We start from the raw sequence: 56327 nt of genomic DNA on the forward strand, positions 1-56327 counted from the left end.
CTCGCGCAAAAAACCAGACAACAACGTCCGACCCTCAACCTCACCGCTCACAGCTACGCCGTTCACAGTCATCGAGACCTGTGTCATGAATTCCTCCCATTTCGTGTTTTCCCTTAACGAGAGTTAAACACGAGGATTTTCATTTGAGAACAAAAAACTGCGATTTTTCTGTGGTATGGCGAATTGCCAGAGCTCAATTACGCTTTCGCGATGAACGTGGCTGTGGCCGTGTAGGAATTTCCTTGAGCAAGCCGCCAACGCCCATCCCCGCAATATCGACACCCGTTGTTTCGACCCCGCACGCCACGCGGGACAACACCCAGTCGGCCCCGTTCAATGCCGGAGATCGCGCACATCCCGGCAGCCCGATCACGGGCCGAGATTCCAATGATCCCAAAAACAACAGGTTTCCGGGATCTACAGGCATGCCAAACCGATCCACTTGCCCTCCGGCGGCGCGAACCGCTTGGGGTGCCACATCATAAGCGTCGGATGTCGCAGAGCCGGTCAAGATCATCACCAGATCACCGGACATTGCTGCAATCGCCTCAGCCAAGGGCTCGGGGCTATGCGGGACAATACGCACATCCGTAAGCTGCATTCCCAAGGTTTCGACCCGGTTCCGGATCGCCGCAATACCTTTTTCGTTGGGCGGTCCGCCGGGGATATCTGTCACCACAAGCCCCGCTGTTTTCAGCGTCGGTTGGACCAATCGAATGGAAGCCTTCGCAAGACGAGAGGCATGCAGCACATCAGCCCCCGGCACGGCATAGGAAATGATCTTGATTGTCGCGACCATCCCCCCTTCGCTCATCTGCTGATATTGCGGGACAGTCGCCACGGTAATCATCGGATTGACCCGATTGAATTCCTCAAGCGCATCGACATCCAAAACGACGACACCCGGCCCATCCGCAAGCAGGTTCACCCGACCGGTGAAGGGCGACGTCACGCGCAGCCCGACCGCGCCTGGGTCTGGCGCAAGCGAGTCCGCCAACATCTGCGCGGCATCGTCTTCATGGCAGTCACCCGGTTCCAGCCGCGCTACCGTAACCGAGGCGTGGCCCGCAGCCGTCAACTGAACAAGATGTTCAGGCGCAAGAACAATCCCCTTGCGTAGTTTACTTTCACCAACCTTGACCGAGTGGGCAAGTATCGCGCCGTTTGCATCAGCTACGGGAATGGGTCCGAATTTCACGCCTTGCCTCTTAGTACAGCGGTCATCTGAGCCAGAATTGCCACCGCAATCTCCGACGGGTCGGCGGCCCCGATATCCAAACCAATCGGGCCATGGATGCGGTCAATCTGGGCTTTGGTGAAGCCTGCCTCGGTCAGTCGGGCAACGCGTTTCGCATGCGTTCGGGTAGACCCCAAGGCACCGATATAGAACACCCCGGCCCGAAGCGCAGATTCAAGCGCCGGATCATCCAGCTTGGGGTCATGGGTCAGCAAAACGACGGCGGTACGCACATCCAACCCGAGCTTGGCAACGGCTTCGTCAGGCCAATCGGTTAGTATAGTTTCCCCCGGAAAACGCGAGTCCGAGGCAAACGCATCCCGCGGGTCGATGATCGCGGGGTCGTACCCGGCAATCCGCGCCATCGGCACCAGCGCCTGCGCAATATGAACAGCACCAACGATAATCAGACGTAGCGGAGGGTTATGGACTGCCACAAATGTCTTTCCGTCCTCCTCAAAACCCGATCGGTCCATTCGCACGCGCTGCGGATAGGCATCTCGTTTCAGGGCCCTTTGACCCGTTTCAACATTGACCTCGTAGATGACAGGCTCACGCCCGGCCCTCGCGTCGACCAGTTCCCGCAACATGGCTTCGGGCAGTACGCTTCCGATAGGTTCTACCAGAACCCGGATCGTTCCGCCGCAGGCAAGCCCAACGGCAAAAGCGTCTTCGTCGCTGACACCGAATTCCAGCAATCGCGCCTCTTTTTCGTCAATCGCTTCCAGTGCCTCGACGATGACCGCGCCTTCGACGCAACCGCCTGACACTGACCCTTCGATCCGGCCATCTCCACCGATGACCAATTGCGCTCCGACACGGCGCGGCGCGCTGCCCCAGGTTTCAACGACAGTGGCAAGAGCGGCAGATTTACCTTCATCATACCAACGCAAAGCCGTTTCCGGGCTGTTGTCGAATCTGTCCATGGCACCCTCCCGGCGTATTCTGATCCAACATAGGGAGGTTTGCCGCAATGAAAAGTGAGCCTAAAGGCCAATATGTTCGTGACCGTTCCTAACCTGTTGGATCTTGGCGCGTGTTCGGCGCAAAAAGGCTCAGTTCGCGGCGGATTTTTCAAACCGTTGATTGTCGTGTGCTCTGGTCGTAGCTTGGGCCCACCGCTGGCAGCATTCAGCGTATAACAGATCTCATTTTTACAACGGAGACAGAGAGTTGAAACGCATTGTTACACTGGGAATAGCCATTGGTCTGTTCACATCGACGATCGCATCTGCAGACACATTCCTGCGCTATGGCGAGGTTGAGGGCTGGAAAGTATTCATCGACCAAGACAAGAAGTCCTGCCTGATCGAAGCGGTGGATGACTCGGAAAATGTAGTTCAGATGGGCCTGACCGAAGATCGCGGTGTTGGATATGTTGGCGTTTTCACCAAAGCCAAGACCGATATCAAACGCGGCGACACCGAGGCCGTGGCCGTTCTGTTGGGTGATAACCTTTATATCGGCGAAGCGACCGGCATGAAGGGCAACATCACCAAAGGATACTCGGGCGGCTATGTCCTGTCGGACGACCCGCAATTTGCCGAGGACATCGCCAAGCAAAAGGTCATGGTCGTGTTCCCCGAAAAGGAATTCGCCTTTACCGTTGATCTGACGGGCACTTACAAGGCCATGGAAATGGCCCGCAAGTGCAACGAAGAACAACTGAGTTAAACATCATTCAGAAAGCGCGGACATGAGCCGCGCTTTCTCACCCACATCGTCAGGTTTCGAGATTACAGCGGCCAGGTCCTCTAGCGAGGCAATGGAATGTCCCGCACGAAAGCTGTCAACATGAGGCAGCATTGCTGCAACACCTTGCGCCTTGGGCGCAAACCCATCCCAGCGCAGCAACGGGTTCAGCCAGATCAGGCGGCGCGATGACAAGTGCAAACGCTCAGTTTCCTTCGCCAGAGCCTCGGGTTCTCCGCGGTCCAGCCCGTCGGAAATCAACAACACGACTGCACCCTGCCCCATAACACGCCGAGACCAGTCTCGATTGAAGATGTGCAGGCAATCACCAATGCGGGTTCCCCCTTCCCAATCCTGCGCTTCGGACCCTGCCGCAGCAAGTGCTGCATCCACATCGCGTTGCTGCAAATGCCGTGTGATGTTGGTCAGTCGGGTGCCGAAGGTAAACGCGTGAACCTTGGCCCAGCCCGCCCCCTTTGCGTTTGAAACCGTATGAAGGAAGTGCAGGATGATCCTGCTGTATTGGCTCATTGACCCCGAAATATCGCAAAGCACGACAAGATTGGGCCAGCGCGGTTTCGGCTTGAGATGCGCGATGTCCCGCAGTTCTCCGCCCTGACGCATGGCTGCGCGCAAGGTTCGAGCGCGGTCAATGCGGGTTCCCAAATGGCTGGCCTGCCCACGCCGCGACTCGATGGGTTTTACGGGCAGGGTCATCCGCGCCAACATGCGCTTCGCCAGTGCGATCTCGGCCGTGCTCATCTGCTCAAAGTCAAGGCTGTGCAGCCGTTCCTCAGACGACGCCGTTTGCGATGCATCGATTTCAAGTTCGGTCTCTTCCTCGGATTCAGACGTTTCAGGAAGGTCACGCTCGACACCGTCCAATAGAGCCTCGGCCGCGCGTTTTTCGCCCGCATCGGCCTTGCGATCCTCTTGAACGCCCCGCACGGCAGGCAGCATCATGGCCATCATGTGCTCCATATAGCGCGGATCACGCCAGTACATGCGAAAGACTTGCGCGAAAACAGTTCGATGTTCAGGACGGTTCACGAAACAGGCGTGCAGGGTCCAATAGAAATCCTGTTTTTCGGAGAAACCCGCCGCCTGAACCGCGCGAATGGCGTCCACCACACGGCCCGTACCAATAGGCAGTCCGGCTTTGCGCAGAGCCCGGGCAAAATGCGTGATGTTCTGCGCCAGCTTTGGATTTTCAGGGATATCCAGCGGGAGTTGTTCGACCATCAAAAATCATGGGGGCTCTGCCCCCATACCCCCGAAGTATTTTTGAACAGAAGAAGCATCAGGCCGGTTCAAGAGTGGCTTTGGCTTCGTCCAAAATGCGTTTCGCCTCGGACCCCTGAAGTTTCTGGATATCGTCCTGGTATTTCAGGATCGCGCCCAGCGTATCGCCAATAACCTCAGGACTTAGGTTGATCACATCGAGCGCCAGCAGGCACTTGGCCCAGTCAATCGTTTCAGCCACGCCCGGTTTCTTGAACAGGTCTTCGGTGCGCAGGTGCTGAACAAAGGCCACCACCTCGCGGCTGAGGGCTTCGGCAGCTTCGGGGGCACGGGCGTGGAGGATTTCGATCTCACGCTCGAAGTTCGGGTAGTCAACCCAGTGGTAGAGGCAGCGGCGTTTCAGAGCGTCGTGCACTTCGCGCGTGCGGTTCGAGGTGACAATGACAATAGGTGGCTCGGGCGCTTGCACAGTACCCAGCTCGGGGATCGTCACCTGAAAATCGCTGAGGGCTTCGAGCAGGAATGCCTCGAAAGGCTCATCCGTGCGGTCGAGTTCATCAATCAGCAAGACCGGCGCACCGTGTTCGTCCGGGCGCATGGCCTGCAGCAAAGGGCGTTCGATAAGGTAGTCATCCGAGAAAAGCTCGGTCTGAAGTGAACCCCGATCCGCGCCGCCTGAGGCTTCGGCAGTACGGATCGCAACCATCTGCGCCGGGAAGTTCCATTCGTAGACGGCAGAGGACGCATCCAGCCCCTCGAAGCATTGCAGCCGGATCAGGCGGCGGTTCAACCCGGAAGCCAGCGCCTTGGCGATCTCGGTCTTGCCGACCCCTGCCTCGCCTTCCAGAAACAGCGGGCGGCCCAGTTTCAGCGACAGGAAGACCACCGTGGCCAAGGCCCGGCCACAGACATAACCCTGTTCGCCCAGCATGGCCTGAACGGCGTCGATAGAATTTGGCTGCGTCATGGTTTTCTCCCCTTCGGCACAACAGTTCATGACCGCACGCGCGCGTCAAGACCATCAGCTTTCAGGTGACTTACGACGTTCCGACAAGTTGACAAGGGATAGCTGCAAAATCGAGGCCTTTCGCGGCCGCGCGCACTGTGCTAGCCGGGGGCCATGACCGACACCCTGACGATCCGCCGCCCCGACGACTGGCATCTGCATCTGCGCGATGGCGCTATGCTGGAAGCCGTCCTGCCCGAAACCGCGCGCCATTTTGCCCGTGCGATCATCATGCCGAACCTCGTGCCGCCCGTGGTGCGCGGCGATCAGGCCGCTGCCTATCGCGACCGTATTCTGGCCGTTCTACCTGATGGGATGACGTTCGAGCCCCTGATGACCCTGTATCTGACCGAGGACACAGACGCCGAGGACGTCGCTGCCGCCCATGCTAGTGGGCTGATCAAGGCGTGCAAGCTGTATCCGGCGGGGGCCACGACGAATTCGGCCTCGGGCGTGCGGGATTTCGACAAGATACGTCCGGTGCTTGAAAAGATGGCCGAGATTGGCCTGCCGATGTGTGTGCATGGCGAGGTCACGGATGCGGAGATCGATATTTTCGACCGCGAGGCCGTGTTCATCGACCGTGTTCTGGACCCGATCCGTAAATCGACTCCCGGTCTGCGTGTGGTGATGGAGCATATTACCACCGCGAACGGTGTAGACTACGTCAAGGCCAATGACAGTGATCTGGGCGCGACGATCACAGCTCATCATCTGATCATCAACCGCAACCACATTTTGGTCGGCGGGATCAAGCCGCATTACTATTGCCTGCCCGTCGCCAAGCGTGAAGAACACCGGCTGGCGCTTTTGGCTGCTGCAACCTCGGGCGATGCGCGGTTCTTTCTGGGCACCGACAGCGCGCCGCATACGGATGCCAACAAGGAGATGGCCTGTGGCTGCGCCGGGTGTTTCACCGCGACAAACACCATGTCGCTGGTGGCCGAGATGTTCGACCGTGAAGGCGCTTTGGACAAGCTGGAAGGGTTTACGTCGCTCAATGGCCCCGGATTTTACGGCCTGCCGGTGAATGAGGACACGATCACTTTGACCAAGGGCGCGCCGGTCGCATATCCCGATAAGATCGAATCCGGTGACGGCCCCGTCACTGTGTTCGATCCCGGTTTCCCGCTGCACTGGCGCGTCGTCTAGCCCGCCAGCAGCTCTGCCAGATCGCGGGCGCGGCCTCCGGTGCGCAGCATCGACCAGATCGCGTCCGCTTCGTCGCCGCCAATCAGCTTGGTAGCCTTGCCGCGCACCCGATCCTCGCGCTCGGACAAGGGCATTGGGGTCAGCAGATCATGGCTGGCTTCTTTGCGGATACCGTCGCGGCGCAGCAGGGTTAGGTGGGCTTGGGTTTCGGACAGCGTTTCATCCGCCTCGACCGTCACGCGGTCACGCAGCGAGAGCAAACGCGGATCGGCGCATGTTTTTTTGCAATAGCTGGCTGGTAAAGCCGTGTCATAACCCAGCGCTTGCATCGCAATCACTGTCCGATAGGAAAACTTGGCCCCTAACCCCGTTGTGGGCGACATCTGATTGCACACGCTCATCCAACGTGGGTGGGTCATGATCTTGATTTCGGCCACTTCCGGTTCCGCCATGTCCAGTTCCAAGGCGGCCTCAAGCGCCGCGTGCAGGCCATGACAACAGGCATGGAATTTGTGGCTGACCGACTCAAACAGCCAATCCTCCCCTAACCCGTTCAATGCTGCTTCTGCCGCGGATTGACCTTGATGCGTTGCACCGAAACCAAACGGCCCTTCCAACGCATCGGAACTGGGCTCAAAACCCTTGGCGACCAACAGCGAGGCTTCGACGCCCGCTGATGCAGCAAGCCCCGCATTATAGGGTTTGCCCATCGTTCCAAACTGAGCTTTCAAACCAGCCGCCCGGGTGGCCGTCAGACCCAAAGCCTTGCGCATCTGATCCACATCGAAGCCAAGCACCCGTCCCGCTGCAGTCGCCGCTCCAAACGCTCCGGACGTCGCGGTTTGGTGGAACCCGGCCTGATAATGGTCCCGCCCCAGCCACAGCCCCATCCGGATGGACAGCTCCATCCCGACCAAAGCGGCCTCGAGAAAATCTACAAGTATCCGGTCATCCCATTCACATAGCGCCAACGCTGCTGGCAGCACCGCGACCGACGGGTGCCCGATATGGGCGAAATGCGTGTCGTCGTAATCCAGCGCATGAGAAACTGTCCCATTAACCAGAGCGGCACCTCGCAAAGGCGCACGGCCGCCACCAAATAGATGCGCCTGCCCTGTGCCGCCTTCGCCCATAACAAGATCGCGCACCGTCATGGAAACGGGTTCGTCGGCGCCCGCACGACCAACGGCCATCCAGTCGAGTACCGAAAGGGACGTCACAATACGGGTCTGGGACGAGGTCGAAATTGGGCCGGATGCAAACTCGGCCAGAGCTGAAGTGAATTCGGTCATGAGGCGCAGTCTAGCGTGCGCCCATTCCTGGTAAAGGCTTAGCCGTATAAATCGGAAGCCCGGCTCTCGAACGCCTGAACAATCCGGTGCATGGCCTCGTTAAAGACGACGCCGATGATGCCCTGCAGGATCGCGTTCTTGAACTCAAAATCCACGTGGAATGAGATGTTGCATCCCCCCTCGGGCGCATCCTCGAACTGCCAATCGGATTTCATGTATTTGAATGGCCCGTCCAGATACTCGGTGTCGATCCGCCGATCCTCGGCGTGCAATGTCACACGGCTGCCGAACCGTTCGCGGAACACTTTGAACGAGATCACAAGATCGGCCTCAAGCACCTGGGCCTCGCCCGCCGCATAGGTGCGTCTGATCCGGGCAGCCGCGCACCACGGTAGAAACTGCGGATACTTGGCCACATCCGCGACAAGGTCATACATCTGCTGGGCAGTATACGGCAGGTGACGTGTCTCGGAATGGGTTGGCATGGCGGTCCGCTATTTGCAGGTGACAATGGCGCGTCATGTCGTATGTTGCGCGCCAAAGATCAAGGGGGCAGTGATGACAGACCGCGCATATGTGATAGACGAGATGATCTCGGCCAAGGCGATCGCCGCCCGGATCGAAGAGCTTTGCCGCGAGATATCACAGGAATTTGGGAATACCGACAAGCTGATCGTAGTCGGCCTGCTGCGCGGAAGTTTCGTCTTCATCGCCGATCTTGTACGCGAACTCGACCTGCCGATCGAGGTGGACTTCCTCGAGGCGTCATCCTACGGCGATTCAATGGAAAGCAGTCGTGAAGTTCGTATTCTCAAAGACTTGCGTGGCGCAATTGAAGGGCGTGACGTGCTGGTGGTCGAAGACATCGTCGACACAGGCCATACGTTGAATCATGTGACCAAGCTGTTGAACAGTCGAAAGCCCAGCCGCCTCAAGTCCATTGCTCTGCTCGACAAACCGAGCCGGCGCGAGGTTGACTTCCGCTCGGATTGGATCGGGTTCGAAATACCGGACGAATTTGTCGTCGGCTATGGAATCGACTACGCCCAACGCAATCGCAACCTGCCCTTCATCGGCAAAGTGCGCTTTGTTGAGGGTTAGAAGGCCAATATGAACCCACGCCATTTCTTGCGTATGTCACAATGGGCTCGCAACCCTCCATCACAGCGTCGGGTCAAGTACGTGTTTGGTGTGATCTTTCTTGTACTGGTGATCGGCGGTATTGAGCATTTTGGCTGGTGGCCTGACTGGGCGAAAACCCAATGACCCCGCTTTAATCCCTGACTCCGCCCAAAATCTGCTGGATAGAAGACAGGAATATTTTGGTTCCGATAGGTATCAAATCATCCGGAAAATCATAATCCGGGTTGTGCAATTGCGGGTGCGTCCGGCCTGCGCCCAACCAGAACATCGCCGTCTTTGCACCTTTGGAAAACTGGCCGAAATCCTCGGAGAATTTCTGCGGGCTTTGGACAAGCTTGCAAGGCACGCCATGCGTTTTGCATGCAGTCTGCAGATTTTCGACAGCCTCAGGATGGTTGACACAGGCTTCAAACACATCGTCATAAGTGATCTGGCACGCCAACCCATCAGACGCCGCGGCGTCCCGCACCAACGCTTCGGCGTCCGCCATCATCCGATGCATTCTGGCATCCGTCACAGTGCGCAAGGTCACCCATAACTCTGCTTGCCCAGGTGCAACGCCGAATGTCCGCTCGCCCAAATTCGCATGAGTGATCGTCGCCAGCGCAAATTGCTCGTCCAGATCGTCACCGCTGCTTAGGCTGGCCAATTTCGGGATCAACCCGGACAGCGCAAATGCCGGAGATACCCCATCTTGCGGCGCCGCGGCATGAGAGGTTTTTCCGACCAGTGTCACCTTCATTCCGCAAGAGGCACAATTTGCAGGCCCTTCGCACAGTTCAACCGAACCAAGGTTCAATCCCGGCAAATTGTGAAGAGAAAAAACATAATCTGGGGCGATGTCAGAAAACTCAGGCGAATTTCGGAATGCCTCAGCGCCTTTCCCGGTTTCTTCGGCGGGCTGAAAAATCAGCACGACGCGCCCTTTGGAGGGCCTATTGCGCTTTAGCGCCTCAGCAACACCCAGCACCATGACCATATGGCCGTCATGCCCACATAAATGGCCATTACCAGCGTTCTGCGACACATAGTCCACGTCGCTTATTTCTTGAATTGGCAAGCCGTCCAACTCGCAGCGAATGGCGACCGTCGGGCCGAGCTTGCTGCCTTCAAAGACCGCAGCGACTCCATAGCCGCCCAACCCTTGCAAGATACGGTCCGCACCAAGATCGGATAACAAACCGACCACGCGCGCCGAAGTTTCTCGTTCCTGCCCGGATAGTTCGGGGTAACGGTGAAGATCGCGGCGTAAGAGCGTGAGCCGTTCAAGGGCGTCCGGGGTCACCCTTGTTCCAGCATTTTTTGACGCGCAACCCGCAGGCGCGCAAAGTCATCGCCAGCGTGGTAGGACGAGCGGGTCAGCGGCGTTGCCGACACCATCAGAAACCCTTTGCCATAAGCCGCTTTCTCATACGATGCGAACTCTTCCGGTGTTACGAACCTGTCGACGCCGTGGTGCTTGGGCGTGGGTTGCAAGTATTGGCCGATCGTCAAAAAGTCGATGTCCGCCGCGCGCATGTCATCCATGACCTGTCGCACCTCTTGTTCCCTTTCACCCAGACCAACCATGATGCCGGATTTGGTAAAGATAGACGGGTCAAGCTCTTTCACACGCTGCAAAAGGCGCAAAGAATGGAAATACCGCGCGCCGGGCCTAACCTCGGGATAAAGCCCCGGTACGGTTTCAAGGTTATGGTTGAACACGTCCGGCTTGGACTCGACCACGACTTCCAAAACCGCGGGCTCGCATTTCAGAAAGTCGGGCGTCAGAATTTCGATGGTCGTTTTGGGGGACCGATGGCGAATGGCGCGAATGGTCTGCGCAAAGTGGTCCGCCCCGCCATCCGTAAGATCATCACGATCGACCGAGGTGATGACGACATGGTTCAAACCCAGTTTCTCGACCGCATGGGCAACACGCCCGGGTTCGAAAACATCCAGATCGTCAGGCCGCCCGGTCGCAATATTGCAGAAGGTACAGCCCCGTGTGCAAATTTCGCCCATGATCATCATGGTGGCGTGGCCTTGGCTCCAGCATTCACCGACGTTCGGGCAACCAGCTTCTTCGCAGACGGTGACAAGGTTGTTGTCCCGCATAATCTTGCGCGTATCGGCGTAGCCCTTGCCGCCCGGTGCTTTGACGCGAATCCAACTGGGCTTTTTGGGCTGCGCGTTGTCCGGGCGATGTGCCTTTTCAGGGTGACGTTGTTCGGGGATCTTCAGATCACGCACGGCTGGCTTTCCTGACTTTGGGTCAATTTGCTTTGCTCTAACATAGTACGTCAAACTGTACCATGCCACCGACACATAGCTGACATGCAACACAGTATCTGCATTTCGGAAACGCAGAATATATGAACAATTCCGGGCAAATTATGGACGTTTTTTCAATGACCTCGAGTAATTCGCGGTTGCAGCAATTCTGACGTTGAAGCCAATTTAGAACTATTTTAAATACGTGCCAAATCATCATGAATCACAGGAGCTTGTTGATGAAAACCGGCACAAAACTACCTGCTGTCACCTTCCACACCCGCGTTCGCGATGAAGCCATCGAAGGGCCGAATCCATTTCGTTGGGAAGACAAAACCACAGCGGATTACTTCGCGGGCAAGCGGGTCATCCTGTTTTCTCTGCCGGGCGCATTTACGCCAACATGCTCGACCTACCAGCTTCCCGGGTTCGAAAACGGTTTTGCCAATTTTGTGGAAAAGGGAATCGACGACATTTACTGCATGTCAGTGAATGACAGCTTTGTCATGAACAAATGGGCACAGGATCAGGGCCTGAAGAACGTAAAGGTCATCCCTGATGGTTCCGGCGAATTCACCCGGAAAATGGGCATGTTGGTAGACAAGGACAACCTTGGTTTCGGAATGCGGTCTTGGCGTTACGCTGCCGTTGTCAATGACGGTGTGGTCGAGGCTTGGTTTGAAGAACCCGGCCTGATGGACAACTGTCCCGAAGATCCTTACGGCGTGTCATCGCCCGACAACCTGATGAAGCATCTGGATGAGGCGAAAGAGCCCGCCCTCGCTTAAACGCATACGCGCAAAAATTAAGACCCGCCCCGGCGGGTCTTCTTACTTTCGCGTCTCAGCAACAATGTCTTCGCCAACCTGACGTATGACATCGGCCAGACTGTCGAACCAATCTTCCGCGCTGGTGGACATACGACGCACCAGACCGATTGTTCGGAATGGTTGGGGCGCACCGAAACGCTGCAGCTTTAGGCCGGGAACGGCCTCAGTCTCGGCGCGGGCGGCAAGTTCGGGCATCAGCGTCAGACCAAATCCCTCGGCGACCAGCCGGGATAAGGTGGCCAGCGAAGACGCGCCCATGTTGATCAACCCACTGCTTCGATCCTGTCCACACACCTCCAGCGCCTGATCCGTAAGGCAATGACCGTCATCCAGCAGCATGAGCTGTGTTGCCTGCAGATCCAGTGGATGCAGCGCCTCAGGATCTTGCGGCATGGACTGCAACCGCACGGCGCTGCCCGCCAAAAGAAAACGGTCTTCGAATAACGGAAGCTCAAACAACTCGGGACCTACAGCCGGCAATGCCAACAAACCGGCATCAACCTCCCCCGCACGAAGCATCGACAGCAGTCTCTCTGTTCTTGCCTCTCGTATCTGAACCTTCAAAGAAACATCCGCCGCGCGAAGTCCGGCAAGAACCCCTGGCAGCAGGTACGGGGCAATTGTTGGAATAATCCCAATCGAAAGCGATCTATGACCACCCGACTGATCCTTTGCAAATTGATCCAGTCGATCTGCGGCCCCCAGAACCTGCCTTGCATAATCCAGCACATCCCGTCCCAACGGGGTCAGCAGAATATCGCGGGCTTGCCGTTCAAACAGCGTTCCGCCAAGTGTCTCTTCCAACGCCTTGATCTGAACGGACAAAGCGGGTTGCGAAACATGGCAAACCTGCGCAGCCCTGCCAAAATTCCGCTGTTCGGCCACGGCGTTAAAGTACTGCAACTGCCTAAGGGTAAAATTCATAACCTTTGACTATCACATCGCGGCACTCCCGCAAGGTAGAACTATCGCTGGTCCGATCACCCTATAAGTCGGTGTTGCTCAGCCTTTTCCTCATAGTGTCGTTTGAGCCTTTGAAGTGCGATCCGCAGTACGATTTTTCCGGACCGAGCAGACCATCCCATCCGCTTTTCGGCCAATTCCAACCCTTCAAGATAACAACAGCAACGCAATGCAACGTCACTTAATCCGGGGCCAAGATCGGAAAGGGCACTCTCAACACGATTGCGGGCTTCCGATGACCCGCAACCGTCACCGCTATGGTTCCCAAAGCTGCCGCGCCCTCCGGCGGTCAGGAAGTGATCCCAGTTCTGCGCGACCTTTGGCCCGACCTGCGCCAACTCAAAATCCTCCCGCAGGCGTTCTCCGGCGCTGACCAGCGTTTCGTCCAGAAACGGCTTTCCGTCCCGATCACGTCGGCGCGCTAGCCCGATCAATGGGCTTTCCGCGGCACTGTAGCGAATTCTGCGGGGTCGATCCCCCGCCCCCTCAGCCTGAGCCTTTGCAGTCATTGGCTGGAACGGAGATTGCGCTTCGGACATTCCGATTTCATTGCGTGTCCTCGCCCGGTTTTCCACCTCGGCCATCAACTGACTCAGCGCGGTTCGCCCGGCAGAAGAGATACGGTACCGTGAGATACGGCCCGGATTGTCACAGACGATCCAGTCTTTTAGGGCAAGAGCCTGAGCAACCCTGCAATCGACGACAGCCGTTCGTGTGCTTCCCTGATCGCCCGTGCCACGAACGACCACGGCTTTGTCCATATCTTCGGCAACGGCTAAGACTGACCCGGTCTCGCAAAGCCGTCGCAGAACTCTTAATGCCTCACGCTCAAATTCTTCTTCGGCTGCGGCGATGTCATCGCCCCGAATGTTAGCCAATGGTTCATCTTTGGCTGCGTTTTCCGAAAAATGCTGGTCAGCCAAAGATTGCAGCGCGGCATCCACCAATGGATCGTCCCGACGCGACTCGATACGTCTTATCTGCCTGAGTATGGTTGACGCATGGCACCCTGCTGATCGCGCAATGTCGCGGATCGACTGTCCGGTTTCGGTATGTGCAAGATACCGCTGCGCCCCCTCAGGAACCCAAGCCGGAATGGTGAAAGCCATGTTATTTTCCATAGTTAGTTGCCCTCGTAGACAATGCAATTCTGTTCTCTATCGCCCCCGGTGAATTTGTTAACCAATTCTAACTAGAGTCGCTTTCGTTACTCGTTCGTTAACCAGCGAGGACAAGAACCAGATTTGTTTTAAAAACATAAACACTCATGAAGTCAGAGTTCGGCCAGACCGCGGTTGAGGCAACACCCGCTTAGGTTGTGTGACACACAGGGCAACTGCCACACAGCAATGGAACTTTGAAATGCAAGACCTGATGACAATGATCTCGACCCTACGCCGCCCGCGCCTGTTGGCTCGCGCTGCAAAGCACGGCGCGCAAGATTATGATCGGGATCGTCATCTACAGCGAATTTTGGGATATGGTTCATTGCCCGGAAACGGGGCGGCCCTCGTTCGCTTGATTGATATGGAGAAAGAATCCAACGCACAAAGAATGGCCGAAGACGCTGCCTATTCTCTGGTTCGGCATCTGGATATTCTGATCGCGCTGCTGGGAGAGGCGCAACTGTTCAAAGCCAGTCGCGCCCCTCAATATCACTGACTTAGGTAAAGGCGTCCGGCATGGATGCCTTTTTCTTTTCAATGTACTCATTCAGAGCGGCATGGACGCCTGGGTCGAGCTGCGGTTGCTGATAGTTGGCCAGCAAATGTTCGACCCGCGACGTCGCCAGTTGACGCGTGTCACGACCGCCCTCGTCCTCCCAAGTTTCGAACGGCTTGTAATCCAGCAGATCGGACTTCCAGAACGCCTCTTTGAAGTTGGCCTGCGTATGAGCGCATCCCAGATAGTGACCTCCGGGGCCGACTTCGCGGATCGCATCCATGGCCTGCGCGTTCTCATCATAGGCCACGCCTTTGGCGATACCGTGCAGAACGCCCAATTGGTCGGCATCCATGACGAACTTTTCAAAGTCGGCCACCAGACCACCCTCCAGCCAGCCGCAGGAGTGCAGCATGAAGTTCACACCGGCCATCAGACCCATATTCAACGAGTTCGCGGTCTCATAAGCGGCCTGTGCGTCCGGCAGTTTTGAGCCGCAGAACGACCCGGCCGAGCGGAACGGCAGCCCCAGACGACGTGCCAACTGGCCCGCGCCGTAGGTGACCATAGACGCCTCGGGGGTCCCAAAGGTCGGCGCGCCCGAGTTCATGTCGATCGACGACACGAACGCACCAAAGATTGCAGGCGCACCCGGACGGATGATCTGGCTATAGGCCACACCGGCCAGAACCTCTGCCAGAACCTGCGTCAGCGTTCCTGCAACCGAGACCGGCGCCATCGCGCCGCCGACGATGAAGGGCGAGATGATGCACGCCTGATTGTTGGCCGCGTAGACTTCCAACGAGCCCATCATCACATCGTCGAATGTCATCGGCGAGTTGATGTTGGTCAGCGAGGTCATGACCGTGTTTTCCTGCACGAATTCCTTGCCGAACAGGATCTCGCACATCTCAACCGAATCCTGCGCGCGTGACGGATCTGTAACGGACCCCATGAACGGCTTGTCCGACAGGGTCATATGCGCCATCAGCATATCTAAATGGCGCTTGTTTACCGGGATGTCGGTGGGTTCGCAGACCGTGCCGCCCGAGTGATGAAGCCACTTGGACATATAAGCCAGCTTCACGAACTTGTTGAAGTCGTCCATGGTCGCATAGCGACGGCCACCCTGCGCATCACGCACGAAGGGCGGGCCATAGACCGGGGCCAAAACCAGATTGCGGCCACCGATGACTACCGATTTCTCGGGGTTGCGAGCGTGCTGGGTGAACTCGCTGGGGGCGGTTTTGATCAGCTCGCGCGCCAGCCCACGGGGGATGCGGACGCGCTCGCCATCCACATCTGCGCCCGCGTCCTTCCAACGCTCCAGTGCGGCGGGGTTGTCGACAAAGTTGACACCGACCTCGGCCAGAATGGTTTCGGCGTTGGTTTCGATGATCTGCAACGCTTCTTCATTCAGAACTTCAAAGTTCGGAATATTGCGTTCGATGTATTTTGCCGTTTCGATTCGTACCGCGGTGCGCTCGGCGCGGCGGGCAGCACCACCGCCACCTCTCGCCCTGCGCCGGGTGTTTGCCTCAGCCATGTGAAGATCCCGTGTGTTGGTTGGTTTGAGAATTCTGTTACAGGAGCTGACAGGGGCAAAGCATATAGATTACGGCGCTACAGGTGAAAAAGCGACATTTCCGTTGGGCGCACTAGTTAGTTGATCAGGGTAACTTTGATATGGGCTTGCCCAATAGCAATCTGTTTTCGCTTTGTTTTTCCACGTCCCAGCCCAGATGTTGGTACATGGACACCGTCAAATGCATCAAACGGTGAGTCCGCAGCCTAAGGCGCGAAATTTTTCTGTCGCGCGCAACGCTTTCGGCTTGGTCCAGCAATCGTCCGGCGATCCCTCGGCCTTGTGCGTCGGGTGCCACCGCAAGATTGAATATCATCAGTGCATCGTCCACTTGCCCAAAAACGATGTATCCCACGATTTCAGCATTCATCTCGGCCACAACCCCGCCATGGGACCGGATGTCATCGGCCACACCCCCTGTTACATCCGGCAGATCCGGAATATCGCGCAATGCGGGTGCATAAGCGGCAACGAGACAATTCGTGACCTTGCCTACATCAGCAAGAGTGGCTTTTCGCAACGTGATCTCTGACATGTAAGATCCTATTCGCGTTATCCTGAGGCACAATTGCACAAATGATGTCATTGCGCTTGCACATGCAAGGCTTGCGACCTAATAGCCAACCATGACCCAGGACACCCATGACCGCCTTCTGATCATCGACTTCGGCAGCCAGGTAACGCAGCTTATTGCGCGACGCCTGCGTGAGCTGAACGTCTATTGCGAAATCCACCCATATCAGAATGTCACGATGGACTTTGTGCGCAAGATGGCGCCAAAGGCCGTGATTTTTTCGGGCGGCCCCGACAGCGTAACGCGCAAGGGCTCACCGCGCGCGCCGCAAGAGATTTTCGACTATGGCGTGCCGATTTTGGGCATCTGCTATGGCCAGCAAGTAATGATGCATCAATTGGGCGGCAAGGTCGAAAGCGGCCACGGCACTGCCGAATTCGGTCGTGCTTTCGTGACCCCCCAAAGTCGCCTAGATATCCTTGACGGCTGGTTTTCCGAGGGTGATGAGCAAGTCTGGATGAGCCACGGCGATCACGTCAGCGAAATCGCGCCGGGTTTTGAGGTGTTCGGCACCTCGCCCAATGCGCCTTTTGCGATCACCGCCGACAGCACGCGTCACTTCTATGCCGTTCAGTTCCACCCAGAGGTGCACCACACCCCCAAAGGCGCGAAACTGTACGAGAATTTCGTCAAACTGGCCGGGTTCAAGGGTGACTGGACCATGGGCGCCTATCGTGACGAGATGATCCGCAAGATCCGCGAACAGGTGGGCGACAAGAAAGTCATCTGCGGCCTGTCCGGTGGCGTCGACAGCTCGGTCGCGGCGATCCTGATCCACGAGGCGATCGGAGATCAGCTGACCTGTGTGTTCGTCGATCACGGCCTGCTGCGCAAGAACGAGGCCGAAGAAGTCGTCGGCATGTTCCGCGACAACTACAACATCCAACTGATCCATGCGGATGAAAGCGAGTTGTTCCTTGGCGAGCTGGAAGGCCAGTCCGACCCCGAGACCAAGCGCAAGATCATCGGCAAGCTGTTCATCGACGTTTTCCAGAAACACGCCGACACCATCGACGGGGCCGAGTTCCTGGCGCAGGGTACGCTCTATCCCGATGTCATTGAATCGGTGTCCTTTTCCGGCGGCCCCTCGGTCACGATCAAGTCGCATCACAATGTCGGTGGCCTGCCCGAGAAAATGGGCCTGAAGCTGGTCGAACCCCTGCGCGAGCTGTTCAAAGACGAGGTTCGCGCCTTGGGCCGCGAATTGGGCCTGCCGTCCAGCTTCATTGGCCGGCACCCCTTCCCCGGCCCCGGTCTGGCGATCCGTTGCCCCGGTGAAATCACCCGCGAGAAACTGGAAATCTTGCGCGAGGCGGACGCGGTCTATATCGACCAGATTCGCAAGCACGGCCTTTATGACGAGATCTGGCAGGCTTTCGTGGCCATCCTGCCCGTGCGCACCGTGGGCGTGATGGGGGACGGACGAACGTATGATTACGCCTGCGCGCTTCGCGCTGTGACTTCGGTGGACGGCATGACCGCCGATTATTACCCCTTCACCCACGAATTCCTTGGTGAAACCGCCACACGGATTATCAACGAAGTCAAAGGCATCAATCGGTGCACATATGATATCACCTCAAAACCTCCCGGAACGATCGAGTGGGAATGAAACAAAAAGCCGGGCTCTGTCCCGGCCTTTTTGTTTAACTTCGCCCAGAAACCCATAGGTTTCATGTCAGAAACCAAGATTCCTTCAGGCTGGTGAATGGATAGTAGTAAACCTCAGATCGGTAAGGCCGCGCTCTGGATGACGGGGGCGATTGCGTCGTTTTCGTCTATGGCAATCGCGGGCCGTGAGTTGAGCGTGACACACGACACGTTTGAAATCATGTTTTACCGCAGCCTTGTTGGAATCATTGTTGTGTCCTTGGTTCTTACGTTGTCCGGCACGTGGCATCACGTTACCACCAAGCGCATTGGCCTGCATTGTGTGCGAAATGCTATGCATTTCACCGGACAAAACCTGTGGTTTTATGCCGTTACGGTTATTCCTTTGGCGCAGGTTTTTGCGCTTGAGTTTACGCAACCGATCTGGGTCATTCTTCTGTCTCCTTTGCTACTGGGGGAAAGGTTGACAACTGTAAGGGTAATGTCGGCACTTATCGGGTTCGCGGGTATCCTGATCGTTGCCCGCCCCGGAGCCGCCCCCCTAAGCACCGGCCTGATTACTGCAGCTCTTTCGGCGGTGTTCTTTGCACTGACGACAATATCAACAAAGAAACTAACACAATTCGCCAGTATTGGATGCATCATGTTCTGGCTGACTGTCATTCAGGCCGTTCTGGGTTTGGCAGCATCCGGAATAGACGGACAGATCGCTTTGCCATCTGCACAAACGGCTCCGTTTTTGCTGTTGGTTGGTCTGGCGGGGCTGCTTGCCCACTATTGTATAACGAACGCTTTGGCGATTGCTCCGGCGACTGTCGTGGTGCCTTTTGACTTTGCGCGGCTGCCGACAATCGCAATCGTCGGCATGATTCTCTATCAAGAACCACTTGACCAATGGACCCTTCTGGGCGCGGCCGTGATCTTCTCAGGTATCTTTATGAATGTTCATGCCGAGAATCGTAACCGTTTAGCAACACTCCCCGGGCACCAGCCAAACAAGTAACGCACCGCCACCTGTTGACGATAAGGTAAGGCATCAGAGAATAACGAGCATCATGTAGGTGGTCAGCCTTATCCACTCAAGCCCTAGTGCTGACCGAACAAGTGACCTTTGAGGGAGGAACTAGATGAAAAAAGCGCTTCTACAGGCGTGCGCTGTGTGCGTTGGTGCTACTGGGGCCTATGCAGGCGGTTTGGACCGCAGCGGCCAGGGCGTCAACATTCTATTTGAAGAAGGCAATGTTGTTCAGTTGCGGCTTGGCTATGCTGACCCGGACGTGAGCGGGTCGCAAAATGGCGTTCCGTCCGGCAACGTGGCAAACAGCTTCTTTTCGCCGGGCCTTGCGTACAAGCATTCGTTCAATGACCGTCTGGATTTTGCGGTCATCTACGACGAGCCGTTCGGTGCGGATGTCAGCTATCCCAGCGCCTATCCGCTGTCGCAAAACCCGCTTGCTATTGCTGGCGGACGTAACAACGACGTCCTGCGCGCCGAAGCTGACGTAGACGCAATTACTGCGCTGCTTCGCTACAAGTTCGACGGCGGGTTCAGCGCCATTGGTGGTATCCGTGGCCAGCGCGCAGATGCGAGCGTTGCGGTCCCTGCTGCGGCTGGGTATTCGTTTGATCCCGGCGCCGAAGTTGACTTTGGCTATGTTGTCGGTGTCGCATGGGAACGCCCTGAGATCGCGGCACGTGTCTCGCTGGTCTACAACTCGAAGATCACGCACGACTTCACCGGCACCGAGACCTTCAACTTGCGCCCACCGCCGGTTCCCGCCCCGCTCGTTTCGGTTTCTTCCGAAACCGAGGTGGAAACACCGCAGTCGGTCAACCTGGACTTCCAGACAGGTGTTGCACCCAAGACTCTGGTCTTTGGATCGGTCCGTTGGGTTGACTGGCCGCAGACGGTTCTGGCTCCGCCAAGCTATGTTGCAATCACCGGTTCGAACCTGGTCGATTACGAAGACGATACCTTCACCTACACGCTGGGCGTAGGTTATCAGTTCTCCGAAGCGTTCTCGGGTGCCGTTTCCGTTGGTTACGAAACTTCGACCGACGCCTTGGTCTCGAACCTGGGCCCGACTGACGGGTTCTGGAGCCTTGGTCTGGGCGGCACTTACTCGTTCGAGCAGGCGCAGATTTCGGGCGGTATCCGCTACACCGACATTGGTGATGCGACGACCACCACTGGCGGTCAGTTCTCGGGCAACTCAGCCTGGAGTGTTGGTCTGCAGTTGACCTACGCTCTGAACTGATCAAGCGTCAAACGATCTAATCAAAGGCCTCGCCAATCGGCGGGGCCTTTTCGCATGTTTCGGGTCGCGTTTCCTTCGGCTGAATGCGAAACATCAGCATGGCACCGCAGAAACGCATATCCACTCAGGCCTGGGCCGAGCTTTTGCTTCTTGGGCTGATCTGGGGCGCGTCCTTTGTTTCTATCAGGATTGCGCTGGACACCATTCCCGTCATGACCTCGGTTCTTCATCGTGTCTTGTGGGCGATGTTGGCACTTTGGATCGTTGTATGGATCAAAGGAACAAAAATCCCGAATAACCCGCGTATCTGGGGCGCGTTTCTGGTTATGGGGCTTCTGAATAACGCGATACCCTTTACCCTGATGGCATGGGGGCAGTTGCATATCGAAACGGGCCTGACCTCGATCCTGAATGCGGCGACAGCGATCTTTGGCGTATTGATCGCGGCCATGTTTTTCAAAGATGAAAAACTGACTCAAGGTCGTGCCCTGGGCGTGGGGCTGGGCTTTACTGGCGTGGCGATTGCTATTGGGTTAAACAACTTCACCAGTTTCGATCTGCAAAGCGCCGCACAACTGGCGATCATCGCTGGCGCAATCTCATATGCATTGGCGGGTGCATGGGCCCGAAAGACTTTGTCTAGCCTCCCACCGATTGTTGCGGCAGCGGGAATGCTTACAAGCGCAACCATCGTTATCCTGCCGATAACGCTTGCAGTTGATGGTGTTCCATCGCTTGCTTTGCCGACCTCAACCTGGCTGGCCATCGGGTACTACGCACTGATTGCTACGGCGGGTGCATATCTGTTGTATTACCGCGTACTGGCCATGGCAGGCGCTGGTAACCTATTGCTTGTAACCCTCATAATCCCACCCGTGGCTATTGTTTTGGGCGCAATCCTTCGGGATGAAACACTGCAGCCTCAGGCCTATGCGGGGTTCGCTGTGCTCGCGCTGGGGCTGCTGATCCTCAACCGCTCATCCACTCCTGATTGACGCCGCCCCCTGCCCCATTTAGCAAGGTCGCAAAAAGGGATAGCGGACCATGATCTACAGCTCGGCAAAAGAGTGGCGCGAGGCGGCAAGAAAGAAAGTGCTGTTTTTCGGCATGTCGGGTCTTGGCAAGACCTATGTGTCCAATGTCCTGCGCGATTCTGGCGACTGGTTCCACTACTCGATCGATTACCGTATCGGAACGCGATACATGGGCGAGTACATCGCAGACAATGCCAAAGCGCAGGCCATGAAAGTGCCGTTTCTGCGCGACCTTCTGCTGTCGGACTCAATCTATATCGGCTCGAACATCACGTTTGAAAACCTAACTCCGGTTGCCGCTTATCTGGGCAAACCAGGTGATCCGGCGCTGGGCGGGCTGGAACTGTCAGAATATCGCCGCAGGCAGGAACAGTTTCGCATGGCCGAGGTTCACGCCCTTTTGGATACGGAATACTTCATCGACCGCGCAGAACGCCTGTATCAGTACCCTCATTTCATTTGCGACACGGGTGGTTCGATCTGTGAGTGGGTTGATCCAAACGACCCTCGTGATCAGGTCCTATCCGAATTGTCACGCCAGACGCTGATGATTTGGCTAAAGGGCGACGAGGAACATACAGCCGAGCTGATCCGCCGTTTTGACAAAGCCCCAAAACCAATGTCCTACCAACCCGAGTTTCTGACACAGGTCTGGGAGGATTATTTGGATGAACATGGGTGCCAGCCCGCGCAAGTTGACCCGGATGCCTTCGTCCGATGGACCTATGCGCGCGCGCTTGCACATCGGCAGCCGCGCTATCAGGCGATGGCCGAAAATTGGGGCGTATCCATCAACGCGAAAGACATGCACGACGTCAGAGATGCCTCGGATTTCGACGAGTTGATCGAACGCACCCTTGAGACACGCCCAAACCGCGCTTAACTATCGCTCTTACACCATAATTCCAAAGGCTAGCACCTGATGCCAATTAAGATCCCCGCCGACCTGCCCGCATTTGACGTCCTCACCAACGAAGGCGTCATGGTCATGGCCGAGGATCAGGCTATGCGTCAGGATATTCGCCCCTTGCGCATCGGGCTGTTGAACCTGATGCCCAAGAAAATCCAGACAGAAAACCAGTTCGCCCGCCTGATCGGCGCGACCCCGTTGCAGATCGACCTGTCGCTGATCCGCATGACTGAGCATCGGACCAAAACCACAGCAGCCGAACACATGGCCGAGTTTTATCGCCCGTTTCAGGAGGTCAAGGATCAGAAATTCGATGGTCTGATCATCACTGGCGCACCAATCGAACATCTGGAGTTTCAGGATGTGACGTATTGGGACGAAATCAGCGAAGTATTCGACTGGACACAAACCAACGTACACTCGACCTTTGGCGTTTGCTGGGGTGGGATGGCGATGATCAACCACTTCCATGACGTTAAGAAACACATGCTGGACGCTAAGGCGTTCGGGTGCTTCCGGCATCGAAACCTGGATTCGGCCTCGCCGTTTCTTCGAGGATTTTCAGACGACTGCGTGATTCCAGTCAGCCGATGGACCGAAATGAAACAGGATGAGATTGACAGTGCTGAGGGGCTGAAGACCTTGCTGGGCAGCGAAGAAGTTGGTCCCTGCCTTGTTGAGGATCCCGCGCACCGCGCAATCTACATTTTCAATCACTTCGAATATGAAAGTGACACGCTAAAGCAGGAATATGATCGCGACGTAGCGAGCGGCGCGCCCATCAATGTGCCAAAGAACTACTATCCGGATGACGATCCAAGCCAATCTCCGCAGAACCGGTGGCGTAGCCACGCGCATCTGCTCTATGGCAACTGGATCAATGAGATCTATCAGTCGACCCCATTCGATATGAATGCAATTGGCCGTTAAAACCGTCATAACCCTCGGGCTGTTCCTATCCGGCCTTACTCTGTTGACGGTTTGGCGCGCGTCACAAAACGAAGCGCGCGCCGAAGCGTCCTTCCCGCCCGAAGGACAGATTGTCGATGTGGACGGCATCCCAATCCATGCGGTCGTGATGGGGCAAGGCCCGGACGTTGTTCTGATCCACGGGTCCAGCGGGAATACCCGCGACATGACGTTTGCTCTGGCTCCGATTTTGGCTGAAAACTTCCGGGTGATCGTTTTTGACCGCCCCGGCCTTGGCTATAGCGGTAGCTTTAACCCCGACGGGGAAACGATTGAAGAGCAAGCGGAAATCCTTCAGAAAGCTGCCGCGCTGCTTGGCGCAGACAGACCGATTGTTGCCGGTCAAAGTTACGGCGGTTCAGTCTCGCTTGCCTGGGCTGTTACACGTCCGGAAAATATCACGGGTTTGGTCCTGATCGCCCCCGCTGCGATCCCGTGGGAAACCCCGCTGGATGGGTTCAACAGGCTCGCGTCAACTTCGGCAGGCAACACGCTGGCTTTGCCTTTGATCAGCGCATTTGTGCCGGACTGGTACGTAGAAAAAGCGCTTGATCAGGTTTTTGCCCCTCAGTCCGCACCAGACGGCTATGCCAGCCACTTTGGGCCCGGCCTGACCATCCGCCGCGCTTCGATGCATGCAAACGCCAAACAGCGCGCAAACCTTCTTGAAGAAATCCGCGCCCTGCAACCGCGTTACAAAGACATTTCCGTTCCGACCGAAATCGTGCATGGAACTGCGGACGACACGGTTGGGCTGGATTGGCATTCCGAACGCCTGATTGAACAAATCCCCGGCGCCGAATTGATCGAACTGCCGGGAATTGGACACATGCCACAAGTGGTCGCCGCACCCGAAGTGGCCGAAGCCATCGACCGGGCAGCGCAACGGGCGGGTTTGCGTTAAAGCCTCGGCTAATCCATAGTAGGAATTGGATTTTATCGAGAGGTAATTCATGGCCCGGTCTGAAAAAGGTTCCATCGAAAAGTACTTCCGCAAAGACGCTCCAAAGGACGTTCGATCCGCTATCGAGAAAGCAGACAAGGATGACATCCTGAATCCCAGCTTTCCGTATGACGAGCGAATGAAGCGCAAAGAATATGAAAAACAGATGGAGGCGTTGCAGATTGAATTAGTCAAGATGCAGTCTTGGGTGAAGGAAACCGAACGCCGGATCGCTATCATTTTCGAAGGGCGCGACGCGGCGGGCAAAGGCGGCACGATCAAACGCTTTCGGGAAAACCTAAACCCTCGGGGCGCCAGAAACGTTGCCCTTAGCAAACCCTCTGATCAAGAACGCAGCCAGTGGTATTTCCAGCGATATATCCCGCACCTGCCCGCAGCCGGCGAAATCGTGTTCTTCGACCGAAGCTGGTATAATCGCGGTGTCGTCGAGAACGTGTTTGGATTTTGCACCCCGGAAGAACGCGAGAGGTTCTTTCGGCAGGTGTTGCCCCTGGAAACCAGCCTGATCAACGACGGTATTCATCTGTTCAAGTTCTGGCTGAATGTAGGACGGGCCGAGCAGCTTAACCGGTTCTTGTCCCGCGAGACTGACCCGTTGAAACAATGGAAACTCAGCCCGATTGATATTCAGGGGCTTGGTAAATGGGATGAATACAGCCAGTCGATTTCGGAAACCCTGACACGCAGCCACACCGAACAGTGCCCATGGACCATCGTGCGATCGGATGACAAGAAACGGGCGCGTCTCGCCGCCATTCGAACGGTCCTGCACGCTCTGGATTATGACGAGAAAGACGTCAAAGCCATAGGCGAGGTCGACACAAAAATCTGCGGCGGCCCCGAAATTTGGGATTCGTGATGAAATTCACGTGTCTCCAACGCGATAGACATTGGACGAAGCCGCCAACTCGGATTATGTCAAGTTTCGCCCATTCACGACAACAAAGGCACCTGACCCAGGGATGACGAAACGCGGCTATCACCACGGCAACCTCAAGCAAGCCCTGATCGAGGCCGCTTTATCCCTGATCGAGGAAAAAGGCCCAACGGGTTTTACCCTGTCTGAGGCCGCCAAAACCGCCGGAGTGACGCCAGCAGCGGTCTACCGGCACTTTCAGGGCCGTGAAGACCTGATTGCCGAAGCCGCCAGGCAAGGGTTCGAGATGTTTGCGGACCTCATGCAATATGCCTATGACAAGGGACAGCCATCGGCACTTGCTGCGTTCGAAGCAACAGGGCGCGCCTATCTTGCCTTTGCGCGCAAGCACCCGGGCCATTACATCGCGATGTTCGAAAGTGGCGTTTCCATCAACCGCACGCCTGAACTTTCCTTGGCTGCCAACCGGGCAAAAAGCGTATTGGAAAAGGCCGCAGCGGACCTGTCGCAGCACATACCACCGGAAAAACGCCCTCCGGCATCCATGTTCAGCGCCCATATCTGGGCCATGAGCCACGGTGTCGTGGAACTTTACGCAAGAAACACAGGTGCAACATCGCCCTTCCCACCCGAAGACTTACTGGAGTCGGGGATTGGCATTTATCTCAGGGGTTTGGGATTGGTGCCGCAAGACGACTGATCAGAACACCGACCTTGGCTGCGGCATACTTAGGCCCGAGGTGACATTGATCAGATCCATTTCCCCCATCCCCTTGATGTCCACACGTCCTAACTCCGAGACCTGGAATTCATCAATCAGGGCGTATTTCATGTCTTCAGGGGCGACAATATTCATAGGGTTAGCAAAAACTTGCAGTCGCGAGGCGATGTTTACCGCCGGTCCGAACACGTCGTAGACATATTTCTGAATCCCGACAACAGAGCCCACTGCAGGCCCCATTCCAAGCCCGATGCGGGCCTGCCATTTATGAGGGTGGCTTTCGTTACGCCGTTCCAGATAACGCAAGAACCTGACCGCACAATGCGCAACCGCCGTTGCATGATCCGGGGTCGCGTCCGGCATCCCGGACACGGCAAGGTATGCGTCCCCGATTGTTTTAATCCGCTCGCATCCGAATTGCTCGACGATCCGATCAAAGGCTGTGAAAATGTCGTTCAACTCGCTCAACGTGACAGTGGGATCTGTTTTCGCCGCGAAATCCGTGAAACCGACGAAATCCAGCATGACCACTGAAACCTGATCATAAAGCTGCGGCGTGACAACGCCGAATGTCTTGAACTCCTCATAGACCGCGCGCGGCATCAGGTTCAGCAACAGACGCTCGACACGCTCTTTTTCACGCTCCAGCTCTCGCGTGTTGCGCTCGACCATTGTCGAGTAGCTGTCGATCATACTCTCCAACTCGCGGATGCGCGTGATGTTTTGGTATTCTACAACCAGCAACTGCTCTTCCGAGCCATTGGCCAGCGATACCGACATTGCAAAGACCAACGTCCGACGCTTTGGCTTGATCTGCATTTCAACCGAGTATCGCAGACCCGATTGCTTGACGTCCTCCAACTCGCGTTGATCCAGATCGGGGAACACGTCCAGCAACGTCTGCCCTTCGGTGGGCGTGCCGAACCACTCAATGAAGGGACCATTATAGAAAACAAACCCAAGGTCCGAGGCGCGCACGACCGCGATTCCTACACCAATTGCCCGCAGCAATTGCTCATTTATCGCCAGAATGCTCATGCTGCGTTGCGCGTCACGATGATTGCGCGCTTGGACTCAATGGCATTCAGCGCGATCTTGATATGAGCGTCCTGCATACCGTGCATCTCCAATGCCTGGCCGAACAAATCCGCCATTTCGTCAAAATCAGCATGCGAAATATTCAGGTGCCGATGAACGGCCTCAATCCTGTCATCGCTGAACGACGCCGGGCCGCCCACAAGTGAAGATACGAACTTGGTTTGATGATCGATCAGCCGAGGCATGTCTATGTCTTCGAAATGATCTCCGATCTGGTCGGAATCCAAAGCCATCTCATAGAACGTCATCACGATCCGGCTGATCGTTTTGAAGCCGCCATATCGTTCATAAATCGTCTGACTCATACCAAAAACCCAAGTGCCAATTGGAAACAACACCGCGAGGTTATATCAAAATGGTAGTTTTGTTAACGCTTATAGGGCAAATGACCTCGTTACGTGCAAATGACGCTGAAATCGTTGCGCGCTTACACCTTTAAGTCCTCTGCGCAGGGGATAAATCCAACGTAACCGCCCTGTTCCAACAACCGCTTTTCACCGCCCATTCGCCAATACAGTTTTCTCTTTGCTGCGCGAAGTTCACGCAGAATGCGGAACCAGCTTGGTCCTTTGTCCAGACCGGTATTCGTTTTGGTGTCTATCGACCGCTCACTGACTTTTACTTCTTCATCTAACTGATCCTGTTGCTTTGACCAGATCATCTGAACGCCCACGGCGGGAAAACACTGATACATGCGCCAATCTGTACGCGGATAGGAAATGAAGTCATCCAGATGGTCTGAATACTGCTCGGACCAGGAAAGAAGCTTCCGACACGCGGTTTGTGTCACAATATAAGCAGCTGAGCTCGGAGCCATCTCAAGCATAGGTCTGACCGGAACGTCCGAAATGTGGCTTACTTCCCCAAACCTCATTGACCTTGGGGAATAATCGAGCTTGACCATATCGTACTCAGCCGGATTACTCAGCAAGGTCGAGACTGTCCTGCCCGTTTCCGCAGACAATTCCACGTCATCTTCAAATATTGCAACCGACTGAAGGCCGCGATCCAACGCAGCCTGCCAAACCGCGCGGTGGCTTTCAAAGCACGCAATTTCACTTTGCTTCAGCCCCCAGCGGCTTCCTGCACCCGGCACATAGCCGTTATTGTCCAACGCACCCGGCACCTGACCATCGACTGCGCTGAACCGCGCGGCACCAGCCACACCCGCAGCGATAAACTGCCCTTCCATAAAGTTTCGCCGCGCCGGGACACGGTCCAGGTTGATATAGAAGATACCCGTTTCCGGGGGCAGTTCGTGATCACTCACGGTATTTCCTTTCCAGTCGCCCCGTCAGATAGACACCGGCAGCGGGGACATTCAACCGCCAACTTCATCTGGATGATCTATCCACCGACCAAGAACCCGGCTAGGTTTTGAACGGAAAACAAGAAACAGGTCTTCAGCTATGTCATCACATGGGTATTCCAGCGGACGCCTCAACCTGCCTTTCGTAGGTATTTCAACCTTTGGCAAGTCACCCTATGTCGAGGACTGGGATCAAATAGACGCGGACGTGGCCGTTCTTGGCGCTCCGTTCGATTTCGGCACCCAGTGGCGGTCGGGCGCTCGGTTCGGGCCGCGTGCCGTGCGCGAGGCCTCGACCCTGTTCAGCTTTGGTCACGCGGGGGCCTATGATCACGAGGATGACGCGACCTATCTGGATAGTTCCGTCCGCATGGTTGATATCGGGGACGCCGACATCATCCACACTAAGACCGAGGAAAGCCACGCCAACATCCAGTTCGGAGTGCAGAAAATCCTGAACGCAGGCGCCCTACCGGTCACTATCGGCGGCGATCATTCGGTCAACATCCCTTGCATCAACGCATTTGCCGCCAATTGTGCCGAAAACGGCCCAATCCATGTGGTCCAGATCGACGCGCATCTGGATTTCGTCGATGAACGCCACGGTGTCACCGCCGGACACGGCAACCCGATGCGGCGCGCGATCGAGAAAGACTATGTCTCGGGCATGACACAGTTGGGCATTCGCAACGTGTCCTCAACCGCGAAAGAAGGCTACGAGGATGCACGCGCCCGTGGGTCAGACATTCTGTCGGTGCGGCAAATCCGCAAACTGGGAACCGAGGGTGTCTTGGCGCGCATCCCCGAGGGCGCGCGGTATTATGTGACGATTGATATTGACGCCTTTTGTCCGTCCATTGCATCGGGCACGGGCACGCCCAGCCATGGCGGATTTCTGTACTATGACGTACTGGAAATCCTGCAAGGTCTGGCGCAACGCGGCGATGTGGTGGGCATTGATCTGGTCGAAGTCGCGCCGAATTACGACCCCACCGAAAGCACGCAGATTCTGGCCGCTCAGGTGTTGTTGAACTTCATCGGTTTCATCTTCCATGAACGTGGCCAGAGGGGCTAAGTGCCCCTCCCGCCTGTCCGGTCAGGTAATCGTGTTGTGTTCCGGCCCGTAAGGGAAGCCGGTGATGTTCTCTGCCCCGTCTTCCTCGACGACAAGAATATCATGCTCGCGAAATCCGCCCGCGCCGGGTTGGCCTTCGGGAATCCACAGCATTGGCTCGATTGACACGACCATGCCCGGCTCCAGCACCGTGTCGATATCCTCGCGCAGCTCCAGCCCCGCCTCGCGCCCATAGTAATGGCTAAGAACGCCGAACGAGTGGCCGTAGCCGAAGGACCGGTATTGCAGCAGGCCCTCATCAGCGAAGAACCGGTTGATCTCGGCGGTGATGCCCGAACAAGTCGCGCCGGGTTTGATCAGGCTTAGGCCCAATTCGTGCGCGGCCACGTTGGCCTTCCAGATGCGCAGGCTGTCAGCGTCCGGCTCGCCTAGGAACAGCGTACGCTCTAACGCGGTGTAATAGCCCGAGATCATCGGGAATGTGTTCAGCGACAGGATATCGCCCTTTTGCAGCGCCCGCTTGGTGACCGGGTTATGTGCGCCATCGGTGTTTAGACCCGATTGGAACCAAACCCAGGTATCGCGATATTCGGCATCCGGGTAGGCACGGGCAATCTCAGCCTCCATCGCGTCACGCCCGGCCATGGCGATCTCGATCTCGGTTGCGCCTTCGCGGATCGCGGCGTGAATAGCGGCACCGCCGACATCTGCGGTGCGGGCCCCACCCTTGATCAGCTCGATCTCTTCTGCGGATTTCACCATCCGGGCCGCCATCGTATCCGCGGCCACGTCCACCAACTCGGGCTGTCCCAGCATTGCAAGCGCCGTGTCGCGCGCGGCCAGCGTCATGTGATCGCCTTCAATACCGATCCGCTTAGCACCGCCGATCAGGTTGGCCACCGCACGCCAGTAATTGTCGCGTTTCCAGTCGGTGTAGATGACGTTTTCCTCGACCGAGCGTCGCCAAGGCTGGCCCGCGTCGATATTCGCCGACACCGTGGTGCAAGCGTCCTGCGTCACCACACAGCCGTAAGGACGGCCAAAGGCGCAATACAGAAAGCCCGAATAATAGGCGATATTGTGCATTGAGGTCAGTAACACCGCCGGGATATCCCGCGCAGCCATCATGGCGCGCAGGCCCGACAGACGTCGGTCATATTCGGCCTTGCTGAACGGCAACGGGGCCTTTTCACCATTGTGGCTGGTGAAAAACTCGGGGCGATTTGTCAGATCTGTCATCGTGCTCTCTCCTGCAATGCCGGACGAAAGGTGCCCGGCCACAAGTCCCGGCGTTCAGGACAAGCGGCCTCGGGAACCGAGAGCCATGCGCCCGATTGACTGTCACGACGCCATCGCGACCGGGCTGCATATCGCAATGGCTAAATCACGCCGTGGCGCGCGTCAAGCGGGGGAAAGACCCCGCAGACGTTCCGACCGACGGCGCAGCAATTCAACCGTGGTCAGCAGCGCGATTGAGATCACGACAAGGATCGTCGCCACCGCCAGAATGGTCGGGCTGATCTGTTCGCGCAGGCCGGTGAACATCTGCCACGGCAGCGTCTTCTGGCTGGCTGAGCCGACGAACAGCACCACAACCACCTCGTCAAACGAGGTGATAAAGGCGAACAACCCGCCTGAGATCACACCCGGCAGGATCAACGGCATCTGGATCTTGAAGAAGGTCCGCACCGGCCCTGCCCCCATATTTGCCGCCGCCCGTGTCAGCGACTGGTCAAAACCGACCAGAGTCGCCGTTACGGTGATGATCACAAACGGAATACCCAGAACCGCGTGGGCAAGAATGACCTTCACATAGCCCACAAAGTTCTTGTCCATTCCCAACGTGCCTTCAAGGAACCGGCCAATATCGCTGTAGAAAAAGAACATGCCGGTGGCCGAGATGATCAGCGGCACGATCATGGGGGAGATCAGGATACCCATAATCGCACGCCGCCCGGGAACATGACTCTGGCTAAGGCCGATGGCCGCCAAAGTACCCAGTGAAACCGAAATGAACGTCGCAATCGGCGCAATGATCAGCGAGTTTTTAAAGCTGCGCTGCCATTCATTATTAGTGAAGAAGTCGCGGTAGTGCTTCAGCGAATATCCTTCAGGGTCCAGCCTCAGCATCTCGGGCGTGAAGGTGAAGAAATCCTGCGCGTTGAACGACAGCGGCAGGACCACAAGGATCGGCGTGATCAGGAACACGAAGATCGCACCACAGATCACCCGGAACGTATAGTGCCAGAACACCTGTTGACCGGTCATATACGGCAGCAATTTCTGCCGGTAGCGGCCTTCGTAAAGCCAGAAGATGAAGAAGGCGAAGAACCATCCGGCCAGCAGCCCGACAATCAGCCCGGTAACTCCGGCGAACAGCAAGCCAAGCCCGCCCAGCCCTAGTATCGTGATCCACCGAGCCACGCTCTCATTGTCCAGAACGTTCATATAGACCCAGGCCAGGCCCGCCATCAGCGCGGCTCCGATCAGGATCCCCAGCAGGACGCTGCCCTGCCCGGCCCCGACGAACATGCCAAGAAAACCTCCGGCAATGGCCACCGCGGGCAGAACAACCGACATGGGTTTGCGGGATATAGGTGTAAGTGCTGCCATCGTCTTTATCCCAGCTTCACGTTGTCGATGCCCACAATCTTGTCATAGCACCAGTAGAGTAACAGAACGACCGCCAGCAGGATCGTACCCAAGGCCGCCGCCAGCCCCCAGTTCAACGAGGACGAGATGTGATAAGCGATCCGGTTCGAGATGAAGACACCCTTGGTGCCACCCACGATCTCGGGCGTGATGTAATAGCCGATGGCGAGGATAAACACGAGGATCGACCCCGCCCCGATGCCCGGAATGGATTGCGGGAAGTAAATGCGCCAGAAGGTTGTCCAGTTGGTCGCGCCCATGGATTTTGCCGCGCGTGTGTAAGAGTCGGGAATGGTCTGCATCACCGAATACATCGGCAAGATCATGAACGGCAGCAGGATATGCGTCATCGCAATGATTGTGCCGAATTGGTTGTTAATGATCACCAATCGCGCATCATCGGCCACCAGCCCTAACCAGACCAGCGTTTCGTTGATCACGCCCTGCTGTTGCAACATCACCTTCCACGCCGAGGTTCGCACCAGAAGTGATGTCCAGAAAGGTAACAACACAAGGATCATCAACAGGTTCGACACCCGCATCGGCAGCGTCGCAAGTAGGTAGGACACCGGGTAAGCCAGCAGGATACAGGACGCTGTAATAATCAGCGACATCATAAGTGTGCGGCCGAACAGTTTGATCAGGATTTGTTTGTCTTCAGGCTGCGCCTGCGCGCCTTCGGGGGTGCGGCGCATGTCGATTGCATTCAGGAAATACCCGTTGGTGATAGGCACCGCGTGCGTCTTGATCGTGCGCCAGGTTTCGACATCACCCCAGCCATCGTGAATTTCAATCAGCTTGTCTTTGAACGGGCCGTCTGTTTCGGGGTCCAGCTTTTTGATCTGACGACCAGACCGGCGGAACATCGACGACATACCGGTTTGTTCATAGTTCAGACGCGAGCCCAGACGGGTGTGCGTTTTCTCGTCGATCGCAGTGATCATGTCCTTGGTAAAGGCCGCATAAAGCGCCTCATCCGGAAGTTCACCACTGTCGGCATCCCAATTGCGCAATTCGACAACGGTCAAAGGAAGCGTGTCGGCCACAATGCTGTTTTCGACCGAGCGGAACAGCATAGACATGATCGGGATCACAAAGGAAAGCAGGACAAACAGCAGCAGCGGCGCAATCAGGGCCAGCGCCCTCAGCTTGCGGCGGCGCAAAGACCGCGCCAGAGATTTCTTCAGCGGCGTGCCATCGGCGGCCAGCATCGGACCGGATTGAGTTGCGTCAGTCATCTGCGTCCCTTGGTCTTTCTTGGTGGATCGGGGCCAATGGCGGCCCCGACCAATGACTTAAAGCAGGCTTATTGCGCCAACCACGCCTGGAACTTGGCGTCGATGTCGTCGCGGTAGTCAGCCCAGAACTCGTAGTTGTACAGGAACGTGTTCTTGGCGTTCTCCGGATCGGTCGGCATGTGCGGAGCCATGTCGATACCCAGATCGGCATGCTGACCCACCAGCGGCGCCGAAGAGGCACGGGCCGGACCGTACGAGATGTACTTGGCCTGATCCGCTAGACGCTGCGTGTCGGTTGCGAACATGATGTAGTCCAACGCGCGCTGCTGACGCTCTTCGCTCAGACCGGCGGGGATGATCCAGCCGTCCAGATCGAACACCTGCGCGTCCCACAGCATTGCGACGGGCTGTTTCTGCTCTTCGATCACGCTGAACAGACGACCGTTATAGGTCGAGCCCATGATGACTTCGCCGTCGGCCAACAACTGCGGCGTGTCGGCACCGGCAGACCACCAAACAACGTTGTCCTTGATGGTGCCCAGCTTGGCCAGCGCCTGATCCTGACCTTCCGGTGTTGCCAGAACATCATAGACGTCTTCTTTGGCTACACCGTCACACAGCAGCGCCCATTCCATGTTGTTGATCGGACGCTTTTCAAGCGAGCGCTTGCCCGGATAGTTCTCCAGATCGAAAACGGCGCAGATCTCGGTCGGAGGGTTATCGCCTACCAGATCGGTGCGATAGCCGAATGTGGTCGAATACACGATCTGCGGGATAAAGCAGTCGCTGACCAGAAGATCACCGAAATCTTCGGACGCCGGTGTCCCGTCCGGTGCAGCGGCAAGCTGGCTGTCAAAGTCGATTTCCAACGCCAGACCTTCATCGCACAGACGGATCGCGTCCGCGGCAACAACGTCCACCACGTCCCAAGTGATGTTGCCCGCTTCATTCATCGCGCGCAGCTTCGCAACGGCCTCGGCCGAGCTGTCATCGTTCAGGATGGTGACGCCCGTCTTTTCCGAATAGGGCTCGTGATACGCTTTGAGCTGCGACTTGGAATACGCGCCGCCCCAGGAGACGATGGTCATCTCTTCGGCCATCGCGCCACCGGCAACGGCAGCAACTGCGCTTGCCATCAGAGTGGTTTTAACTTTCATGTTTAACTCCCTGTTATACCCGCTAAATTTAGATTTTGAGACCGGGTCACGGGGCAACCCGGCCAACTCTTGCCCCGCAACCGCGGGGTATTCAAGTCTCAGGCGTCAAGCGCCCGGCAATCATGCGCCAGCCAGCCGATCTCGACCTCTTGGCCGGGGGACAGCCTGATGGCGTCAGGTGCGTTCCGGGTCTTGATAATGAAGTCATCATTGCCCGCCACTGACAGGCGGAAACGGAACACGTCACCCATATAGATGAACTCCTTCACCGTTGCCTTCAGAGTGTGGGCATCGGCGTGCAGGCGATCTTTGTTGAATTCAACACGCTCAGGCCGGATCGACACCTTGGTCCGCTCACCCGCCTTGGTGACGTTGACGGGCTTGGCGTCGATTTCTGAACCGTCGTCAAGTGTGACCACGCACGAGTCGCCGACGATAGATTTAACAACACCTTCCAAAGTGTTGTTTTCCCCAATGAATTGGGCGACAAAACTGTTTTCAGGCTCTTCGTACAGCAAATCCGGTGGCGCAAGTTGCTGAATGCGTCCGTCATCAAACACGGCGACACGATCCGACATCGTCAACGCCTCGGTCTGGTCGTGGGTCACGTAAACCGTCGTAATCCCCAGTTCATGCGCCAGACGCGTAATTTCAAACTGCATATGTTCGCGCAGTTGCTTATCCAACGCCCCCAGCGGTTCGTCCATCAAAACCAGCTCTGGCTCGAACACCAGCGCGCGGGCCAAGGCGATCCGCTGTTGCTGACCGCCCGACAACTGCGCAGGGCGACGACTGCCAAAGGCACCCATCTGAACCATATCCAAAGCGCGTTTAACCTTTTCTTCGCGCTCATCCTTGCCAATCTTCCGAACCTCAAGCGGGAACGAGAGGTTCTCGGCGACGGTCATGTGCGGGAACAGCGCATAGTTTTGGAAGACCATGCCAATGCCGCGCTTGTGCGGTGGGATGTTGTTGATCGGTCGCCCATCCAACATGATCTCGCCATGCGTTGCTGTTTCAAAGCCGGCAAGCATCATCAAACACGTCGTCTTGCCGGAACCCGACGGGCCCAGCATTGTGAGGAATTCCCCCTTTGGCATTGAAAGATTTAAATCTTTTACGACGAGTATTTCGCCATCATAAGATTTCTGGACACGCTGAAATTCGACGAACGCTGCGTCATTAGTCATTACCAACTTGGCTCCCCTGTGCCGTCCTTGGTTGCCCGGTTCATCCGGATCTCAAAGACCTGTCCGGCCCATTTAAGGACAAGCAGGACGCGTCGCGCAACCAAAATATGTCTAGAGAATGACAAAGAAATTGGCACGCGCCTGATATTCAGGCGGAATTCAGGTGCCGCATGTGCCAGGCAAGGCTCTGATTGCTGGAAAGAACGGGCTTTCCAAGCTGTTTTTCGATTTCCGGTATCGCGTCAAAAGTCCTGAGATTCGTGCAGCTTATGAAAACAGCTTCAACCGCCGAATCAGAACCCAGCCGGATGGCGGCATCGGTGACGGATTTTTGGGATATCCGCACAACTTTGGATTCCTCAGCCTCTCCAAAAGAGCCGAAAACATCCATCGAAATCCCATTTTGAGAGAAAGCATGACGAAGAGGTTCGTTCACTTCTTCGATATATGGCGACAAAAGCGCGAATTTCGAAACCCCCAGTTCTGCAGCACAGGCCGACGCTGCGCGCAAAGGATTCGTGACGGTAGCGACGTCACATGTGCGCTGAACCATCCGCTCGACCTGATCTGAGCCAATCACGGAACTGGCGGACGTACAGCCGTAACCGACAACCTTGTAAGGGCGAATTTTGGGCAATAAATCCGCAGCCACTGGCAGGGATTTCTCCATTTCTGACAGGGTGTCGGTCGTGACTTCTGCCCCGCTTGGTATCCTTGATACGTAAAGCGGAACGCTGCGATCCGCGAAATAGGCGCTGAACTCGGGCTCGATTGTTTCGTCTGTTTGCAAGACAATCAAACCAAGCGGATTGGCGGATGGGTCATCTGCGTCAAGAGTGTATGGTAAGTAACTCATATCTCAACCAACTCTGCCCCAGCCTTAGGGCTGATAAATCGCGGCGCGTCTTCGGTGATAACTATGTTTTCCTCGTGAACCAGAATTTTGTCATCAACAGCGATGCCAGGTTCAAGCGTCAGAACCATACCAGCCTCAAGAACTGTTTCATCGCCGGGTATGAGCGACGGCCACTCTGTTAGTGACATTCCAAGCCCATGCCCCAACCGACCTGCCCCGGTATCACCGCTTTGGCGTGACAGAACTGAGTTCATCCCATGATACAAGTCGCACGCGCGCGCGCCTGCACGGGCGACTTCAAACGCGGCGTCGGTCGCCTCAATCAAAGTTGCATAAGCCGATTTGACATCTGCCGTGGCCGGACCGATCGACCAGTTGCGGTCATAATCGCAAAAATAGCCGTCCCAAACCAATCCCGTGTCCAGCATCAGAACATCTCCGGGGGCCATTGCGGTGTCTCGGGCTGGTGAGATCACGTCTGCATATCCGTCCTGTTCCGCGCCTCCGGCGAGGTAAGGTACCCAATCCGCGCCTTCTTCCAAACACAACATCTGAAAGTGGCGAAAAACTGAAGCAACAGTGAAACCGGCGCCCGCGATTTCTGGAACACGTGCAAAGGCACGCCCTGCAATGGCACAAGCCGTTTCTATCTTGGCAATTTCGGCTTCGGACTTCACCATCCTGAGCTTGCGCAATATACCCGCGTCGCCCCCGAATACGCGATCATCTGCCAATTTGTTAAGGCGATAAAGATCGGCCAGGGGCATTCGGACATGTGTTTCATGACCGTCAGGCAATCCGATACGGTCACCGGGATGAGTCACATCTCGCAAAGTGTCGGCCAGTAGGCTGACCCCATCATCGCTCAAATCAGGCGAGCTCCAGGTACGGATATCATCAATCCACGTTTGTCCCATCAGGGCCGCGCCAATCGAAGGAATGACGGCAATGGGTTTGCCAGATGCAGGCACGATCAGGAACCAAGGGCGCGTCGGACTTTCCCAGAACCGGGTCAAATACCCCGTGAAATAGCGCACTTCGGGCTCGGTGGTTAGCAGCAATGCCGAAAGCCCATGCTCGCTCATCAAACGCTGGGCACGTTCGGTGCGTGCCGCGAATTCGGTATCCTCAAAGCCCCTCATTCGGCAATCTCGGACAGAAAGCATAGAACCCGTGCCTCGGGGCCCATACCCAATTCAGTGCGAACGTCGGAATTCATGACGACTGCAATCCCTGCCCCTCCGGACGCTGTTGTCGCGATGCCTGCCTCGGCCATTGCCGGCAGGTAACGCAGAACTTCTTCATCTGAGAGCGTCAGAAACATATCCGCATCTCGTGCCAGACCGTTCAAGGCGATCAGTGACGGCTCTTTACAGTCAAGGCGGCCCATTACGCTGTCTGGCCCATCGGCGAAGACACACGCGCCCGCCTCGATACTGGCCTGCAAAGCGGGTGCAGCCTCGGGCTCGACCACGATAATCTGAGGAGCATCTTTCCATACATGGCGGGCATAGGCGGCGACGGCCCCTGCCAGCCCACCTACGCCAGCTTGCAAGAAGATATGCGTCGGTTTCTGCGGGCATTGACGCACGGCCTCGGCCGCCATTTGCAGGTAGCCTTCCATCAGGATGTGCGGCAACTCGAAATAGCCGGGCCAGGAACTGTCAGACAGCAACGTCCAGCCACTGTCCCGAGCGGCCTGCGCCGCAGCCTCCATACTGGCCGCATAATCAGCCCCCTGTCGCACGACCCGCGCGTTTTGCGACCGCAAGCGATCCGCGAAGCTTTCGGGCACTGTCTCGGCAATATAAACGACTGCATCTGCACCAAAAATCCGCGCACCAGCCGCAACACTCATGCCGTGATTACCCGCGCTGGCGGTCACATAGGTCCGCCCGGTTAAGGTTGTATCGTCGGGGGCGTCGGAGATATCCGCAGCGTGGCGCGCAATCACATAGGCCGCGCCCAACGCCTTGAACGACCCAAGATTCATCCGCTCACGCTCATCCTTCACCCAAAGATTTGCGACATCGGCAAGGCCGCCAACCTCAGTCAGCGGAGTTTCAGCGGCCGCGGGGCACTGACCCAACAAGGTCGCAACGCGCGCGGCATCGGTTGCGGGGAATGGCGCCTCTGGGATCAGTTTCTGACCACCGCGATACGGGTTGGATGAGATCTTCAATTGCCTGCCTTTCCTGTGTTTCCCATTGACGTGACCGATTTCGTCAAGTTCTGTCAACAAGACTTCACACCAGACAGGAGCAGCCCATGGCCCACGCTGATCCGGCGTTTACTCAGGCAGAGTACGACCGCCGCATGACCAAGACGCGCGCGGCGATGGCGAAGGCTGGCCTGGACGCGCTGTTTGTCGAAGACCCCTCGAACATGGCGTGGCTGACGGGGTATGGGGGCTGGTCGTTTTACGTGCATCAAGGCGTCTTGGTTTTACACGATGCCGATCCGATCTGGTGGGGCCGAGGTCAGGATGCCAACGGCGCACGCCGCACGGTCTGGATGACGAACGACCGCATTCGCGGCTATGCGGACGAATTTGTTCAGTCGACCGTTTGCCACCCGATGCAGGACCTTGCAGCGTTGATTGCAGATTGCGGTCTTGCCACCGGGCGTATCGGTGTCGAATTGGACAATTACTATTATTCAGCCAAGGCTCACCTGACCCTTCAGGCAGAGCTTCCCAACGCCGAGCTGATAGACGCAAACGCGCTGGTCAATTGGCAACGCGCCGTCAAGTCCGGCGAAGAGATCGCCTTGATGCGCAAGGCCGCGCGTATCTCTGAACATATCATCGACGGTGTTCTGGAACGCGTCGAACCGGGGCTTAGGAAAAACGAGTTGGTGGCGCAGATTTACAGCGACGCAATTCATGGCGCCGACGGAAATTGGGGTGACTATGCGGCCATTGTGCCCTTGCTTCCTTCGGGGCCAGACGCGGCGGCACCCCACCTCACTTGGGATGGCGCGCCGTTCAAGTCGGGTGAGTGCACGTTCTTTGAACTCTCCGGCTGCTATCGACGGTATCACACACCTTTCTGTCGGTCCGTGTTTCTTGGCCAGCCACCCGATCACCTGCTGCGGGCCGAGGCTGCGTTGGTTGAGGGACTCGAAGCAGGGTTGAACGCAGCCCGCGCAGGCAATCAGGCCCGCGACATCGCGCTTGCCTTGGCCGCGCCTCTGGAACGCGCCGGGATCGAACGCGGCGCCCGGTGTGGCTATCCTGTCGGCCTCAGCTATCCGCCTGATTGGGGCGAGCGCACCATATCCCTGCGACCCGAGGATGAAACCGTTCTTGAACCCGGCATGACTTTCCATTTCATGCCCGGCCTTTGGATGGACGACTGGGGGTTTGAGATCACCGAGTCCATCCTGATCACCGAAACCGGGAGCGCAGAGTGTTTCTGTGACCGCCCCCGCAAACTGTTCGTAAAGCCATGACATTGCAAAGAACCAAGGAAATCCTGTCCGACTTGATCGCGTTCGAAACGGTTTCGGCGGATAGCAATCTTGAGATCATCCGCTATTTGACCGACTTTCTTACTGCACTAGGCGCGCGGTGCGTTCAGACTCAGGACGCGACCGGAACAAAGGCCAACGTCTTTGCCTCGCTTGGGCCAGAGATGGATGGCGGCATTGTTTTGTCCGGACATACGGATGTTGTTCCCGTGGCCGATCAAGACTGGACCAGCGATCCGTTCCAGATGGTCGAGCGTGACGGAAAGCTGTACGGGCGCGGTACCTGCGACATGAAGGGGTTCATCGCCGCGACCTTGGCTTTTGCGGAAACTCTTGATACGAAACAGTTGACCCAACCGCTGCATTTCTCGTTCACCTATGACGAGGAAACCGGGTGTCTTGGCGCGCGCAATCTGGTGGATGACCTGTCCGAGCGTTGCATCGTTCCAGACATTGCCATTATAGGTGAGCCGACAGAAATGCGCGTGATCGAGGGCCACAAGGGCTGCTATGAATACACCACGTCCTTTATCGGGCTAGAAGGGCACAGCTCGGCCCCGGATGACGGGGTGAACGCGGCTGAGTATGCGGCCCGCTACATCGGGAAACTGCTGGAATTGCGGCAAGTCCTGAAATCCCGCGCACCATCCGGCAGCCCGTTTGAACCACCTTGGACGACCGTGAATATCGGGCGTATTTCCGGTGGTGTCGCGCACAACGTAATTGCCAGCAAGGCAGAGGTTGCCTGGGAAATGCGGCCCGTTCAGTCCAGCGATGCGGATCTGGTCAAACGCACCCTGTCCGACTACGTCAAACGCACGTTGTTGCCTGAAATGCAGGCCGTGCACAGCGCCGCCAATATCACCCAACAGGCCGTCGCCGAAGTCGCCGGTCTTGAGCCGATGGACAAAAACGCAGCCCGCGACCTTGTGGCGGAGCTGACCGGTGCGAACGGCACGGGCGTCGTTTCATTCGCGACCGAGGCGGGGCTTTTTCAACAGCTTGGGGTTCAGGCAATTGTTTGCGGGCCGGGATCAATCACACAGGCCCATAAAGCAGACGAATATGTCGAGATTGAACAGCTTGATCTTTGCTGCCGGATGCTCGACCGCTTGGGGTGCCGAATAACCGCCTAGCCTGCGCCGTGAGACCGATCATAAGCTGATCGCGCAGGTTGGACATGCGCGTCGCGCGCGTCCTGTCCCGGGTCATACACCTCAATCAGCAGCGGATAGCAGGCCGCGGTATCCGACGAATGCTCGGACGAGCAATCCCCTCCTGGACAGGCCGAAAGCCCCACGATCAGATCAATCTCGGCGTAGAATTCCAGATAATCGCCGGGGCGCACCGGGCTGGCCTTCATGAAATACTGCCCGGTATCTCGCGTGAAGCCCGTGCACATGAACACATTCAGAACGTCATGAACGTGCATTTCCGCCTCATGAAGTGGCAGGTCGCAGTGGCTGGCCAGAGCCCGCGTCAGGTTCGAGTGGCAGCAATAGTGATAGTCGTCACCCGACAGAAGACGGCCCGTATAGGGATCGCAGCGCGTGCCGATCACGTCGTGGACGGAACCGCCAAACTCATCAAACCCGTACCAATCCAACGTATCTCCCACGATGGTCGCCATTGGGCGCATGTTGGGAAAGCTGGACCACATGCGATCCCCGGTCGACAGATGTGTCCCGTGCAGGGCGCGGGTTTTGCCGGAATAGAACCGCTCAGACAGGTCGTGTTTGTTCCACATATTCAGATCGCCGACCTGCGGGCCATCGACCGAAACAACCCGAACGAAAGCGCCGGCAGGCACATCAATGCAGGCCGCGTCCCGCGGTGCGGCAGTCACCTCGGCAATTTTGGACGCCTGCTGCCTAAGCGTGCTCAACGCGCCCAAATCCGGTTGCGGCAACGTGTCTGGCGAATAGCAGATAACCGGAGGGATACCCTTGCGCTGGCTTGCGTCTGTTGGCGCCCTGAAATGCGGGTTCTTCAATTTCACGGGCATACTCCCTTCCCTGTTTCTGCCCAGACTTAGCGCATTACAAACGGGTTCGCCATCGGCTCTTGCGCGGTGCTGATCCAAGTTGTTTTTGTCCGTGTATAATCCAAAACCGCCTCGACCCCGGCCTCGCGCCCATAGCCGGATTGATTGAACCCGCCAAATGGCGCGATGGGAGAGATTGCGCGATACGTATTTACCCAGCAGATGCCTGCTCTGATCCGCTTGGAAACCCTGTGCGCCCGCGCAAGGTTCTGCGTGAACACGCCAGACCCAAGCCCGTAGGGTGTGGCATTTGCCAGTGCAATTGCGTCGTCCTCGGTATCAAACGGTAGCAACGACATCACGGGGCCAAACATCTCAACCTTCAGGGTTTCCGTTTCGGGCGAGTTGCACTGGACCAGCGTCGGATTCATGTAATTCCCCGGCCTGTCTGCGGTTTCCCCACCGAACCGGATCACAGCGCCCTGCCCGCGTGCTGCGGCCAGCGTCTCTTGGATCTTGCGAACCTGAGCTTGCGTGCAGAGCGGGCCAACATGCGTGTCCCCATGCAAAGGGTCGCCAAGCCGAATTGCGCGAGATTTTTCTTCGATCCGCTCCATCAGCGCCTCCAAGACAGGACGGTGCACCAACCCACGGGTTCCCGCGACGCAGCTTTGGCCTGACGCGCCGAAGTTACCCGCGATCAAGCCGTTCGCCGCCCCATCCAGATCCGCGTCCTCAAACACCAGAATCGGGGATTTACCACCCAGTTCCAAAGAGGTAACTGCGAAATTCTCAGCCGAGTTTCGCACAACGTGGCGCGCGGTTTCCGGCCCGCCTGTAAAAGCTATGCGATCCACGTCAGGATGGCGCGTCAGGGGTATGGCGCAATTTTCGGCATCCCCTGTGACGACCGACACAACACCCGGCGGAAAACCGGCCTCGTCGATCAGACGGGCGAATTCCAGCATCGGGGCCGGCGCTATTTCCGAGGCTTTCAGAACCACGGTGCACCCAGCCGCAAGAGCGGGACCTAGTTTTGTTGCAGTCAGGAACATCTGCGCGTTCCACGGCACGATCGCGGCGACCACCCCAATCGGTTCGCGTGTCGTAAACACATGCATGTCCGGTTTGTCGATCGGCAGAACAGTACCTTCAACCTTATCCGCCAACCCAGCAAAATACCGATAATAGTCCGCAACATACCCCGTTTGCGCCGCCGTTTCCGCCAGCAATTTGCCACTGTCCGTTGTCTCAAGCTCGGCCAGACGCGATGCATTCTCTGCGACCAGATCAGCCAGTCGATACAGCAGTTTCCCCCGAGCGGTGGCTGACAGATCGCGCCACAGCGGATCGTCCAGCGCGCGTTTTGCTGCTGCGACAGCGCAGTCAACATCCTCGGACCCAGCGCAGGCAAAAGTCGCCCAACCCTGACCGGTAGCCGGGTTTTCAGACGTCATGACCTGTGACGACGCGCCTTCGGTCCGGCTGCCATCAATGAAAAGCTGAAAGTGCGGCAAGTTACCCATCGTGATCCTCACTGAAAAACAGGCATGACTTCGTCAATGAACCGAGCCAACGACGCGCGTTTGCGATCGTTGGTCATTCCACTGTCGATCCAGAACGAAAACTCATCATAGCCCAAATCTTCGTACCGTTTGATCCGGTCGATGACCTGTTGCGGAGTGCCGACGGTCAGATCGGCCGCCAGCTTCTCGGTCGTGTACATCGGGTTCGCGTCCATTTCGTCTGGTGAGATCGGCTGAATCAAGCCCTGAGTGATCGGACGCTTGTTCAAGAACCACGCTCCGAAATAGTTGTAATACCGACGCAAGTCCTGAACGCCCCGAGCAACATCATCTTCATCAGCGCCGACATATGTGTGATGAAGCAGCATGATTTTGGGGCGCGGCCCAGAGTAACTGTCGCAGGCATCGTTGAAACGCCCCATCAGGGTTTCAATCTCTTCCATGCCTTGCCACAAGGGGGTGACCTGAATGTTAAACCCACTATGGACGCCAAACTCGTGGCTGTTGGGGTCGCGTGCCGCGATCCAGATCGGGGGTCCGTCCTCTTGCAATGGCTTCGGCGCGGACGTCGTTGCAGGGAAGGAATAGAACTCACCATCATGCGCACAGTCCCCCCGCCAGATTTCTTTCAACAACGGCGTCGACTCGCGCATCCTTTGACCCGCTTCCCAAGCGTCCATTCCCGGCATCAGGCGTTCGTATTCAAAGGAATACGCCCCGCGCGCGATCCCCAGCTCTATTCGCCCCTTGGTCATCTGATCCGCCGCCGCTGCCTCACCTGCCAGTTTGATCGGATGCCAGAATGGGGCGACAACCGTCCCAGTCCCCAAACGGACGTTGCGCGTGTGATGCGCCAGATCGACCAACGACAGGAAAGGGTTTGGCGCTATGGTGAATTCCATCCCATGATGCTCGCCCGTCCAGACCGCGCGCATCCCGCCCTCGTCCGCCATTTTAACAAGCCCCACGAATTCATCGTAAAGAACGTCATGAGGCTGCTGCGGCGTCAGGCGTTCCATATGGGCAAACAGGGAAAACTCCATCAACGGGCTCCTTCATTCAAACTGTGGATGTCACCCTGTTTCGCGTCGCCAAGGTAGAGAGAGAAATTCCCCTCCTGCGCCTCGACCGCAAAGCGGGTCATCATGTCGTGGATGGCTTGAGTGGTATAGTTGAGCTTGGGCAGTGCATCGATCGGCACCCATTTGGTGCCTTCTACTGCGGGGGTTTCGTCGCAGGTTGCCAAAAAGAACGTATAGTGCATCGCGCTTCCCGCGTCGCTAAACGAGGAATACACCTGATCGACCCGTGCAGGCACACCACGGTCTGACAGCCCTTGCGCCAGCCTGTTGCGCTGCCCTCCGGGTTCGACACCTGCGATCTGAAACGGTTGGTGCCGACCGTTGTGAACCTCCAGCAAAACATGGCCGTTCGACCGCACCAACGCACCACAGATCGTTGGCTCTGTCGTGTCGATCTCGCGCTCCAGACCCAGGCTGAAATACGCCCCGCCGACATAACCCAGACCATTGCCCTTGGCGTGCGAAAACTCCTGAACTCGGCCGATCAAAACCGTATGATCCCCGGCAGGGACAGCGGTATGTGTTTCACAACAAAACTGGGCCAGTGCTCCTTGGATCAACGGCAGGTCACCTAACCCTCTGGAGTGGTCGACCTTTGCAAAGCGGTCGCCTTTATAACTGGCAAAGGTGTTGGACACTTCCTGCTGCCCCTCAGACAGGATGTTGACAGCGAAATGCGAGCACTTGGCAAAAACATCGTGGCTGGACAGAAATTTGCCCGGACAAACCAACAACAAAGGCGGATCCAGCGATACGGACGAAAACGAGTTTGCGGTGAACCCGACAGGGGCGCCCTTGGGATCAAGTGTGGTCACAACTGTTACGCCGGTCATGAAACTGCCGAAAGCGTCGCGCAGCGCCCTTGGGTCGATGGTTGTCATATCAGGCACTCCTGCACGAAGCCCAACAGAAAAGAATTGACCTGAACCGGATGAGTCATTGGCATCATGTGGGCCGCTCCGGGCACGATCTCGGCTCGTCCCTGCGCCACCAGATCTGCCATCTTGCGGGACATAGTGGGGGTTGAATTCGGCTCGTCCGCGCCTGTCATGAACAGCGCGGGACACGTGATTTTGGATAGGTCTTCATCCGACACCCCATCGCTTTCAGCAAAGACGCTGTAGGCGGCTTTATAGGCCGCCGGATTCACCTCGGTCAGCCATTGGGCGCAGGCTTCGCGTTCTTTGGTTTCTTGATCGCCGAACCAGCGTCTAAGCGTACCTGACGGATCGTTCGATACGTCGGCACTTAGTGAAGTGGCGCGTGCAATAACCGCCTCACGCGCCTTGGGATCACGTCGATAAACTGCATTCAGGGCCGCAACACCCCTGAAATGCTCATGTCCTGACGCGGCCAAGGACAACGCTATTAACGCGCCCATCGAATGTCCGACCAGAACGGATGGTTCGGACAACAGGGGTTCAACGGCTTTAACGTAGCTGAGCAGCCCATCAGGGTCACGGAAGGGTGAGCGACCATGGCCAGACATGTCCGGACACACCACGCGGAAGCCTGCCGCGCCGAATGCATCAATCTGCGCATTCCACGCTTCAGCCCGCAGACCTACCCCGTGCAGCAGGATGACCAGCGGCCCCTCGCCCGCCTCTATGGCAGCGAGATCGCCAGACTCAGACCGAGGCCGGGTTGTCCACGTCATGACCCAGATCCTTCAAATCCTGATAGCGGTCTCCGATACGATGATGTGGCCGTCCCGATGTCGCACCACCCAGAACCACAACGACCTCATCGGCGCGCGGCGCGTCGGGAATCGCAAATTGCAGCGTCAGGTAATGCGAGCGACGGCCCGCGTCGTTCTTATCCATCATCGGCACCATGATTGGCGTGTTCGCGGGCCCCCGTGTATTGGTGAAGGACAGATAGGATTTCGCACCAACCGCCTGCCGGAAAAAATTCCCGAAATGCAGGGTGTGGATCAGACCCGAGGCGTGCTCGACCTCTCCGTCCAGCCCGACAACGGCTGCTTTACCATAGGCTTCGATCGCGTCACCACCACCAGCCAGCGCGACCATTCGGTCGGTCAGCAGTTCACCCAAGATCGGTCCATAAGCAAGGATTTCAGCGCGCAAGTCGTCGACAAACCGCCCGGCCCACGGGTTCGACACAACAGCAGCAACGGCAAACATGCGCCAGGGACGGTCGGCCTTACGAAATCCTTCGACCAGAACTTCCTCATCATAGGTTACGATTTTTCGGATGTTTGGCTTCACGGTTGCCCCCTTCTTTCAGTCAGGGAAAATATCACCGCCGGAATCATCTTTTGACAAACGAAAGAACTTTGGCCTTAGGTATTACTATCACTAATAGGTAAGTTACCGATGGCAAAAGCACTGCCCCCTCTTACATGGTTCAGGTCCTTTGAAGCAGCCGCCCGCAGGCTAAGCTCTACCGCTGCCGCTGATGAGATCGGCCTGACGCAATCCGCCGTCAGCCAGCAAATCCGCGCGCTGGAAACGAGGTTGGGCGTGGTCCTGTTTCACCGTCACGCGCGTGGGCTGTCCCTGACGGATGAAGGCCGGAAACTGCTGCCACAGGTTGAAGCAGCGCTTGAGATGCTCGAGACCGCCGCATCGCCCTACCTGACCGAGAAAAAAGCACGGCATATCACCGTGGCGGCCTCGATCAGTATTATCGAATGGGTCATTGCTCCCGCCCTGCCAAGGTTCGGGACGCAGCACCCCGAAACATCAGTGCGATTTGTCAGCACGATCTGGCCCGACGAATACGCGGCCTCGCGGGCGGATATCGAAATCAGGTTCGGGTCTGAAAAGCAAGTCGGTAAGAACGCGGTTCCGTTGCAGCCGAACCGCCTTATCCCAGTCAAGGCACCTTCGTTAGTTGGTGATCTGCAAACCTTGCCTTTAATTGAATCTGTGGGAACCTCTGACAGTTGGGCTTCTTGGTCCGATGTAACTGGTCAACAGGTCGGGCACCCGACTTACTTTGTAGATTCCTATGGCTTGGCGCTTCAACTTGCGGTGGCTGGAAACGGTGTGGCCTTGGTAAACTCGATCATCGCAGCTCATGCCGTGAAAACCGGGGCCGTTCAGCCCGCTTTTGATCAACCCGCGGCGGCCAGCGAAGGGTATTTCCTGTCGGTCCAACGCGACTCTGCGTCAGTAACCGAATTTGCCGACTGGTTCTCGGATTTGGTGCGTTTTCAGGCAAGGGTCTGATTCAGACATGTCGATGTCGCATCTGAGGATATCCAACCGCCCCAAAATAGTGAATTCTGGCGAAAAAGGTCCGATTCATGCGATATTCCGGCTTTCGAGTCATCAAAGAGGCGTTGACCGGTCACAAGGGCTGGAAACCGGTCTGGCGCGAGCCTGAGCCTAAGCCCCACTACGACGTCATCATCATTGGCGGCGGTGGTCATGGTCTGGCCACGGCGCATTACCTGTCCAAGGTATATGGACTGCGCAACGTGGCCGTGGTCGAGAAAGGCTGGATCGGGGGAGGCAACGTAGGGCGCAACACGACGATTGTACGCTCGAACTATTTGCTGGATGGGAATGAGCCATTCTATGAGTTCTCGCTAAAACTGTGGGAGGGGTTGGAACAGGACGTCAACTATAACGCGATGATGAGCCAGCGCGGGATCATCAACCTGTTTCACACCGATGGACAACGCGACGCCTATATAAGGCGCGGCAATGCGATGATCCTGAACGGCGCGGATGCGGAACTGTTGGACGCTGATCAGGTCCGGGCCGAGCATCCCTATCTGAATTTCGACGACGCACGCTTTCCGATCAAAGGCGGTCTGGTGCAGCGCCGCGCAGGCACAGCGCGCCACGATGCTGTAGCTTGGGGTTATGCGCGGTCGGCGGATTTACACGGGGTCGACATCATCCAAAATTGCGAGGTCACGGGCTTGCGGATCGAAAACGGCACCTGTCTGGGGGTCGAGACCAGTCGGGGCTTTATCGGTGCCAGCAAAGTGGGCTGTGCGGTCGCCGGAAACTCGGGCCGCGTGATGGGCATGGCCGGGATGCGCCTGCCCATTGAAAGCCACGTCTTGCAGGCGTTTGTGTCTGAGGGGCTAAAGCCCGTTCTGCCCAGCGTCATCACCTTTGGAGCGGGGCATTTCTATGTCAGCCAATCCGACAAAGGCGGGCTAGTCTTTGGTGGCGACATCGACGGCTATAACACCTATGCCCAACGCGGCAATCTACCCGTGGTCGAGGATGTGTGTGAGGGCGGCATGGCCCTGATGCCCATGATCGGCCGCGCGCGATTACTGCGGATGTGGGGCGGCGTGATGGACATGTCGATGGATGGCTCGCCCATCATCGACCGCACCCCGGTTCAGGGGCTCTATTTCAACGGCGGCTGGTGCTACGGCGGGTTCAAGGCCACGCCTGCCTCGGGCTATTGCTTTGCGCACCTGCTGGCAAAAGATGAACCGCACCCCGTTGCCACCGCCTATCGCCTAGACCGGTTCCGCACTGGCCGAATGATCGACGAAAAAGGCGCGGGCAACCAGCCCAACCTGCACTAGAGGGGACCACGGATATGATCATCAACCACCCCCTGCTTGGGCCTCGGGATGCCTCAGAGTTCACATATCTGGGCGATGCCTCCCTGATCGACCGGCCTGACGGGATGGCCGAGAATGCCGCAGACGCGTTTTATGACTATGCCTATTTGCGCGACAACCCCGCCGGTGAGCATCAAGAGCTTTGGTATCACGAGGCCGGGGATCGGTCTTGGTTGGTCGTCACTCGCAACACTCTGACCCACGAGATTTCCAAGGTGGAACTGGCCCGCGATGTGGCCCGCGCGCGGGGGCGTTCGAAATGACACAGGCGAACCGGCTGAGCGGCGGGCAGATCGACCGCGACACCACCCTGAATTTCCAATTTGACGGGCGTAGCTATACAGCGCATCCCGGCGACACTCTGGCCTCGGCGCTGCTGGCCAACAATGTGCGGCTGATTGGGCGGTCATTCAAATACCATCGTCCGCGCGGGTTGCTGACGGCGGGGTCCGAAGAGCCCAACGGTATGGTGGAACTACGCAGCGGAGCGCACAAGGAACCCAACACACGCGCCACAACTGTCGAGATGTTCGACGGGCTGACAGCAAACTCGCAAAACCGCTGGCCCAGTCTGCGGTTCGATACGCTTGCGGTGAATGACCTGTTTTCCAACTTTCTGTCCGCGGGGTTCTACTACAAAACCTTTATGTGGCCCGCCGCGTTTTGGGAGAAGCTGTACGAGCCGATCATACGCCGCGCCGCTGGCCTTGGGTCGCTGTCGATGCAGGCCGACCCGGATGAATATGACAAAGGCTTCCGTCACTGTGATCTACTGATCATCGGTGCCGGACCTGCGGGGCTGATGGCTGCGCTGACCGCCGGACGCGCAGGCGCGGATGTCATTCTGGCGGATGAGGACTTCACGCTGGGCGGACGTCTGAACAGCGAGACCTTCTCGGTTGGCGAACAAAGCGCGTCCGATTGGGCAACGCAGGCCGTGGCTGAACTGTCGGCAATGCCCAATGTCCGGCTGATGCAACGTACCACGGTGATTGGCGCGTTCGACCATGGCATTTATGGGGCCGTCGAACGGACGGGCGATCATCTGCCCTCGCTGCCCGCTGGCAAACCGCGTCAAATCCTATGGCGAATCTACTGCCAAAAGGCGTTGCTGTGTGCCGGGGCGACCGAGCGGCCCATTGCGTTTGAAAACAATGACCGACCCGGCATCATGACAGCCAGCGCGCTGCGCACCTATGCCAACCGCTTCGCGGTGACGGCTGCGCCGCGCGTGGCGATCTTCACTAACAATGATGACGGTCACCGCACGGCCTCGGACCTGCACGCCAAAGGTGTGAAAATCGCCGCCGTGGTGGATGTGCGCGAAGACGCCCCACTCAGCTATGATTATGAGGTGCTGAAGGGTGCGCAGGTCGTGAACACCAAAGGCCGTTTGGGCCTGAGCTTTGTCGAGGTCGCCTTGCCCGACGGCTCGACCCGGACGCTGGATTGCGGCGCGCTGGGCGTGTCGGGCGGCTGGAACCCGAGTGTTCACCTGACCTGCCACCAACGCGGGCGGCCTGTTTGGGACGAAAACCTTGCCGCTTTCGTTCCGGGCGAGAACCTGCCGGTCGGCATGTCCGTCGCGGGCGCTGCCAACGGAGTCATGTCAACCCATGGCGCGCTTCGCTCAGGCGCCCAAGCAGCCGCCACCGCTCTGAACCTGGCCACCCTGCCCGACTTGCCCGAGGCCGAGGACGCGCCCTTAGCACAGACGCCGTTCTGGTATGTGCAGGGCTGCAAACGGGCATGGGTCGATCAGCAGAATGACGTGACCGTCAAGGATGTGAAACTCAGCTATCAGGAGGGATTCCGCTCGGTCGAGCATCTGAAACGCTATACAACGCTTGGCATGGCGACCGATCAGGGCAAGACCTCGAACATCACAGGCCTTGCGATCATGGCCGAGGTCGCGGGTAAGTCGATCCCTGAAACCGGCACCACCATCTTCCGCCCGCCGTACACGCCCGTTCCTATCGGCGCGTTTGCAGGACGGATGATTGGCAAGGAGTTCCACCCGACCCGCCTGACCCCATCACACCATTGGGCCAAGGAGCGCGGCGCGGTATTTGTCGAGGCCGGGAACTGGCTGCGCGCGCAATGGTTCCCCCAAGCCGATGAGACGCATTGGCGTGAGTCCGTCGACCGTGAAGTACGCCAAACTCGTGCCTCGGTCGGGGTGTGCGATTGCACGACGCTGGGCAAGATCGACGTGCAGGGCACGGATGCCGCCGAATTCCTCAACCGTGTTTACGCCAACGGTTTCGCCAAGCTGGCGGTGGGCAAAACACGCTATGGCCTGATGCTGCGCGAAGATGGGATGGTTATGGATGACGGCACCGCCGCACGGTTGGCCGAAGATCATTTCGTCGTTACCACCACAACCGCAAATGCTGTAAGTGTCTATCGCCACATGGAATTCGTACGCCAGTGCCTGTTTCCGGACATGGATGTGCAGCTAATCTCGACCACCGATGGTTGGGCGCAATACGCGGTCGCAGGGCCGAATTCGCGCAAGCTGCTGCAAAAGATCGTGGACCCCGAATTCGACATCTCGAACGAGGCGTTTCCCTTCATGGCCTGCGGCAAGATCACCGTCTGCGGCGGACTAAGGGCACGGCTGTTCCGCATTTCCTTCTCGGGCGAGTTGGCGTTCGAGATTGCCGTCCCCGCGCGCTATGGCGACGCGCTCATGCGACGGTTGATGGCTGAGGGTGAGGAGTTCGACGTCACGCCCTATGGCACCGAAGCACTAAGTGTAATGAGGATTGAAAAAGGCCACCCGGTCGGCAATGAGTTGAACGGAACCACTACCGCACTGAACCTTGGTATGGGCAAGATGGTCTCAAGGAAAAAGGACAGTATCGGGTCAGTTTTGTCCGAGCGAGAGGCTTTGACCGCACCGGACATATTGAAGCTGGTGGGACTAAAGCCGATCACTCCCGAAGATAAGGTAACTGCCGGAGGCCACCTTATGAACGTCGAAGGCCCCATCGATGCAGCTCATGATCAGGGATATGTGACCTCGGTGGCCTATTCCCCCAGCCTGAACAGCAACATCGGACTGGGCCTGCTGAAACGTGGAGATGAACGGCTGGGCGAGAAGATGCGCCTTGTTTCCCCGCTGACCGACCTGACGGTCGAAGTCGAAATCGTCTCGGCCCATTTTGTTGATCCCGAAGGAGAACGTCTTCGTGCATGATCTTGTCGCCAAAACCGCCCTTGGTGGGTCTGAGCCGCGTGTTGACACGGTTGGGTCGGTCACATGTACCGAAGTTCCAGGTGTGGCCTTGGCCTCGGTCGCTGCGCGCCGCGGGAAGGAAACACAGGCGCAAAAGGCTTTGGTCAAGCTGATTGGGGCACCAGCGCCCGAAGTTCAGCGATTTACCGGAGATCAGGTGCTCGCCTTTTGGTCAGGGCCAGACCAGTGGATGATCGAAGCACCCTTTGACAGCCACGAAGACCTTGCGGATCAGGCAAAGGCAATCTTTGGCCAAACAGCCTCGGTCACGGAACAAACGGATGCCTGGGCGCGGTTCGACTTGCTGGGCGATGGGATCAATGCGGTTCTGGAACTTCTGTGTCAATTAGACCTGCGACGGTTTGAGCCCGGGTACGCGGCGCGCAGTTCGATTCACCATATTGGGTGTTTCGCCCTGTGTCGCGGTACCGACCATGTCAGCCTTTACGGCCCCAGATCCTCGGCCGGGTCACTGCATCATGCGGTCACTACCGCCATGATATCGGCCCACTAATTCTACACAAAAAAGCGGTCAGCCTGAGAGTTAAGGCAGCCGTACGCTTTCAAGACTTAGGAAAATCTCAAACCCGCTTGGTCAAAACCCGAAGCCGCCACCCAAACGATCGCGACGCCGTTGAATCGACAAGCGAAACGCCCAGTCGCTCACCAAGGCAAGCGGGAACAAAACCCTCTCTCCCAGACCGTCGATGACAGTGAGTTTTCCGCCCCGTTCTTGTGCACGCACTATGTTTTCATAGCTCATGTCGCCAACGATGATGCGGCCTTTTTCGAGATCATCCAGAAGACCCATGAATTCCTGGCGCAGACGTTCCAACCCTTCGGGATCATTCCTCAGGCCCAACCGTTCCTTATGCAGCGTCGGTGCAAGATCACCATCCGGGCCTGTCAGTTTCTCGACCACAATTGCCGGCCCCAACGAGGTCGGAGCATAGCCCATGAAACGCGCCAAACGTTCAATCTCGGGGCGGCCACGATGCAGCGCCGCCAGATATTCGTTTGCCTCACGGTTCCATTGCCGCAGGTTCCCATAACGCCATTCGGCGTATCGAGGGATAAGGTGGTTGCGGACAGGCTCATCTACCCTGACCTTCAGCAAAGCCTTGTCATTTTCGGGGTGCTGAAAAATCAGGTAGTTGCGGCTTTTGCGCAAAGGGTTCAATTCGCTCAGATCTATCATTTTGCCTGCTACCTAGGGCCAGAAGCCGAATATCCCGCCACTGGATTAAATGCTAAACTGAAACCCGTTCATAAATCCTTCTTCTAAGTGTTACAAATTGCTTTTTTCCGCATGAGAAAAGTGCGCGAACTAAGGTCCGACCGGCGGGTAAGGCAACAGTATGAAGGTTTGATTGCCTTGGGTTTCGACAATTGGAATATGCGTCCAACCCCGTGGATCAATCGGCGGCTCGACGTCAGCACATTCGTCGGGTGTCTCATCACAAATAATAACGTCTAGCCCCGTCAGGTAAACCAAACGCAATCTCAAACCTCGGGGATACTGGATGCCTGCGGGTCCTGCGCCAGTCAGGCCCAGATAATGCCCGTAGATATATACGGTTTCCGTGATCTCAGGTATTGCGGCGGCCAAGTCCCGGGTGGCTTCTTGCCATGGCGGAACCCTGACATATGTCGCACGTCCAAACAGAATGACCTTGATCAATAGTACGTACATAATTGTGATCCGGGCGATGCTTGCCACCCTTCCCGGCGTCAACGACAGATGCAAAGTCGCGGTGGTGAAGGTGAACCCAAGCAATAGCCAAATCCAGCCAAATGCCCGGGCTGGCACCAATACCCCCGACATCAGTGACTTGCCAAGCAAAGGTCCAAGACCCGCCAACATCGCAACTAACACTGTAATGGCCACAAACCGCTGAGCGCGGAACAATATGCCCCAACCGATAGCAAAGAATGTTAACAGCACAGCCCCACTGCCAGCCGTTCCGCCCCCGAATTGTCTGATCGTCATGTGAAGATAGACGCGTAGTCTTCCGAGATTCTTCATTAGATCCTCGATTGACTGCACCTCGGTCGGGGCGCGCCAGTCGGCAATCGGTATGCCAAAAACACCATGATAGATGTAATTCAGACTGTAAACGGACAGCATCCCTACACCGAGGCTGAAAAAGAACACGAACAGAGTAGTTGCCATGCTCTTGTATGTTTTCGGTGCCTTGTAGGACATCAGCACCAAGGTCATCAAAAGAAATGGATATGTTGTATAGGCCATAAAAGACAACGGCACCGCGACGATCAGCAATGCGACCGATACCCGATGAGGCAGGAACACGACGCCCAACGCATAAAAGGTAATGGTCCAAACGCCTGGCAGTAGTGTGTTAAACCAAAAGGCGATCATGAATGCCGGGATCGAAAGCGCGACAAACAGCGCAAAATAGCCCTTGTACCACCCCGGTGCCTCGCGCCCGAGCATGGTGATTGATGTACAAGCGGAAAATGTAGCCCAAGCCATCAGGTACAAGACAAAGCTTACGGGCGATGACCAAAGTATCGGCCTGAACTGCCACCAATAATTCAGCCAACGCCCTTCATCCAGTGCCTTTTGATAGGCCATGAACTTTTTCCCCAATAGCGCGGGAAAATCGTCGTGGCGCACAAGCGGATCAACAACCAGGGGCGCGTAGATCACTAGCAAAGCCGCAAAAGCCAGCAACCACAGGCGCAATAGGTCCTGCCACAATGGTCTTACGTTCATCACTGGCTCCGGTGCGAGCGCGCGATGACGGATGCGCGGACCTGTGCTATTTTGGTGACCGTCGTTTGTGGCAATCTGCGAACGATCATTTTCCGCAAATTCCAGCCAAATGTACCCACCTCTTTCAACGCGCCTGGTTCCACTTTGGTCGCCAGAACCTCTGCAGGAAGCGTCGCGGCACCAGCTTCGTTTGCGTAAAGGACGCTGTTATAGCGATACCAGGGTTCGATCGAGGCATCGTCAAACAGAATAGGGCGCAGACAATCATAGGCCGCATAGCCCTGCTCGGCGAACAGTCCCTGCCAGAACGATAATGGCTGTTCATTGATGTGGAACTCGCCACCCTGCCCCGGCACGGCGGCTGAGAACAGAACCAGATTGCTATGCGTCGTTAGGCTTTGAACCAGACTGGCCGATGCCTCGTGGGGCAAATGCTCGCCCACTTCCAACGATTGAGCCAAGCCAAACTTTCGACCCAGATCGACAGGCTGACTCAGGTCTTTGCCAAAAAAGCAGTCCTTTGGAATGGCCAATGTCTCGCGATCGACATAATCCCCGTCCACACCTGCAACATCCTGACACCCGGCTGCCGCCCATTCGGACAACCAGACGCCGCGCCCACACCCAAAATCCACGACACTGTCTGGTTTGACATGGGATTGAAGCGTTTCGATCAGCCGAACGGCCGACCTGCGCGCACCGCGGTCGATGTAGTCAAAGAACTCGTTGGAATAGATATGCGACATGACCACTCTCTAAATTGAGCTTTCTTCGCGATAGACCCACAAACGCAGGATCACGAAATTTATGATGGGAAGAACAACTACGACCAAACCAGCGGCGACCGGTTCGGCAAGGGCCAGCCTGGGTGCAAGGATGCCCGTTATCATCGACGAAACGACTAAGCCGATCGCGATCATGCACAAAAAGCGGCCAAACTGACCCGGCGCGACCACTGGCCTACCAAACGTCCAAACGGTTTGGCCAACGTACTGGATAAGGATTGCAGACCCGAATGCCAGCAGGTTTGCGATCCAAGGGGAATTGAATATCTGCAGCAGGCCAAGATACGTGACAAAATAGTATGCGGCGACACCGGTTCCGACCACTGCAAACCGAAATATACGTTTGGGTTCACTCATGACGTCTTCTGCGCTCTCTCGGACAGCGTTTCG

56 protein-coding genes and 1 pseudogene (1 of these 57 running past the window's edge) are annotated in these 56327 nt (G+C 57.0%); 22 read left to right on the forward strand and 35 right to left on the reverse strand.

The genetic code is table 11. The features are described 5' to 3' along the window. The 3 genes and pseudogenes from RUESEDTHA_RS20780 to RUESEDTHA_RS00010 form a co-directional block, all read right to left on the reverse strand. Positions 1-87, reverse strand: a pseudogene (locus RUESEDTHA_RS20780) ((2Fe-2S)-binding protein); the annotation flags it as partial. Positions 88-193: 106 nt separating this feature from the next. Further along, entirely contained in the window at positions 194-1198 is a 1005-nt protein-coding gene (locus tag RUESEDTHA_RS00005) for a molybdopterin-binding protein (RefSeq protein ID WP_180883445.1), read from the reverse strand. After that, on the reverse strand, positions 1195-2163 hold the full coding sequence (locus RUESEDTHA_RS00010; RefSeq protein ID WP_180883446.1) for an XdhC family protein: 969 nt from the start codon (positions 2161-2163) through the stop codon (positions 1195-1197). Before RUESEDTHA_RS00010 ends, RUESEDTHA_RS00005 begins: the two co-directional genes overlap by 4 nt. 247 nt (positions 2164-2410) lie before the next feature. Between RUESEDTHA_RS00010 and RUESEDTHA_RS00015 the strand changes: the two genes are divergently transcribed. Continuing rightward, positions 2411-2911, forward strand: coding sequence for a hypothetical protein (locus RUESEDTHA_RS00015; protein WP_171121277.1), 501 nt, complete (start codon positions 2411-2413; stop codon positions 2909-2911). Between the two features lie 3 nt (positions 2912-2914). Here RUESEDTHA_RS00015 and RUESEDTHA_RS00020 read toward each other — a convergent pair whose 3' ends face one another. Continuing rightward, complete coding sequence (locus RUESEDTHA_RS00020; RefSeq protein WP_180883447.1) at positions 2915-4171, reverse strand: VWA domain-containing protein; 1257 nt, start codon at positions 4169-4171, stop codon at positions 2915-2917. A 58-nt stretch (positions 4172-4229) separates the two neighbouring features. After that, a complete protein-coding gene (locus tag RUESEDTHA_RS00025) occupies positions 4230-5138 on the reverse strand; it encodes a MoxR family ATPase (protein WP_180883448.1) in 909 nt (302 codons plus the stop codon). Positions 5139-5291: 153 nt separating this feature from the next. Here RUESEDTHA_RS00025 and pyrC point away from each other — a divergent pair, with 153 nt between their 5' ends. Next, positions 5292-6329: a dihydroorotase gene (gene pyrC, locus RUESEDTHA_RS00030; protein ID WP_180883449.1), complete on the forward strand. Its 1038-nt coding sequence runs from the start codon at positions 5292-5294 to the stop codon at positions 6327-6329. On the opposite strand, the gene RUESEDTHA_RS00035 is transcribed toward pyrC, so the two are convergent. Continuing rightward, positions 6326-7621, reverse strand: coding sequence for an MmgE/PrpD family protein (locus RUESEDTHA_RS00035; protein WP_180883450.1), 1296 nt, complete (start codon positions 7619-7621; stop codon positions 6326-6328). The two genes, pyrC and RUESEDTHA_RS00035, sit on opposite strands and share 4 nt — an antisense overlap. Positions 7622-7659: 38 nt before the next feature. Further along, positions 7660-8106 (reverse strand): type II toxin-antitoxin system RatA family toxin, encoded by a 447-nt coding sequence (locus RUESEDTHA_RS00040; protein WP_180883451.1) that lies wholly within the window; start codon positions 8104-8106, stop codon positions 7660-7662. Between the two features lie 73 nt (positions 8107-8179). Between RUESEDTHA_RS00040 and hpt the strand changes: the two genes are divergently transcribed. Continuing rightward, a complete protein-coding gene (hpt, locus tag RUESEDTHA_RS00045; RefSeq protein WP_180883452.1) occupies positions 8180-8722 on the forward strand; it encodes a hypoxanthine phosphoribosyltransferase in 543 nt (180 codons plus the stop codon). Positions 8723-8894: 172 nt separating this feature from the next. Here the strand turns inward: hpt and RUESEDTHA_RS00050 are convergent, their stop codons facing one another. Together RUESEDTHA_RS00050 and lipA are read right to left on the reverse strand one after the other, a co-directional pair. Then, positions 8895-10049 (reverse strand): amidohydrolase, encoded by a 1155-nt coding sequence (locus RUESEDTHA_RS00050; protein WP_180883453.1) that lies wholly within the window; start codon positions 10047-10049, stop codon positions 8895-8897. After that, complete coding sequence (lipA, locus tag RUESEDTHA_RS00055) at positions 10046-10996, reverse strand: lipoyl synthase (protein WP_180883454.1); 951 nt, start codon at positions 10994-10996, stop codon at positions 10046-10048. The genes RUESEDTHA_RS00050 and lipA overlap by 4 nt, the downstream gene beginning before the upstream one ends. Positions 10997-11256: 260 nt before the next feature. Between lipA and RUESEDTHA_RS00060 the strand changes: the two genes are divergently transcribed. Continuing rightward, positions 11257-11805, forward strand: a complete 549-nt coding sequence (locus tag RUESEDTHA_RS00060) for a peroxiredoxin (protein ID WP_180883455.1) — start codon at positions 11257-11259, stop codon at positions 11803-11805. A 42-nt stretch (positions 11806-11847) separates the two neighbouring features. Here the strand turns inward: RUESEDTHA_RS00060 and RUESEDTHA_RS00065 are convergent, their stop codons facing one another. Both RUESEDTHA_RS00065 and RUESEDTHA_RS00070 read right to left on the reverse strand, forming a co-directional pair. Further along, positions 11848-12771: a hydrogen peroxide-inducible genes activator gene (locus RUESEDTHA_RS00065; protein WP_180883456.1), complete on the reverse strand. Its 924-nt coding sequence runs from the start codon at positions 12769-12771 to the stop codon at positions 11848-11850. 56 nt (positions 12772-12827) lie between these two features. Continuing rightward, positions 12828-13931 (reverse strand): DUF6456 domain-containing protein, encoded by a 1104-nt coding sequence (locus RUESEDTHA_RS00070; protein WP_180883457.1) that lies wholly within the window; start codon positions 13929-13931, stop codon positions 12828-12830. 241 nt (positions 13932-14172) lie between these two features. Between RUESEDTHA_RS00070 and RUESEDTHA_RS00075 the strand changes: the two genes are divergently transcribed. Further along, the gene (locus tag RUESEDTHA_RS00075; protein WP_180883458.1) at positions 14173-14472 is read left to right on the forward strand and encodes a DUF6477 family protein; all 300 of its coding nucleotides are present in this window, start codon (positions 14173-14175) and stop codon (positions 14470-14472) included. 1 nt (position 14473) lies between these two features. Here the strand turns inward: RUESEDTHA_RS00075 and RUESEDTHA_RS00080 are convergent, their stop codons facing one another. Then, positions 14474-16018 carry a trimethylamine methyltransferase family protein gene (locus tag RUESEDTHA_RS00080; protein WP_171123132.1) on the reverse strand — a complete coding sequence of 515 codons (1545 nt, stop codon included), beginning with the start codon at positions 16016-16018 and terminating at the stop codon, positions 14474-14476. Positions 16019-16142: 124 nt separating this feature from the next. Further along, a complete protein-coding gene (locus RUESEDTHA_RS00085) occupies positions 16143-16592 on the reverse strand; it encodes a GNAT family N-acetyltransferase (RefSeq protein WP_180883459.1) in 450 nt (149 codons plus the stop codon). A gap of 91 nt (positions 16593-16683) precedes the next feature. On the opposite strand from RUESEDTHA_RS00085, the gene guaA reads away from it, so the two are divergent. The 9 genes from guaA (at position 16684) to RUESEDTHA_RS00130 (ending at position 25954) form a co-directional block, all read left to right on the forward strand. Next, a complete protein-coding gene (gene guaA, locus RUESEDTHA_RS00090; RefSeq protein WP_180883460.1) occupies positions 16684-18243 on the forward strand; it encodes a glutamine-hydrolyzing GMP synthase in 1560 nt (519 codons plus the stop codon). 96 nt (positions 18244-18339) lie between these two features. Then, positions 18340-19245 carry a DMT family transporter gene (locus RUESEDTHA_RS00095; protein WP_180883461.1) on the forward strand — a complete coding sequence of 302 codons (906 nt, stop codon included), beginning with the start codon at positions 18340-18342 and terminating at the stop codon, positions 19243-19245. 124 nt (positions 19246-19369) lie between these two features. Next, a complete protein-coding gene (locus RUESEDTHA_RS00100; RefSeq protein WP_171239346.1) occupies positions 19370-20500 on the forward strand; it encodes an OmpP1/FadL family transporter in 1131 nt (376 codons plus the stop codon). A 98-nt stretch (positions 20501-20598) separates the two neighbouring features. After that, the gene (locus RUESEDTHA_RS00105) at positions 20599-21495 is read left to right on the forward strand and encodes a DMT family transporter (RefSeq protein ID WP_180883462.1); all 897 of its coding nucleotides are present in this window, start codon (positions 20599-20601) and stop codon (positions 21493-21495) included. A gap of 49 nt (positions 21496-21544) precedes the next feature. Further along, entirely contained in the window at positions 21545-22417 is an 873-nt protein-coding gene (locus RUESEDTHA_RS00110; protein ID WP_180883463.1) for an ATPase, read from the forward strand. Between the two features lie 39 nt (positions 22418-22456). After that, entirely contained in the window at positions 22457-23374 is a 918-nt protein-coding gene (gene metA, locus RUESEDTHA_RS00115) for a homoserine O-succinyltransferase (protein WP_180883464.1), read from the forward strand. Further along, positions 23358-24317 (forward strand): alpha/beta fold hydrolase, encoded by a 960-nt coding sequence (locus RUESEDTHA_RS00120; protein ID WP_180883465.1) that lies wholly within the window; start codon positions 23358-23360, stop codon positions 24315-24317. Before metA ends, RUESEDTHA_RS00120 begins: the two co-directional genes overlap by 17 nt. 49 nt (positions 24318-24366) lie before the next feature. Further along, positions 24367-25236, forward strand: a complete 870-nt coding sequence (gene ppk2, locus RUESEDTHA_RS00125) for a polyphosphate kinase 2 (RefSeq protein WP_180883466.1) — start codon at positions 24367-24369, stop codon at positions 25234-25236. 103 nt (positions 25237-25339) lie between these two features. Then, complete coding sequence (locus RUESEDTHA_RS00130) at positions 25340-25954, forward strand: TetR/AcrR family transcriptional regulator (RefSeq protein WP_170384099.1); 615 nt, start codon at positions 25340-25342, stop codon at positions 25952-25954. Here the strand turns inward: RUESEDTHA_RS00130 and RUESEDTHA_RS00135 are convergent, their stop codons facing one another. The 3 genes from RUESEDTHA_RS00135 to RUESEDTHA_RS00145 form a co-directional block, all read right to left on the reverse strand. Further along, a complete protein-coding gene (locus RUESEDTHA_RS00135) occupies positions 25955-27013 on the reverse strand; it encodes an adenylate/guanylate cyclase domain-containing protein (protein ID WP_180883467.1) in 1059 nt (352 codons plus the stop codon). Then, positions 27010-27378: a group 1 truncated hemoglobin gene (locus tag RUESEDTHA_RS00140; protein ID WP_180883468.1), complete on the reverse strand. Its 369-nt coding sequence runs from the start codon at positions 27376-27378 to the stop codon at positions 27010-27012. The genes RUESEDTHA_RS00135 and RUESEDTHA_RS00140 overlap by 4 nt, the downstream gene beginning before the upstream one ends. Before the next feature lie 122 nt (positions 27379-27500). Next, entirely contained in the window at positions 27501-28343 is an 843-nt protein-coding gene (locus RUESEDTHA_RS00145; RefSeq protein ID WP_180883469.1) for a glycosyltransferase family 25 protein, read from the reverse strand. 139 nt (positions 28344-28482) lie between these two features. Here RUESEDTHA_RS00145 and speB point away from each other — a divergent pair, with 139 nt between their 5' ends. Beyond that, positions 28483-29457 (forward strand): agmatinase, encoded by a 975-nt coding sequence (speB, locus tag RUESEDTHA_RS00150; RefSeq protein ID WP_180883470.1) that lies wholly within the window; start codon positions 28483-28485, stop codon positions 29455-29457. Positions 29458-29478: 21 nt separating this feature from the next. Here speB and RUESEDTHA_RS00155 read toward each other — a convergent pair whose 3' ends face one another. The 8 genes from RUESEDTHA_RS00155 to RUESEDTHA_RS00190 form a co-directional block, all read right to left on the reverse strand. After that, positions 29479-30696 (reverse strand): aminopeptidase P family protein, encoded by a 1218-nt coding sequence (locus tag RUESEDTHA_RS00155; RefSeq protein WP_180883471.1) that lies wholly within the window; start codon positions 30694-30696, stop codon positions 29479-29481. A 162-nt stretch (positions 30697-30858) separates the two neighbouring features. Next, the gene (locus RUESEDTHA_RS00160) at positions 30859-32070 is read right to left on the reverse strand and encodes an ABC transporter permease (RefSeq protein WP_171121249.1); all 1212 of its coding nucleotides are present in this window, start codon (positions 32068-32070) and stop codon (positions 30859-30861) included. Positions 32071-32075: 5 nt separating this feature from the next. Further along, positions 32076-33347 carry an ABC transporter permease gene (locus tag RUESEDTHA_RS00165; RefSeq protein ID WP_180883472.1) on the reverse strand — a complete coding sequence of 424 codons (1272 nt, stop codon included), beginning with the start codon at positions 33345-33347 and terminating at the stop codon, positions 32076-32078. A gap of 68 nt (positions 33348-33415) precedes the next feature. After that, complete coding sequence (locus RUESEDTHA_RS00170; protein ID WP_171121247.1) at positions 33416-34504, reverse strand: extracellular solute-binding protein; 1089 nt, start codon at positions 34502-34504, stop codon at positions 33416-33418. Positions 34505-34602: 98 nt separating this feature from the next. Next, complete coding sequence (locus tag RUESEDTHA_RS00175) at positions 34603-35694, reverse strand: ABC transporter ATP-binding protein (protein ID WP_180883473.1); 1092 nt, start codon at positions 35692-35694, stop codon at positions 34603-34605. A gap of 148 nt (positions 35695-35842) precedes the next feature. Further along, complete coding sequence (locus tag RUESEDTHA_RS00180; RefSeq protein ID WP_180883474.1) at positions 35843-36550, reverse strand: aspartate/glutamate racemase family protein; 708 nt, start codon at positions 36548-36550, stop codon at positions 35843-35845. Then, positions 36547-37692 carry a Xaa-Pro peptidase family protein gene (locus RUESEDTHA_RS00185; RefSeq protein ID WP_180883475.1) on the reverse strand — a complete coding sequence of 382 codons (1146 nt, stop codon included), beginning with the start codon at positions 37690-37692 and terminating at the stop codon, positions 36547-36549. The genes RUESEDTHA_RS00180 and RUESEDTHA_RS00185 overlap by 4 nt, the downstream gene beginning before the upstream one ends. Beyond that, positions 37689-38732 carry a pyridoxal-phosphate dependent enzyme gene (locus tag RUESEDTHA_RS00190; protein ID WP_180884545.1) on the reverse strand — a complete coding sequence of 348 codons (1044 nt, stop codon included), beginning with the start codon at positions 38730-38732 and terminating at the stop codon, positions 37689-37691. The genes RUESEDTHA_RS00185 and RUESEDTHA_RS00190 overlap by 4 nt, the downstream gene beginning before the upstream one ends. Positions 38733-38818: 86 nt before the next feature. On the opposite strand from RUESEDTHA_RS00190, the gene RUESEDTHA_RS00195 reads away from it, so the two are divergent. Together RUESEDTHA_RS00195 and argE are read left to right on the forward strand one after the other, a co-directional pair. Further along, positions 38819-40003, forward strand: coding sequence for a M24 family metallopeptidase (locus tag RUESEDTHA_RS00195; RefSeq protein ID WP_180883476.1), 1185 nt, complete (start codon positions 38819-38821; stop codon positions 40001-40003). Continuing rightward, positions 40000-41157 carry an acetylornithine deacetylase gene (argE, locus tag RUESEDTHA_RS00200; protein WP_180883477.1) on the forward strand — a complete coding sequence of 386 codons (1158 nt, stop codon included), beginning with the start codon at positions 40000-40002 and terminating at the stop codon, positions 41155-41157. Before RUESEDTHA_RS00195 ends, argE begins: the two co-directional genes overlap by 4 nt. On the opposite strand, the gene RUESEDTHA_RS00205 is transcribed toward argE, so the two are convergent. Genes RUESEDTHA_RS00205 through RUESEDTHA_RS00230 form a run of 6 tightly spaced genes read right to left on the reverse strand, consistent with a single transcriptional unit; the run spans position 41154 to position 46841 of the window. Continuing rightward, positions 41154-42026 (reverse strand): DUF1989 domain-containing protein, encoded by an 873-nt coding sequence (locus RUESEDTHA_RS00205; RefSeq protein WP_180883478.1) that lies wholly within the window; start codon positions 42024-42026, stop codon positions 41154-41156. The two genes, argE and RUESEDTHA_RS00205, sit on opposite strands and share 4 nt — an antisense overlap. 26 nt (positions 42027-42052) lie before the next feature. Next, positions 42053-43531 (reverse strand): aldehyde dehydrogenase, encoded by a 1479-nt coding sequence (locus RUESEDTHA_RS00210; protein ID WP_180883479.1) that lies wholly within the window; start codon positions 43529-43531, stop codon positions 42053-42055. 8 nt (positions 43532-43539) lie between these two features. Then, complete coding sequence (locus tag RUESEDTHA_RS00215) at positions 43540-44574, reverse strand: LLM class flavin-dependent oxidoreductase (protein ID WP_180883480.1); 1035 nt, start codon at positions 44572-44574, stop codon at positions 43540-43542. After that, a complete protein-coding gene (locus RUESEDTHA_RS00220) occupies positions 44574-45494 on the reverse strand; it encodes a flavin reductase family protein (protein ID WP_180883481.1) in 921 nt (306 codons plus the stop codon). The genes RUESEDTHA_RS00215 and RUESEDTHA_RS00220 overlap by 1 nt, the downstream gene beginning before the upstream one ends. After that, positions 45491-46270, reverse strand: a complete 780-nt coding sequence (locus RUESEDTHA_RS00225) for an alpha/beta fold hydrolase (protein ID WP_180883482.1) — start codon at positions 46268-46270, stop codon at positions 45491-45493. The genes RUESEDTHA_RS00220 and RUESEDTHA_RS00225 overlap by 4 nt, the downstream gene beginning before the upstream one ends. Further along, the gene (locus RUESEDTHA_RS00230) at positions 46242-46841 is read right to left on the reverse strand and encodes an amino acid synthesis family protein (RefSeq protein ID WP_180883483.1); all 600 of its coding nucleotides are present in this window, start codon (positions 46839-46841) and stop codon (positions 46242-46244) included. The genes RUESEDTHA_RS00225 and RUESEDTHA_RS00230 overlap by 29 nt, the downstream gene beginning before the upstream one ends. A gap of 108 nt (positions 46842-46949) precedes the next feature. On the opposite strand from RUESEDTHA_RS00230, the gene RUESEDTHA_RS00235 reads away from it, so the two are divergent. From RUESEDTHA_RS00235 to RUESEDTHA_RS00255, 5 genes are all read left to right on the forward strand, one after another. Beyond that, a complete protein-coding gene (locus RUESEDTHA_RS00235) occupies positions 46950-47807 on the forward strand; it encodes a LysR family transcriptional regulator (protein WP_180883484.1) in 858 nt (285 codons plus the stop codon). A 77-nt stretch (positions 47808-47884) separates the two neighbouring features. Beyond that, positions 47885-49135 (forward strand): sarcosine oxidase subunit beta family protein, encoded by a 1251-nt coding sequence (locus RUESEDTHA_RS00240; RefSeq protein WP_180883485.1) that lies wholly within the window; start codon positions 47885-47887, stop codon positions 49133-49135. Between the two features lie 14 nt (positions 49136-49149). Further along, on the forward strand, positions 49150-49437 hold the full coding sequence (locus RUESEDTHA_RS00245; protein ID WP_180883486.1) for a sarcosine oxidase subunit delta: 288 nt from the start codon (positions 49150-49152) through the stop codon (positions 49435-49437). Next, positions 49434-52376 (forward strand): sarcosine oxidase subunit alpha family protein, encoded by a 2943-nt coding sequence (locus RUESEDTHA_RS00250; protein WP_180883487.1) that lies wholly within the window; start codon positions 49434-49436, stop codon positions 52374-52376. The genes RUESEDTHA_RS00245 and RUESEDTHA_RS00250 overlap by 4 nt, the downstream gene beginning before the upstream one ends. Further along, positions 52369-52929: a sarcosine oxidase subunit gamma gene (locus tag RUESEDTHA_RS00255; RefSeq protein ID WP_180883488.1), complete on the forward strand. Its 561-nt coding sequence runs from the start codon at positions 52369-52371 to the stop codon at positions 52927-52929. Before RUESEDTHA_RS00250 ends, RUESEDTHA_RS00255 begins: the two co-directional genes overlap by 8 nt. An 81-nt stretch (positions 52930-53010) precedes the next feature. On the opposite strand, the gene RUESEDTHA_RS00260 is transcribed toward RUESEDTHA_RS00255, so the two are convergent. From RUESEDTHA_RS00260 to RUESEDTHA_RS00280, 5 genes are all read right to left on the reverse strand, one after another. Further along, the gene (locus tag RUESEDTHA_RS00260) at positions 53011-53613 is read right to left on the reverse strand and encodes a YrbL family protein (RefSeq protein ID WP_180883489.1); all 603 of its coding nucleotides are present in this window, start codon (positions 53611-53613) and stop codon (positions 53011-53013) included. 129 nt (positions 53614-53742) lie between these two features. After that, a complete protein-coding gene (locus tag RUESEDTHA_RS00265; protein ID WP_180883490.1) occupies positions 53743-55152 on the reverse strand; it encodes a hypothetical protein in 1410 nt (469 codons plus the stop codon). Then, complete coding sequence (locus tag RUESEDTHA_RS00270) at positions 55152-55898, reverse strand: methyltransferase domain-containing protein (protein WP_180883491.1); 747 nt, start codon at positions 55896-55898, stop codon at positions 55152-55154. Before RUESEDTHA_RS00270 ends, RUESEDTHA_RS00265 begins: the two co-directional genes overlap by 1 nt. A gap of 9 nt (positions 55899-55907) precedes the next feature. Beyond that, positions 55908-56294 (reverse strand): GtrA family protein, encoded by a 387-nt coding sequence (locus tag RUESEDTHA_RS00275; protein ID WP_180883492.1) that lies wholly within the window; start codon positions 56292-56294, stop codon positions 55908-55910. Further along, a protein-coding gene (locus tag RUESEDTHA_RS00280) for a glycosyltransferase family 2 protein (RefSeq protein WP_180883493.1) crosses the window boundary here: on the reverse strand, positions 56291-56327 show its 3' portion. It continues 923 nt past the right edge of the window; only the last 37 of its 960 coding nucleotides appear in the window; its start codon lies off the right edge, out of view; its stop codon occupies positions 56291-56293. Before RUESEDTHA_RS00280 ends, RUESEDTHA_RS00275 begins: the two co-directional genes overlap by 4 nt.

Source organism: Ruegeria sp. THAF57 (genome assembly GCF_903914075.1).
In the GTDB taxonomy this organism is placed as follows: Bacteria; Pseudomonadota; Alphaproteobacteria; order Rhodobacterales; family Rhodobacteraceae; genus Ruegeria.

Coding starts and splice junctions, on each gene's coding strand:
- RUESEDTHA_RS00010 (WP_180883446.1), bottom strand. CDS start 2,163: ATGGACAGATTCGACAACAGCCCGGAAACGGCTTTGCGTTGGTATGAT.
- RUESEDTHA_RS00020 (WP_180883447.1), bottom strand. CDS start 4,171: ATGGTCGAACAACTCCCGCTGGATATCCCTGAAAATCCAAAGCTGGCG.
- RUESEDTHA_RS00025 (WP_180883448.1), bottom strand. CDS start 5,138: ATGACGCAGCCAAATTCTATCGACGCCGTTCAGGCCATGCTGGGCGAA.
- pyrC (WP_180883449.1), top strand. CDS start 5,292: ATGACCGACACCCTGACGATCCGCCGCCCCGACGACTGGCATCTGCAT.
- RUESEDTHA_RS00035 (WP_180883450.1), bottom strand. CDS start 7,621: ATGACCGAATTCACTTCAGCTCTGGCCGAGTTTGCATCCGGCCCAATT.
- RUESEDTHA_RS00040 (WP_180883451.1), bottom strand. CDS start 8,106: ATGCCAACCCATTCCGAGACACGTCACCTGCCGTATACTGCCCAGCAG.
- hpt (WP_180883452.1), top strand. CDS start 8,180: ATGACAGACCGCGCATATGTGATAGACGAGATGATCTCGGCCAAGGCG.
- RUESEDTHA_RS00060 (WP_180883455.1), top strand. CDS start 11,257: ATGAAAACCGGCACAAAACTACCTGCTGTCACCTTCCACACCCGCGTT.
- RUESEDTHA_RS00065 (WP_180883456.1), bottom strand. CDS start 12,771: ATGAATTTTACCCTTAGGCAGTTGCAGTACTTTAACGCCGTGGCCGAA.
- RUESEDTHA_RS00070 (WP_180883457.1), bottom strand. CDS start 13,931: ATGGAAAATAACATGGCTTTCACCATTCCGGCTTGGGTTCCTGAGGGG.
- RUESEDTHA_RS00075 (WP_180883458.1), top strand. CDS start 14,173: ATGCAAGACCTGATGACAATGATCTCGACCCTACGCCGCCCGCGCCTG.
- RUESEDTHA_RS00080 (WP_171123132.1), bottom strand. CDS start 16,018: ATGGCTGAGGCAAACACCCGGCGCAGGGCGAGAGGTGGCGGTGGTGCT.
- RUESEDTHA_RS00085 (WP_180883459.1), bottom strand. CDS start 16,592: ATGTCAGAGATCACGTTGCGAAAAGCCACTCTTGCTGATGTAGGCAAG.
- guaA (WP_180883460.1), top strand. CDS start 16,684: ATGACCCAGGACACCCATGACCGCCTTCTGATCATCGACTTCGGCAGC.
- RUESEDTHA_RS00095 (WP_180883461.1), top strand. CDS start 18,340: ATGGATAGTAGTAAACCTCAGATCGGTAAGGCCGCGCTCTGGATGACG.
- RUESEDTHA_RS00100 (WP_171239346.1), top strand. CDS start 19,370: ATGAAAAAAGCGCTTCTACAGGCGTGCGCTGTGTGCGTTGGTGCTACT.
- RUESEDTHA_RS00105 (WP_180883462.1), top strand. CDS start 20,599: ATGGCACCGCAGAAACGCATATCCACTCAGGCCTGGGCCGAGCTTTTG.
- RUESEDTHA_RS00110 (WP_180883463.1), top strand. CDS start 21,545: ATGATCTACAGCTCGGCAAAAGAGTGGCGCGAGGCGGCAAGAAAGAAA.
- metA (WP_180883464.1), top strand. CDS start 22,457: ATGCCAATTAAGATCCCCGCCGACCTGCCCGCATTTGACGTCCTCACC.
- RUESEDTHA_RS00120 (WP_180883465.1), top strand. CDS start 23,358: ATGCAATTGGCCGTTAAAACCGTCATAACCCTCGGGCTGTTCCTATCC.
- ppk2 (WP_180883466.1), top strand. CDS start 24,367: ATGGCCCGGTCTGAAAAAGGTTCCATCGAAAAGTACTTCCGCAAAGAC.
- RUESEDTHA_RS00130 (WP_170384099.1), top strand. CDS start 25,340: ATGACGAAACGCGGCTATCACCACGGCAACCTCAAGCAAGCCCTGATC.
- RUESEDTHA_RS00135 (WP_180883467.1), bottom strand. CDS start 27,013: ATGAGCATTCTGGCGATAAATGAGCAATTGCTGCGGGCAATTGGTGTA.
- RUESEDTHA_RS00140 (WP_180883468.1), bottom strand. CDS start 27,378: ATGAGTCAGACGATTTATGAACGATATGGCGGCTTCAAAACGATCAGC.
- speB (WP_180883470.1), top strand. CDS start 28,483: ATGTCATCACATGGGTATTCCAGCGGACGCCTCAACCTGCCTTTCGTA.
- RUESEDTHA_RS00155 (WP_180883471.1), bottom strand. CDS start 30,696: ATGACAGATCTGACAAATCGCCCCGAGTTTTTCACCAGCCACAATGGT.
- RUESEDTHA_RS00160 (WP_171121249.1), bottom strand. CDS start 32,070: ATGGCAGCACTTACACCTATATCCCGCAAACCCATGTCGGTTGTTCTG.
- RUESEDTHA_RS00165 (WP_180883472.1), bottom strand. CDS start 33,347: ATGACTGACGCAACTCAATCCGGTCCGATGCTGGCCGCCGATGGCACG.
- RUESEDTHA_RS00170 (WP_171121247.1), bottom strand. CDS start 34,504: ATGAAAGTTAAAACCACTCTGATGGCAAGCGCAGTTGCTGCCGTTGCC.
- RUESEDTHA_RS00175 (WP_180883473.1), bottom strand. CDS start 35,694: ATGACTAATGACGCAGCGTTCGTCGAATTTCAGCGTGTCCAGAAATCT.
- RUESEDTHA_RS00180 (WP_180883474.1), bottom strand. CDS start 36,550: ATGAGTTACTTACCATACACTCTTGACGCAGATGACCCATCCGCCAAT.
- RUESEDTHA_RS00185 (WP_180883475.1), bottom strand. CDS start 37,692: ATGAGGGGCTTTGAGGATACCGAATTCGCGGCACGCACCGAACGTGCC.
- RUESEDTHA_RS00195 (WP_180883476.1), top strand. CDS start 38,819: ATGGCCCACGCTGATCCGGCGTTTACTCAGGCAGAGTACGACCGCCGC.
- argE (WP_180883477.1), top strand. CDS start 40,000: ATGACATTGCAAAGAACCAAGGAAATCCTGTCCGACTTGATCGCGTTC.
- RUESEDTHA_RS00205 (WP_180883478.1), bottom strand. CDS start 42,026: ATGCCCGTGAAATTGAAGAACCCGCATTTCAGGGCGCCAACAGACGCA.
- RUESEDTHA_RS00210 (WP_180883479.1), bottom strand. CDS start 43,531: ATGGGTAACTTGCCGCACTTTCAGCTTTTCATTGATGGCAGCCGGACC.
- RUESEDTHA_RS00215 (WP_180883480.1), bottom strand. CDS start 44,574: ATGGAGTTTTCCCTGTTTGCCCATATGGAACGCCTGACGCCGCAGCAG.
- RUESEDTHA_RS00220 (WP_180883481.1), bottom strand. CDS start 45,494: ATGACAACCATCGACCCAAGGGCGCTGCGCGACGCTTTCGGCAGTTTC.
- RUESEDTHA_RS00225 (WP_180883482.1), bottom strand. CDS start 46,270: ATGACGTGGACAACCCGGCCTCGGTCTGAGTCTGGCGATCTCGCTGCC.
- RUESEDTHA_RS00235 (WP_180883484.1), top strand. CDS start 46,950: ATGGCAAAAGCACTGCCCCCTCTTACATGGTTCAGGTCCTTTGAAGCA.
- RUESEDTHA_RS00240 (WP_180883485.1), top strand. CDS start 47,885: ATGCGATATTCCGGCTTTCGAGTCATCAAAGAGGCGTTGACCGGTCAC.
- RUESEDTHA_RS00245 (WP_180883486.1), top strand. CDS start 49,150: ATGATCATCAACCACCCCCTGCTTGGGCCTCGGGATGCCTCAGAGTTC.
- RUESEDTHA_RS00250 (WP_180883487.1), top strand. CDS start 49,434: ATGACACAGGCGAACCGGCTGAGCGGCGGGCAGATCGACCGCGACACC.
- RUESEDTHA_RS00260 (WP_180883489.1), bottom strand. CDS start 53,613: ATGATAGATCTGAGCGAATTGAACCCTTTGCGCAAAAGCCGCAACTAC.
- RUESEDTHA_RS00265 (WP_180883490.1), bottom strand. CDS start 55,152: ATGAACGTAAGACCATTGTGGCAGGACCTATTGCGCCTGTGGTTGCTG.
- RUESEDTHA_RS00270 (WP_180883491.1), bottom strand. CDS start 55,898: ATGTCGCATATCTATTCCAACGAGTTCTTTGACTACATCGACCGCGGT.
- RUESEDTHA_RS00275 (WP_180883492.1), bottom strand. CDS start 56,294: ATGAGTGAACCCAAACGTATATTTCGGTTTGCAGTGGTCGGAACCGGT.